The sequence below is a fragment of the Streptomyces sp. NPDC005722 genome, assembly GCF_040630935.1.
Classification (GTDB): Bacteria; Actinomycetota; Actinomycetes; order Streptomycetales; family Streptomycetaceae; genus Actinacidiphila.
Window position 1 is genome coordinate 1 of the sequence record NZ_JBEXYN010000006.1, and the last position, 53950, is coordinate 53950.

62 protein-coding genes, 2 tRNA genes and 1 pseudogene (1 of these 65 cut by a window edge) are annotated in these 53950 nt (G+C 71.6%); 35 read left to right on the top strand and 30 right to left on the bottom strand.

All coding sequences use genetic code 11. The annotated features are described in order from the left end of the window. A partial coding sequence (locus ABZ479_RS09465; protein WP_500460941.1) for a transposase occupies nt 1–579 on the top strand: 579 nt, incomplete at its 5' end. Nucleotides 580–1077: 498 nt separating this feature from the next. Here ABZ479_RS09465 and ABZ479_RS09470 read toward each other — a convergent pair. Next, complete coding sequence (locus ABZ479_RS09470; protein ID WP_500460943.1) at nt 1078–2064, bottom strand: SDR family NAD(P)-dependent oxidoreductase; 987 nt, start codon at nt 2062–2064, stop codon at nt 1078–1080. Between the two features lie 684 nt (nt 2065–2748). Between ABZ479_RS09470 and ABZ479_RS09475 the strand changes: the two genes are divergently transcribed. Then, nucleotides 2749–4041 (top strand): glycosyltransferase, encoded by a 1293-nt coding sequence (locus ABZ479_RS09475; RefSeq protein ID WP_500460945.1) that lies wholly within the window; start codon nt 2749–2751, stop codon nt 4039–4041. Nucleotides 4042–4316: 275 nt separating this feature from the next. On the opposite strand, the gene ABZ479_RS09480 is transcribed toward ABZ479_RS09475, so the two are convergent. From ABZ479_RS09480 to galU, 7 genes are all read right to left on the bottom strand, one after another. Then, nucleotides 4317–4390, bottom strand: a tRNA-Ala gene (locus ABZ479_RS09480). A gap of 61 nt (nt 4391–4451) precedes the next feature. Beyond that, nucleotides 4452–5321, bottom strand: coding sequence for a divisome protein SepX/GlpR (gene sepX / locus ABZ479_RS09485; protein WP_500460946.1), 870 nt, complete (start codon nt 5319–5321; stop codon nt 4452–4454). A 140-nt stretch (nt 5322–5461) separates the two neighbouring features. Beyond that, a complete protein-coding gene (locus ABZ479_RS09490) occupies nt 5462–6082 on the bottom strand; it encodes a GNAT family N-acetyltransferase (protein WP_499600285.1) in 621 nt (206 codons plus the stop codon). Further along, entirely contained in the window at nt 6079–6567 is a 489-nt protein-coding gene (locus ABZ479_RS09495) for a MogA/MoaB family molybdenum cofactor biosynthesis protein (protein ID WP_500460947.1), read from the bottom strand. The genes ABZ479_RS09490 and ABZ479_RS09495 overlap by 4 nt, the downstream gene beginning before the upstream one ends. Further along, the gene (gene moaC / locus ABZ479_RS09500) at nt 6564–7046 is read right to left on the bottom strand and encodes a cyclic pyranopterin monophosphate synthase MoaC (RefSeq protein ID WP_500460948.1); all 483 of its coding nucleotides are present in this window, start codon (nt 7044–7046) and stop codon (nt 6564–6566) included. Before moaC ends, ABZ479_RS09495 begins: the two co-directional genes overlap by 4 nt. Nucleotides 7047–7102: 56 nt before the next feature. Continuing rightward, nucleotides 7103–8452: a molybdopterin molybdotransferase MoeA gene (locus tag ABZ479_RS09505; RefSeq protein WP_500460949.1), complete on the bottom strand. Its 1350-nt coding sequence runs from the start codon at nt 8450–8452 to the stop codon at nt 7103–7105. After that, complete coding sequence (gene galU, locus ABZ479_RS09510) at nt 8449–9357, bottom strand: UTP--glucose-1-phosphate uridylyltransferase GalU (RefSeq protein ID WP_500460950.1); 909 nt, start codon at nt 9355–9357, stop codon at nt 8449–8451. The genes ABZ479_RS09505 and galU overlap by 4 nt, the downstream gene beginning before the upstream one ends. 80 nt (nt 9358–9437) lie before the next feature. On the opposite strand from galU, the gene ABZ479_RS09515 reads away from it, so the two are divergent. Continuing rightward, a complete protein-coding gene (locus ABZ479_RS09515) occupies nt 9438–10034 on the top strand; it encodes a 5-formyltetrahydrofolate cyclo-ligase (RefSeq protein ID WP_500460951.1) in 597 nt (198 codons plus the stop codon). Nucleotides 10035–10131: 97 nt separating this feature from the next. Here the strand turns inward: ABZ479_RS09515 and ABZ479_RS09520 are convergent, their stop codons facing one another. Beyond that, complete coding sequence (locus ABZ479_RS09520) at nt 10132–12963, bottom strand: penicillin acylase family protein (protein WP_500460952.1); 2832 nt, start codon at nt 12961–12963, stop codon at nt 10132–10134. A gap of 166 nt (nt 12964–13129) precedes the next feature. Between ABZ479_RS09520 and ABZ479_RS09525 the strand changes: the two genes are divergently transcribed. From ABZ479_RS09525 to ABZ479_RS09545, 5 genes are all read left to right on the top strand, one after another. Then, nucleotides 13130–14629: a potassium/proton antiporter gene (locus ABZ479_RS09525; RefSeq protein ID WP_499600284.1), complete on the top strand. Its 1500-nt coding sequence runs from the start codon at nt 13130–13132 to the stop codon at nt 14627–14629. 283 nt (nt 14630–14912) lie between these two features. Then, on the top strand, nt 14913–16166 hold the full coding sequence (locus tag ABZ479_RS09530) for an MFS transporter (RefSeq protein ID WP_500461278.1): 1254 nt from the start codon (nt 14913–14915) through the stop codon (nt 16164–16166). Between the two features lie 66 nt (nt 16167–16232). Then, nucleotides 16233–16568 carry an FmdB family zinc ribbon protein gene (locus ABZ479_RS09535; protein WP_500460953.1) on the top strand — a complete coding sequence of 112 codons (336 nt, stop codon included), beginning with the start codon at nt 16233–16235 and terminating at the stop codon, nt 16566–16568. A gap of 175 nt (nt 16569–16743) precedes the next feature. Continuing rightward, a complete protein-coding gene (locus ABZ479_RS09540; RefSeq protein ID WP_500460954.1) occupies nt 16744–17757 on the top strand; it encodes a zinc-dependent alcohol dehydrogenase family protein in 1014 nt (337 codons plus the stop codon). Nucleotides 17758–17869: 112 nt separating this feature from the next. Continuing rightward, entirely contained in the window at nt 17870–18727 is an 858-nt protein-coding gene (locus tag ABZ479_RS09545) for a universal stress protein (protein WP_500460955.1), read from the top strand. A 99-nt stretch (nt 18728–18826) separates the two neighbouring features. On the opposite strand, the gene ABZ479_RS09550 is transcribed toward ABZ479_RS09545, so the two are convergent. Further along, complete coding sequence (locus ABZ479_RS09550; protein WP_500460956.1) at nt 18827–19510, bottom strand: helix-turn-helix domain-containing protein; 684 nt, start codon at nt 19508–19510, stop codon at nt 18827–18829. A gap of 404 nt (nt 19511–19914) precedes the next feature. On the opposite strand from ABZ479_RS09550, the gene ABZ479_RS09555 reads away from it, so the two are divergent. Then, the gene (locus ABZ479_RS09555) at nt 19915–20319 is read left to right on the top strand and encodes an RcpC/CpaB family pilus assembly protein (RefSeq protein ID WP_500460958.1); all 405 of its coding nucleotides are present in this window, start codon (nt 19915–19917) and stop codon (nt 20317–20319) included. A gap of 191 nt (nt 20320–20510) precedes the next feature. Continuing rightward, nucleotides 20511–20990 (top strand): large conductance mechanosensitive channel protein MscL, encoded by a 480-nt coding sequence (mscL, locus tag ABZ479_RS09560; protein ID WP_500460960.1) that lies wholly within the window; start codon nt 20511–20513, stop codon nt 20988–20990. A 12-nt stretch (nt 20991–21002) separates the two neighbouring features. Here mscL and ABZ479_RS09565 read toward each other — a convergent pair whose 3' ends face one another. Further along, complete coding sequence (locus tag ABZ479_RS09565; protein WP_500460962.1) at nt 21003–21212, bottom strand: hypothetical protein; 210 nt, start codon at nt 21210–21212, stop codon at nt 21003–21005. A 181-nt stretch (nt 21213–21393) separates the two neighbouring features. Further along, entirely contained in the window at nt 21394–22380 is a 987-nt protein-coding gene (locus tag ABZ479_RS09570) for a sigma-70 family RNA polymerase sigma factor (RefSeq protein WP_500460964.1), read from the bottom strand. Between the two features lie 189 nt (nt 22381–22569). On the opposite strand from ABZ479_RS09570, the gene ABZ479_RS09575 reads away from it, so the two are divergent. Next, nucleotides 22570–23097: a GNAT family N-acetyltransferase gene (locus tag ABZ479_RS09575; protein WP_500460966.1), complete on the top strand. Its 528-nt coding sequence runs from the start codon at nt 22570–22572 to the stop codon at nt 23095–23097. Between the two features lie 10 nt (nt 23098–23107). Here the strand turns inward: ABZ479_RS09575 and ABZ479_RS09580 are convergent, their stop codons facing one another. Continuing rightward, entirely contained in the window at nt 23108–23611 is a 504-nt protein-coding gene (locus tag ABZ479_RS09580; RefSeq protein WP_500460968.1) for a MarR family winged helix-turn-helix transcriptional regulator, read from the bottom strand. Between the two features lie 99 nt (nt 23612–23710). Between ABZ479_RS09580 and ABZ479_RS09585 the strand changes: the two genes are divergently transcribed. Continuing rightward, nucleotides 23711–24388 carry a GTP cyclohydrolase II gene (locus ABZ479_RS09585; RefSeq protein ID WP_500460970.1) on the top strand — a complete coding sequence of 226 codons (678 nt, stop codon included), beginning with the start codon at nt 23711–23713 and terminating at the stop codon, nt 24386–24388. Between the two features lie 10 nt (nt 24389–24398). Continuing rightward, nucleotides 24399–25166 (top strand): dioxygenase family protein, encoded by a 768-nt coding sequence (locus ABZ479_RS09590; protein WP_500460972.1) that lies wholly within the window; start codon nt 24399–24401, stop codon nt 25164–25166. Nucleotides 25167–25306: 140 nt separating this feature from the next. On the opposite strand, the gene ABZ479_RS09595 is transcribed toward ABZ479_RS09590, so the two are convergent. The 3 genes from ABZ479_RS09595 to ABZ479_RS09605 form a co-directional block, all read right to left on the bottom strand. Next, nucleotides 25307–26818 carry an MFS transporter gene (locus ABZ479_RS09595; RefSeq protein WP_500460974.1) on the bottom strand — a complete coding sequence of 504 codons (1512 nt, stop codon included), beginning with the start codon at nt 26816–26818 and terminating at the stop codon, nt 25307–25309. A 121-nt stretch (nt 26819–26939) separates the two neighbouring features. After that, nucleotides 26940–27572 carry a TetR/AcrR family transcriptional regulator gene (locus ABZ479_RS09600; RefSeq protein WP_499600059.1) on the bottom strand — a complete coding sequence of 211 codons (633 nt, stop codon included), beginning with the start codon at nt 27570–27572 and terminating at the stop codon, nt 26940–26942. A gap of 244 nt (nt 27573–27816) precedes the next feature. Next, nucleotides 27817–28227, bottom strand: a complete 411-nt coding sequence (locus ABZ479_RS09605; protein ID WP_018559912.1) for an organic hydroperoxide resistance protein — start codon at nt 28225–28227, stop codon at nt 27817–27819. Between the two features lie 103 nt (nt 28228–28330). On the opposite strand from ABZ479_RS09605, the gene ABZ479_RS09610 reads away from it, so the two are divergent. Continuing rightward, entirely contained in the window at nt 28331–28813 is a 483-nt protein-coding gene (locus ABZ479_RS09610) for a MarR family winged helix-turn-helix transcriptional regulator (protein ID WP_500460976.1), read from the top strand. An 89-nt stretch (nt 28814–28902) separates the two neighbouring features. Further along, nucleotides 28903–28975: transfer RNA gene (locus tag ABZ479_RS09615), tRNA-Arg, on the top strand. A 71-nt stretch (nt 28976–29046) separates the two neighbouring features. Here ABZ479_RS09615 and ABZ479_RS09620 read toward each other — a convergent pair. After that, nucleotides 29047–29524: pseudogene (locus ABZ479_RS09620) on the bottom strand (tyrosine-type recombinase/integrase); the annotation flags it as partial. A gap of 125 nt (nt 29525–29649) precedes the next feature. Between ABZ479_RS09620 and ABZ479_RS09625 the strand changes: the two are divergent. Next, a complete protein-coding gene (locus tag ABZ479_RS09625) occupies nt 29650–30000 on the top strand; it encodes a hypothetical protein (RefSeq protein ID WP_500460977.1) in 351 nt (116 codons plus the stop codon). 282 nt (nt 30001–30282) lie between these two features. Here the strand turns inward: ABZ479_RS09625 and ABZ479_RS09630 are convergent, their stop codons facing one another. After that, nucleotides 30283–30696, bottom strand: a complete 414-nt coding sequence (locus ABZ479_RS09630; protein ID WP_500460978.1) for a hypothetical protein — start codon at nt 30694–30696, stop codon at nt 30283–30285. Between the two features lie 337 nt (nt 30697–31033). Here ABZ479_RS09630 and ABZ479_RS09635 point away from each other — a divergent pair, with 337 nt between their 5' ends. The 3 genes from ABZ479_RS09635 (at nt 31034) to ABZ479_RS09645 (ending at nt 32832) form a co-directional block, all read left to right on the top strand. Continuing rightward, the gene (locus ABZ479_RS09635; protein ID WP_500460979.1) at nt 31034–31408 is read left to right on the top strand and encodes an SMI1/KNR4 family protein; all 375 of its coding nucleotides are present in this window, start codon (nt 31034–31036) and stop codon (nt 31406–31408) included. Nucleotides 31409–31414: 6 nt separating this feature from the next. Further along, nucleotides 31415–31561 carry a hypothetical protein gene (locus tag ABZ479_RS09640; protein ID WP_500460980.1) on the top strand — a complete coding sequence of 49 codons (147 nt, stop codon included), beginning with the start codon at nt 31415–31417 and terminating at the stop codon, nt 31559–31561. An 827-nt stretch (nt 31562–32388) separates the two neighbouring features. Next, complete coding sequence (locus tag ABZ479_RS09645) at nt 32389–32832, top strand: hypothetical protein (RefSeq protein ID WP_500460982.1); 444 nt, start codon at nt 32389–32391, stop codon at nt 32830–32832. Nucleotides 32833–33007: 175 nt separating this feature from the next. Here the strand turns inward: ABZ479_RS09645 and ABZ479_RS09650 are convergent, their stop codons facing one another. Then, nucleotides 33008–33169, bottom strand: coding sequence for a hypothetical protein (locus ABZ479_RS09650; protein WP_500460983.1), 162 nt, complete (start codon nt 33167–33169; stop codon nt 33008–33010). A 156-nt stretch (nt 33170–33325) separates the two neighbouring features. Here ABZ479_RS09650 and ABZ479_RS09655 point away from each other — a divergent pair, with 156 nt between their 5' ends. From ABZ479_RS09655 to ABZ479_RS09675, 5 genes are all read left to right on the top strand, one after another. Continuing rightward, the gene (locus tag ABZ479_RS09655; protein ID WP_500460984.1) at nt 33326–33700 is read left to right on the top strand and encodes a hypothetical protein; all 375 of its coding nucleotides are present in this window, start codon (nt 33326–33328) and stop codon (nt 33698–33700) included. Between the two features lie 325 nt (nt 33701–34025). Continuing rightward, nucleotides 34026–34772 carry a hypothetical protein gene (locus tag ABZ479_RS09660; RefSeq protein ID WP_500460985.1) on the top strand — a complete coding sequence of 249 codons (747 nt, stop codon included), beginning with the start codon at nt 34026–34028 and terminating at the stop codon, nt 34770–34772. A gap of 142 nt (nt 34773–34914) precedes the next feature. Continuing rightward, complete coding sequence (locus ABZ479_RS09665; RefSeq protein ID WP_500460986.1) at nt 34915–35193, top strand: hypothetical protein; 279 nt, start codon at nt 34915–34917, stop codon at nt 35191–35193. 74 nt (nt 35194–35267) lie between these two features. After that, nucleotides 35268–35495 carry a hypothetical protein gene (locus tag ABZ479_RS09670; RefSeq protein ID WP_500460987.1) on the top strand — a complete coding sequence of 76 codons (228 nt, stop codon included), beginning with the start codon at nt 35268–35270 and terminating at the stop codon, nt 35493–35495. A 573-nt stretch (nt 35496–36068) separates the two neighbouring features. After that, nucleotides 36069–36647, top strand: a complete 579-nt coding sequence (locus ABZ479_RS09675; protein ID WP_500460989.1) for a DUF1990 domain-containing protein — start codon at nt 36069–36071, stop codon at nt 36645–36647. Here the strand turns inward: ABZ479_RS09675 and ABZ479_RS09680 are convergent. Together ABZ479_RS09680 and ABZ479_RS09685 are read right to left on the bottom strand one after the other, a co-directional pair. Next, the gene (locus tag ABZ479_RS09680; RefSeq protein ID WP_500460990.1) at nt 36644–37015 is read right to left on the bottom strand and encodes a GntR family transcriptional regulator; all 372 of its coding nucleotides are present in this window, start codon (nt 37013–37015) and stop codon (nt 36644–36646) included. The genes ABZ479_RS09675 and ABZ479_RS09680 overlap by 4 nt on opposite strands. 4 nt (nt 37016–37019) lie before the next feature. After that, nucleotides 37020–37832, bottom strand: a complete 813-nt coding sequence (locus ABZ479_RS09685) for a hypothetical protein (protein ID WP_500460991.1) — start codon at nt 37830–37832, stop codon at nt 37020–37022. A 66-nt stretch (nt 37833–37898) separates the two neighbouring features. Between ABZ479_RS09685 and ABZ479_RS09690 the strand changes: the two genes are divergently transcribed. Together ABZ479_RS09690 and ABZ479_RS09695 are read left to right on the top strand one after the other, a co-directional pair. Continuing rightward, nucleotides 37899–38120 carry a hypothetical protein gene (locus tag ABZ479_RS09690; protein ID WP_500460992.1) on the top strand — a complete coding sequence of 74 codons (222 nt, stop codon included), beginning with the start codon at nt 37899–37901 and terminating at the stop codon, nt 38118–38120. 112 nt (nt 38121–38232) lie between these two features. Further along, nucleotides 38233–38529: a GYD domain-containing protein gene (locus tag ABZ479_RS09695; protein ID WP_500460994.1), complete on the top strand. Its 297-nt coding sequence runs from the start codon at nt 38233–38235 to the stop codon at nt 38527–38529. 25 nt (nt 38530–38554) lie between these two features. On the opposite strand, the gene ABZ479_RS09700 is transcribed toward ABZ479_RS09695, so the two are convergent. After that, nucleotides 38555–38923 (bottom strand): hypothetical protein, encoded by a 369-nt coding sequence (locus ABZ479_RS09700; protein ID WP_500460995.1) that lies wholly within the window; start codon nt 38921–38923, stop codon nt 38555–38557. Between the two features lie 357 nt (nt 38924–39280). Further along, nucleotides 39281–39403: a hypothetical protein gene (locus tag ABZ479_RS09705; RefSeq protein ID WP_499600024.1), complete on the bottom strand. Its 123-nt coding sequence runs from the start codon at nt 39401–39403 to the stop codon at nt 39281–39283. Between the two features lie 6 nt (nt 39404–39409). Between ABZ479_RS09705 and ABZ479_RS09710 the strand changes: the two genes are divergently transcribed. Beyond that, a complete protein-coding gene (locus ABZ479_RS09710) occupies nt 39410–39709 on the top strand; it encodes a hypothetical protein (protein WP_500460997.1) in 300 nt (99 codons plus the stop codon). Between the two features lie 21 nt (nt 39710–39730). On the opposite strand, the gene ABZ479_RS09715 is transcribed toward ABZ479_RS09710, so the two are convergent. The 3 genes from ABZ479_RS09715 to ABZ479_RS09725 all read right to left on the bottom strand — a co-directional run bounded on the left by ABZ479_RS09715 (nt 39731) and on the right by ABZ479_RS09725 (nt 41516). Continuing rightward, nucleotides 39731–40507, bottom strand: a complete 777-nt coding sequence (locus ABZ479_RS09715) for a hypothetical protein (RefSeq protein WP_500460999.1) — start codon at nt 40505–40507, stop codon at nt 39731–39733. A gap of 11 nt (nt 40508–40518) precedes the next feature. Beyond that, nucleotides 40519–41103: an RNA polymerase sigma factor gene (locus tag ABZ479_RS09720; RefSeq protein ID WP_500461000.1), complete on the bottom strand. Its 585-nt coding sequence runs from the start codon at nt 41101–41103 to the stop codon at nt 40519–40521. Between the two features lie 62 nt (nt 41104–41165). Then, entirely contained in the window at nt 41166–41516 is a 351-nt protein-coding gene (locus ABZ479_RS09725; protein WP_499600021.1) for a hypothetical protein, read from the bottom strand. A gap of 206 nt (nt 41517–41722) precedes the next feature. On the opposite strand from ABZ479_RS09725, the gene ABZ479_RS09730 reads away from it, so the two are divergent. Then, nucleotides 41723–41944, top strand: coding sequence for a cold shock domain-containing protein (locus tag ABZ479_RS09730; RefSeq protein ID WP_500461002.1), 222 nt, complete (start codon nt 41723–41725; stop codon nt 41942–41944). Between the two features lie 13 nt (nt 41945–41957). On the opposite strand, the gene ABZ479_RS09735 is transcribed toward ABZ479_RS09730, so the two are convergent. Together ABZ479_RS09735 and ABZ479_RS09740 are read right to left on the bottom strand one after the other, a co-directional pair. Continuing rightward, the gene (locus ABZ479_RS09735) at nt 41958–42398 is read right to left on the bottom strand and encodes an Lrp/AsnC family transcriptional regulator (RefSeq protein WP_499600018.1); all 441 of its coding nucleotides are present in this window, start codon (nt 42396–42398) and stop codon (nt 41958–41960) included. Nucleotides 42399–42402: 4 nt separating this feature from the next. Next, entirely contained in the window at nt 42403–43761 is a 1359-nt protein-coding gene (locus tag ABZ479_RS09740; RefSeq protein ID WP_500461004.1) for a transaminase, read from the bottom strand. 274 nt (nt 43762–44035) lie between these two features. On the opposite strand from ABZ479_RS09740, the gene ABZ479_RS09745 reads away from it, so the two are divergent. The 3 genes from ABZ479_RS09745 (at nt 44036) to ABZ479_RS09755 (ending at nt 47479) form a co-directional block, all read left to right on the top strand. Beyond that, the gene (locus ABZ479_RS09745) at nt 44036–44431 is read left to right on the top strand and encodes a nuclear transport factor 2 family protein (protein WP_499600279.1); all 396 of its coding nucleotides are present in this window, start codon (nt 44036–44038) and stop codon (nt 44429–44431) included. 544 nt (nt 44432–44975) lie between these two features. Next, nucleotides 44976–45185 carry a heavy-metal-associated domain-containing protein gene (locus tag ABZ479_RS09750; protein ID WP_018559941.1) on the top strand — a complete coding sequence of 70 codons (210 nt, stop codon included), beginning with the start codon at nt 44976–44978 and terminating at the stop codon, nt 45183–45185. Beyond that, nucleotides 45182–47479, top strand: coding sequence for a heavy metal translocating P-type ATPase (locus ABZ479_RS09755; protein ID WP_500461006.1), 2298 nt, complete (start codon nt 45182–45184; stop codon nt 47477–47479). The genes ABZ479_RS09750 and ABZ479_RS09755 overlap by 4 nt, the downstream gene beginning before the upstream one ends. Before the next feature lie 33 nt (nt 47480–47512). Here ABZ479_RS09755 and ABZ479_RS09760 read toward each other — a convergent pair whose 3' ends face one another. After that, entirely contained in the window at nt 47513–47932 is a 420-nt protein-coding gene (locus ABZ479_RS09760) for an SsgA family sporulation/cell division regulator (RefSeq protein ID WP_500461007.1), read from the bottom strand. A 156-nt stretch (nt 47933–48088) separates the two neighbouring features. Here ABZ479_RS09760 and ABZ479_RS09765 point away from each other — a divergent pair, with 156 nt between their 5' ends. Together ABZ479_RS09765 and ABZ479_RS09770 are read left to right on the top strand one after the other, a co-directional pair. Beyond that, nucleotides 48089–49279, top strand: coding sequence for a winged helix DNA-binding domain-containing protein (locus tag ABZ479_RS09765; RefSeq protein ID WP_500461009.1), 1191 nt, complete (start codon nt 48089–48091; stop codon nt 49277–49279). 74 nt (nt 49280–49353) lie between these two features. Continuing rightward, nucleotides 49354–49542 (top strand): hypothetical protein, encoded by a 189-nt coding sequence (locus tag ABZ479_RS09770; protein ID WP_431959569.1) that lies wholly within the window; start codon nt 49354–49356, stop codon nt 49540–49542. Between the two features lie 58 nt (nt 49543–49600). On the opposite strand, the gene ABZ479_RS09775 is transcribed toward ABZ479_RS09770, so the two are convergent. Then, a complete protein-coding gene (locus ABZ479_RS09775) occupies nt 49601–51865 on the bottom strand; it encodes a D-alanyl-D-alanine carboxypeptidase (protein WP_500461010.1) in 2265 nt (754 codons plus the stop codon). 483 nt (nt 51866–52348) lie between these two features. Here ABZ479_RS09775 and ABZ479_RS09780 point away from each other — a divergent pair, with 483 nt between their 5' ends. Continuing rightward, nucleotides 52349–53059: a GOLPH3/VPS74 family protein gene (locus tag ABZ479_RS09780; protein WP_500461011.1), complete on the top strand. Its 711-nt coding sequence runs from the start codon at nt 52349–52351 to the stop codon at nt 53057–53059. 246 nt (nt 53060–53305) lie between these two features. Next, nucleotides 53306–53950: the 5' portion of a helix-turn-helix domain-containing protein gene (locus tag ABZ479_RS09785; RefSeq protein WP_500461013.1), read on the top strand. The gene runs 213 nt beyond the window's last position; the window shows 645 of its 858 coding nt (coding positions 1–645); it begins with the start codon at nt 53306–53308; its stop codon lies off the right edge, out of view.

The window sequence follows — 53950 nt, forward strand, 5'->3', positions numbered from 1 at the left end:
AAGGCCCCGCGCATGGCCACCCGGCTGATCGACGACGTCTTCGACGCCTTGGACGAGCAGACCGTCGTGGTCCCGGGGACCGGCACCCTCGACATTGTCGTGCCCTCGCTGGCCCGCTCCCTCGCGGCCGTTCACGAGCAACGACGTGCCCTGGAAGCGCAGATCGAGGCCCTGCTGGAGGCCCACCCTCTTTCCGAGGTCCTGACGTCGCTGCCCGGCGTCGGCGTCAGGACCGCCGCAGTCCTTCTGGTCACCATCGGCGACGGCAGCTCGTTCCCGAGCGCCGCCCACCTCGCCTCCTACGCTGGCCTGGCCCCCACCACCAAGCAGTCCGGCACCTCGATCCACGGCGAACACGCACCCCGAGGCGGGAACCGGCAACTCAAACGGGCGATGTTCCTGTCCGCGTTCGCCGCCCTCCACGATCCCGCCTCACGCGCCTACTACGACAAATGCCGAGCCCGCGGCAAAACCCACACCCAAGCCCTCCTCCGCCTCGCCCGCCACCGCATCAGCGTCCTGTTCGCCATGCTCCGCGACGGCACCTACTACCAACCCAGAACCCCCCGCCTCGCTTGACGAAAGACATAGAGGCACCCCCCCGCGTCCGCCTCCCCGCCCCGCAATGGGCCGAGATCGCCGCCGTGCCCGCAGAGCGCAGACCGTCCCTGGCCGAACGTGCCGACGCTTTGCGGCGCATGGCCACCACGTGCTTTCCCGACCCCTTCCTCCTCGGCCTGGCCAGACATGCCGACAGCCAAGGCCTCGGCGGTCCGCCCGCTCCTCAAGGCCGCTGACCGGGCAATCGCACGGAGCCGTAGAGGTTGTTGACAGCCGAATGGAGCAGACCTGGTCGCAGCCACGTGGATCCGGCGGCCGGCGGAACAGCGCAATCGAGAGACGACAGCGCGTGGGTCCTCAGACGGGAGCCGGAACCGTACGCGTGCGGAATTCGGCCCCGCACCAGGCCATGAAGCGAGGCTGGATCCCACTCGCCACGACGACTGGATGGGACTCGCCGGCGTGAATGGCACGGAAATCAACACGAATTCAGTGCCACTCTTGCGAAGATTCCGATTACACAGCCATTGCGGCGAGTGACAGTTCCCACAGGCGCTCGGCGGCGTCCGGGTCGACCGCGTACGGGGCAACGCCGCCGGGGGACTTCCCCACGGCCTCGGCCGACAGCTTCTCGCCCTCGTTGTTGTCCTCGAAGTAGCGGCCCCCGATGCCTTCCATCTGGGGTGAGGTCGCGACCAGGACGCTCGTCGCAGCGCCCTGAGCGACCGTCTTGAACCGGAAGGGCGCGCCCTGGAAGGTGCCGAATTCCCCGGCCGCCGCGGCTTCGCGCAGCTGGGCGAGTTGTTCCGGCTCCATGTAGCGAGTCAGGTTCGTCCCCAGGATCACCCCGGGGTGGACGGCGTTGGCGGTGATCCCGTCGGCGGCCCAACGGTTCGTTACCCCCACCGCGAAGAGGACGTTGGCGGTCTTGGACTGCCCGTAACCGAGCCGCGGGTCGTAGGGGCGGGAGGTGAAGTTGATGTCGTCGAACTCGACAGGTGAGGCATGGTGGCCGCGGGAGCTCAGCGACACGATGCGCGCGCCGCCGGCCGCCGCGAGCGCGTCGTGCAGGCCGAACGCGAGCGCGAAGTGGCCGAGATGGTTGGACGCGAACTGCAGCTCCCAGCCATCCGCTGTGCGGCTGAGCGTGGGCAGCTGCATCACCCCGGCGTTGTTGACGAGGATGTGCAGGGGCCCCGTCCACGCACTCGTGAAGGCGGCGATCGACGCCTTGTCGGTGAGGTCGACCCGGCCGACATGGACGGCGTCGTTGCCGGTGGCCTTGCGTATGCCGGCCGCGGCCCGCTCGCCGGCCTCCGTGTCGCGGACCGCAAGGGTGACCGACGCGCCGGCCCTGGCGAGAGCGCGCGCGGTCTCGGTACCTAGGCCCGAAGCGGCGCCGGTGACCACTGCTTGCTTGCCGGAAAGGTCGACACCCTCGACGACCTCGGCGGCCGTCGACTCTTCTCCGAACGGGGTGCGGATGCGCTGGGTGGATGTCACGATCTCAAGTCCTTGTCAGTGGGGTGATCAGGGATGCGGAGCCTCGGTGGATTTGGGTTCGGATTGCATCTCGGCGAATCCGGCGAATCCGGCGAATGGCGGCCCATTTGCCGGAGAGAATGTGACTCAAGCAAGCGGCCGAACAATTCCGATCCCAAGGATCGGATCCGCCACGCCAATCCTTGGTCCGGAATCTTGCGGCAGCGGGGCGTCCACTACGCATGAGCCAGAGTAGACGAACGGTCGCCTATTGCACGCTACCAGAACCCTTGCCGCGTGGATCCACATGTGACGCCCATCCCGCATGTCACGTCCACCGACTGTCGCCGCGTGACTCCAGTCAGTGAAAAGGGTGCCCTCGGCGCGGTCGGCCCCCACCGCCCGCCGACACAACGCCGCCCCCGACGACCTCGCCCGCGTCTGACACCAGCGCACACAGCACCGCCCACCCGCTGAGCAGGAAGGGCGAACAGGTCCGAAGCTGTGTATGATCAAAAATAGGCGACCGGTCGTCTGGCATACCGACGGCGCAGCTCATGGGATCGACGCCGTAACGACCTCCTTTTCGGAGTGGCCGCCATGGCGCGGCATCGGCATGGCCACCTCGACGTGCGCACGAACGGCCCTCGACTTCGGCCATCCACCGGCCGGTACAAGGCATCCCGACTATTTCGAAGCGAGACCATGGCAAAGATCATCGTCACCTCGAACCCGTTGCAGGGGCACTTCGCCCCTCTCGCGGCGATCGCATCGGACCTCGTCGAACGTGGCCACGAGGTGGTCTTCTACACGAGCGCTCGGTTCCAGGAGCAGGTCCGGCGAACCGGGGCGCGTTTCACCCCGTTTGCGGCAGAAGTCGACCTCGACACACGTGACCTGGCCGCGCTGTACCCCGAGTACGACGAGCTCTCGCCGTTCGATCAAGCGAACTTCAACAACAAGCACCTGTTCTTCGAACCGGCTCCGCTCCACGACGCGCGCCTGCAGGAACTGCTGGCCGAGTTCCCGGCCACCGTGGTCATCGGTGAACTGTCGCTCCTGGGGACGCTGCCCATGGCTCTGAGGGCTCCCCGGCACCAGCGCCCCCTCCTGGTGCAGATCGGCATATCGGCGCCCACCTTCGAGAGCGTGGACGCCGCTCCTTACGGCCCTGGCCTACCGCCACCCACCACCGACGAGGAGCACGCCGCATACGCCGACCTACGTGCCCGGACACGGGAGATGTTCGGCGAGGTCCAGAAGTACGGCGAGGAGCTCTTCCGCTCGATGGGCGTGGATTTTCCTGACTTCTTCCTCAACGTCTGGGCCACCGTCCCGGATTACTACCTCCAACTGACCGTGCCCTCCTTCGAGTACCCGCGCGGCGACGCCCCGAAGGGCTTCCGCCTCATCGGCCCGGTCCCGTCAGGGACCAGTGCCGGTTTCGAGCGTCCCGACTGGTGGGCGGATCTGTCCTCCGGCCGACCGGTGGTCGTCGTCACCCAGGGAACCCTGGCGAACAACGACCTCTCCGAATTGCTCGTCCCCACCATCCGGGCCCTGGCGGACACCGACGCCATGGTCGTCGCCGCCACTGCTCGCCCCGACGGGCCCGACATCGTGCGGACCATGTTGGGCGGCGACGTCCCCGGCAACGTACACCTCGCCGGCTTTGTGCCCTTCGATGAACTCCTGCCGCTGTCCGACGTCCTCGTCACCAACGCCGGCTACGGTGGCGTGCACACTGCACTGCGTCATGGCGTACCTCTCGTCGTCGCCGGCGAGACGGAGGACAAACCAGAAGTTGCCGCACGGGTGGAATGGAGCGGTACAGGCGTCAACCTGCGCACCGGTCGCCCGGACATTGCAGCAGTCGGCGCCGCCGTCGAGGCCGTGCTCCATCAGCCGGGCTACCGCGATCGTGCTCGGGCGCTGCAGAGCGAAATCCTGGCATCCCGTCCCTTCGAGCGCATCGCCGAGATCGTCGAGCAGGCCTAGCCAGGTGGTCCATCACGGACACTCCTCGACACTTGGACCCTCCCCCACCTGCACTCGGTGTCGAGGTCGTCAGGGCCGGGCGACGGTACGGCGGTGGTACGGCCGCGGTACGCGTCAAGGCTTGCGAGGGCCATGAACGCCCGGACGGCGGCGATGGCCAGGCCGCGGTGAGCAGCAGCAGCGGCCCAAACGCCGAGATCCCGGCCTGACGGTGACCGTCGGACCGGGATCTCGTGGGCAGTTCGCCGGTGAACCCGTGAACCGCCTTGTTGTTGTGGACCTGAGGGGATTCGAACCCCTGACCCCCTCGATGCGAACGAGGTGCGCTACCGGACTGCGCCACAGGCCCTTGCAACGAGGAAAACTCTAGCATCCCGGTGGGGGTGCTCCGCGCCCCCGGCGCCGGGAGGTCACTCGTTGGCGGCGCGGGGGCGGTCGCGGTCGGCGTGCTGGTCGAACAGCGGGGTGCGGGAGCGGTCGCGGGAGCGGCGTGGGGTGACCGGGGCGGTGGAGAAGGTGGGCCGGGGGGCCGGGACTTCCCAGGTGTCCTCGGTGGGGACGCGCTGCTGGTCGACCCACTCGGCGTGGTCGGTCTGCTCCACGAGGGCGCGCCGGCCGGCCGTGGCGGGCTCCTCGGCGGGCGGCGTGGGCTCGGGCACGTCGGGCACGTCCGGGGCGGGCTCACGGGTCGTACGGGCCTCGCGCAGGCGCTTGGCGGCGTCGGCCGCACGGCGCTGGTCCAGCTTGACCTCGAAGCGGCGCCGTTCCTGGGCGCGCAGGTACGCGATGTAGAACGTGAGCAGCACGGCGGGGGCGGCCGGGGCCCAGAGGAACGCCACGCCGCCGACGGCGGCAACGATCATGCCCGCGGTGAAGGCCAGGAAGAGCATCGTGATGGTGCGCCGGCGGGCGGCGAGGACCTGGGCCCGCGGATTGGGCTTCTTCGCCTTCCCGGGGTTCAACGGGCCGCCGTGCTTCGCCGGCTTCCCCTGCTTCCCCACGTTCGCGCTCTGCCGGGCCTTCGGCTTCACTTCCGTCGCGGGTACGGCGAGGGCCCGGACGTCGACCGCGGGCTCCGCCTCGGCCTCCGATTCCGGGTCCGCCGTCTTGGCGTACCTGCGCTCCAGGGCCGCACGTCCGGACAGGAGCCGGATGGCGGTGCTGAAGCGTTCCGTCGGGCGCGCTTCGTTGAGCTCGTCCTGCCTACGGAGCCACATCGGCACCAAGTAGGCAGCCCAGGCCCCGACGATGACTGCGTAGATGAGGCCGCTGCTGCTCACGCATCACACGGTAGGGGGGTTCACACGGGGGGATACGCAATTTGGCGCGGTGTGTCGCACGATCTGGCTGATACTCCGAAATTTTTTTCTGATTGCGTTCAAGTCGGAGTCGGATCGGCGGTCATTTTCGAACAGACTTTTTATTTGTGAGCCGTGCCAGGTCGGGCCTGGTGCCAGCGGTGGAGCATGCCCTCCGGCACCTCCTCCGCCGTCAACGCGAAGACCAGGTGGTCACGCCAGGCTCCGTCGATATGGAGATAGCGGGGCCGCAGCCCTTCCTCGCGGAAGCCGAGTTTCTCCACCACCCGCCGGCTGGGCATGTTCTCGGGCCGGATGCAGACCTCGACGCGGTGCAGTCCCACCGCGCGGAAGCAGTGGTCCACGGAGAGCGCGACCGCGGTGGGCATGACCCCGCGCCCGGCGACGGCCTCGTCGACCCAGTAGCCGACGTGGGCGCTGCACATGGAGCCCCAGGTGATCCCGGCGACGGTGAGCTGGCCGGCGAGCCGGCCCTGGTACTCGATGACGAACGGCATCATGCGGCCCGCCGCGGCCTCGTGGCGCAGGTGCCGGACCATCTGCCGGTAGGTGGGCCGCTGGGTGAGGTGACCGGGCGGCGCCGGGGGCACGGTGGCCTCCCACGGACGCAGCCACTCGCGGTTGCGCCGGTTCACCTCGCGCCAGGCCCGCTGGTCGCGCATCCTTATCGGGCGGAGGAGGACGTCCCCGTCCGCCAGCTCGGCCGGCCAGGACCCGTTCAGCTCGGTCTCCCAGACGTAGGGTGGTCGCCGCCGTGGATCTGCTCGACGGCATGGACGAGGATCGGGGCCAGCACGGCCAGGCCGTCCTTGACGCCGCCGGTCGACCCGGGGAGGTTCACCACCAGGGTGCGCCCGGCGACACCGCAGACGCCACGTGACAGCGCGGCCGTGGGCACCTTCTCGCGGCCCGCGGCGCGCACCGCCTCGGCGACCCCGGGGACCTCGTAGTCGAGGACGGCCCGGGTGACCTCAGGGGTGCGGTCGGTGGGCGAGATGCCGGTGCCGCCGGTGGTGACCACCACGTCGTAGCCCTCCGCCACGGCCTCCCGCAGCACGCTGCCGACGGGCTCGCCGTCCGGGACGACGCGCGGGCCGTCGACGGTGAACCCCATCTCGCGCAGCCCGGCGACGACCAGCGGGCCGCCCCGGTCCTCGTAGACCCCGGCGGCCGCGCGGTTGGAGGCGGTGATCGCGAGCGCCCTCATCGGGTGCGGCTCCAGTCGCCGGACTTGCCGCCGGTCTTCTCCTCGACCCGTACGTCCGTGATGACCGCGGCCTTGTCGACGGCCTTGACCATGTCGACGACCGTGAGCGCGGCGACGGTCACCGCCGTGAGGGCCTCCATCTCGACGCCCGTGCGGTCGGTGGTCCTCACGGTGGCCGTGATGTCCACGGAGGAGTCGCCGACGGCGAGGTCGACCTTCACCCCGGAGACCGCCAGCGGGTGGCAGAGCGGGATGAGGTCGGGGGTGCGCTTGGCGCCCATGATCCCGGCGATGCGCGCGGTGGCGAGGGCGTCGCCCTTGGGCACGCCCTCGCCCCGCAGCAGCTCGATGACGCGCGGCGACACCAGGACCCGGCCGGTGGCACGGGCGGTGCGGGCGGTGACGTCCTTCTCCGAGACGTCGACCATGCGGGCCGCCCCCGCGTCGTCGATGTGCGTCAGATGCTGCTGTTCTGTCATCGGTCCGGCACTCCCACTGCTCGCCGCGTGCTCGCGTGGGCAGTAACGGTACCCGCTCAGTCGAGCAGCACGACGTCGACCTCCGAGCCCGCCGCGACCTCCGTCGTGTCCTCCGGCACCACGATCAGCGCGTTCGCGTGGGCGAGTGCCTTGACCAGGTGCGATCCGGCGCCGCCCACGGGGGTGACCCGGCCGGAGGAGGGGTCGTGGCGGCCGCGCAGGAACTGCCGCCTGCCCTTGGGCGAGGAGGTCAGCTCGCCCTCGCACACGGCCCGCACGGTCGGCCGGAACACCGGTTCCACCCCCATGAGGGTGCGGATGGCGGGCCACACGAACATCTCGAAGGAGACGTAGGCGCTGACCGGGTTGCCGGGCAGGGCGAGCAGCGGGGTGCGCTCGGGCTCCGGCGGCGCGGCCTCCGCGCCGCCGGCCTCGCCGTCGCCCTCGTCCTCGGCGCGGGCCCCGACGTCGATGAAGCCGAAGCCCTGCGGCTTGCCGGGCTGCATCGCCAGCTTGCGGAACTCGATCTCCTCGCCGAGGGCCTCCTTCACCACGTCGTACGCGCCGACACTGACGCCGCCGGTGGTGACGACGAGGTCCGCCCGGATCAGCTGGTCCTCGACGGTGGCCCGGAAGGTCTCGGCGTCGTCCGCGACGGCGCCCACCCGGTACGCCTGGGCGCCGGCCTCGCGGGCGGCGGCGGTGAGCATGAAGCTGTTGGAGTCGTGGATGCGCCCCGGGCCCAGCACCTCGCCGGGCGGGACCAGCTCGCTGCCGGTGGAGACCACGACCACCCGCGGCCGGGGCCGCACCCGTACCGTCGCCCGGCCCACGGCCGCGAGCAGGGCGATCTGCGGCGGGCCCAGCACCGTGCCGGCGCTCAGCGCCAGCTCACCCGCCGCGACGTCGCTGCCCCGGGCGCGGACGTGGTCGCCACGCCCCACGGGCCGGTAGACGCGCACCTCGCCGCCCACGGCGTCGGGGCTCCGGCTCGCCGCCGGCATGCCCACGACGGGGGCGCCGCCGGTGCCGCCGTCGGTCCACTCGACCGGCACGACGGCCTCGGCGCCGGGCGGCAGCGGGGCACCGGTCATGATCCGGGCGGTCTGCCCGGGGCCCACGGTGGGCAGTTCGCCACTGCCGGCCGCGACGTCACCGATGACGGTGAGCACGGCCGGATGTGACGCATCGGCGCCCTGGGTGTCGGTGGTGCGGACCGCGTAGCCGTCCATCGAGCTGTTCTCGAAGGGCGGCAGCGCGACCGGCACCATGACGTCCTCGACGAGGACGCACCCCTGGGCGTCGAGGAGTTGCAGCTCGATGGGTTCCAGCGGCTTCAGCTGCCGCAGGATGTTGTCGAGGTGCTCCGAGACGGACCAGACGCGGTCGGCCGTGCCACTGCTCAATCTTGCATCTCCTCGTTGACATACGTGCGCAGCCAGGACCGGAAGTCCGGCCCCAGGTCATCACGTTCGCATGCCAGTCGGACAATCGCACGCAGGTAGTCGCCGCGGTCTCCGGTGTCGTAGCGCCGGCCGGTGAAGATGACACCGTGCACGGGCCCGTCCGGGCCGTCCTCCTGGGCCAGTTCGCGCAGCGCGTCGGTCAGCTGGATCTCGCCGCCGCGGCCGGGCCGGGTCTTGCTGAGCACGGCGAAGACCGAGGGGTCCAGCACGTAGCGCCCGATGACCGCGTACGTGGAGGGGGCCTCGCCCGGCGCGGGCTTCTCGACGAGGTCGGTCACGCGCACGACGTCGTCGTCACCGGTGGGCGCTATGGCGGCGCAGCCGTAGAGGTGGATCTGGCTCGGGTCGACCTCCATCAGCGCGACGACGCTGCCGCCGTACTGCTCCTGCACCTCGATCATGCGGCCGAGCAGCGGGTCGCGGGGGTCGATCAGGTCGTCGCCCAGCAGCACCGCGAAGGGCTGGTCGCCGACGTGCGGCTCGGCGCAGAGCACGGCGTGGCCGAGGCCGCGCGGGTCGCCCTGGCGGACGTAGTGCATGGTGGCGAGGTCGCTCGACTCCTGGACCCGCGCCAGGCGGGCCTCGTCGCCCTTGGCCGTCAGCGCCGACTCGAGCTCGTAGTTGCGGTCGAAGTGGTCCTCGAGCGGCCGCTTGTTCCGGCCGGTGATCATGAGGACGTCGGAGAGGTTCGCCGCGACGGCCTCCTCGACGACGTACTGGATGGCGGGCTTGTCGACCACCGGCAGCATTTCCTTGGGCGTCGCCTTCGTGGCGGGCAGGAAACGGGTGCCAAGGCCGGCGGCAGGGATGACAGCCTTGCTGATCCGGGTACGCGCGTGAGTCATGGGGCAACGATAACCGCTGTATATGAGGTGAAGATGAAGTTCCGGTTGCTTGATGACGATAGGCGGCGGTTGCACGTCAAATGAGTGACGACGACGTTAGCAAGAGGGAATTGCGAGAACGCCTCCTCCAGGTGAGGCGCAGGTTGACGCCGGGTGACCGGACGGAGGCCGAACGGGCGATCGCGCAACACGCCGTGGGCCTGTCCGAGTTGTCACGGGCCCGGACGGTGGCCGCCTACGTGTCGATGGGCGCCGAGCCGGGCACCCGCGCGCTGCTCGACGTGCTGCGCGAGCGCGGGGTGCGGGTGCTGCTGCCGGTCCTGCTCCCCGACAACGACCTGGACTGGGCCGCCTACGAGGGTCCCGGCGCCCTGCGGCCCGCCGCCCGCGGCCTGTACGAGCCCACCGGCCCCCGCCTCGGCCCGGACGCGGTCACCGCGGCGGACGCGGTCCTGCTCCCCGGGCTGGCCGTCGACGGCCGGGGCCTGCGGCTGGGCCGCGGCGGGGGCTCGTACGACCGGGTCCTGGCCCGGCTGGACGCGGCGGGGGCGACGCCGGCACTGGTGGTGCTGCTGTACCCGCACGAGGTGCTGGACCGGGTGCCCGACGAGCCGCACGACCGGCCGGTCGACGCGGCGGTCACCCCCGGGGGCGTACGGCGTTTCGGCGACGGCTGAGGGCGGCGGCGTGCGGACCGGCAGCCGGCGGGCCGGAGACGGCAGGGGGGCGGGCCCGGCGGCCCGCCCCCCTGCCGTCATGCTCCGGCCGCGCCGGCTACGGCGTCAGCGTGAGGCTGTCCTCCGTGGCCCCGGCGACGCGCTGCTCGGTGAAGACCCACGGCAGCATCTCGCCCTTGGCCCACTTGGTCGTCTGGTCCGTGTAGTGGGAGCTGTAGGCGTGGCCCGAGGCCCCCGTCAGGTTGATCCACCGGGACTTGTCGAAGTCGTCGAGCGAGACCACCATCCGCATCGACGGCACCCAGACCACCTCGTAGCCGCCGGCCGCGTTCCAGCCGGTCGCGTTCACCGCCGCCTCGCCGCCGCCGAGCTGCCACGGGCCGCGGTTGAGCAGCCAGCGGACGAAGGCCGGACCACCGGTGCCCAGGGTCTGGTTGCGCAGTTCCAGCGTGTGGAGGCGGCCCCAGCTCCAGGTGTCGATGTTCTTGCCGAGCTTCGCGGTCAGCTCGTAGCGGGCGTCCTTCATGGCCCGGGCGAACAGCTCGTCGCGGGTGGTGCGGGTCTTGCCGCTGTCCTTGTCGTAGAAGGCCGAGGGGGAGTCCGTCCACCACGGGTTGTCCTCGTCCTTCAGGATCGTGCGCACGACCTCGAACCAGCGGTCGCCGCCGTCCGGCTGCGCCTGGTCCGCGGCGCGCCGGCCGCACTCGCGCACCAGCTTCGACTTGCCGTCGAGGTCGTCGACCGGGCCGGAGCGGTCCGCGGCCGGGACGGTCAGGCACTGGCCCTCGGGGCGAAGTTCCTTGGGCAGCTTGTTGCCGAAGGCCAGCTTGAGGATGTTGCGCCAGACGGCGTTGAAGTAGGCCGCGGGCGCGGAGTCGGAGTCCTGGTTGTAGTCCCAGCCCTCCAGCAGCTTCTGGGCGTTGCGGACGTAGTCGTCCTTGTCGTCCTTTATGTCGATCTTCAGCAGGTACGGCACCAGGAGCTTGGCGATCTCGCTGCTGTTGTCGCCCTGCATCTTCTGCATGTCGTCCATGGAGATCAGGCCGCCGTCCTTGATCTTGGACTGGATCAGGTCGTTGATCCGCTGGCTGCGGGTGCCGTAGCCCCAGTCCTGCGTGAGCAGGTAGGGGTACTCGCCCTGGTCGACCACGGCCTGGTTGGCGGTGACGATGTAGCCGCGTTCCGGGTCCGCCTCGTACGGCATCGCCGAGAAGGGGATCCATTCCTTCCACCGGTACCGCGGGTCCCAGCCGGGGGCGGGGTAGGTGCCGTCGTAGCCGCTGGCGCGGACCGGGATCCGGCCGGGGGCCTGGTAGCCGATGTGGCCCCGGTCGCCCTTGTCGTCGGCGTAGATCAGGTTCTGGGACGGGACGGCGAAGTCGCGGGCGGCGGCCCGGAACTGCTCCCAGCCGGTCGCCGCGTCCAGCTCGAAGACCGCGTCCATGGTGTTGGACGGGTCGAGCGCGGTCCAGCGCAGCGAGACCGCGTAGCCCTCGCCGCGGTCGGGCGCGGAGTTCGGCACCGGGGCGCGGTCGCCGACGCTGCGCAGCTCGGCGCTGCGGTCGGAGATGACCGGGCGGCCGTCCTCCGTGCTGCGCACGGTGATCGTGCGGTCGCCGCCGCCGGCGACCTTGATGGTCTCCTTGCGGGTCTTGAACGGCTGCTGCTTGCCGTCGTAGAGGTACGTGTCGGCGGTGACCTTCTCCAGGTAGAGGTCGGTCACGTCGGCACCGAGGTTGGTCATGCCCCAGGCGATCGACTGGTTGTGCCCGATTATCACGCCGGGCATGCCGGAGAAGGTGTAGCCGGCCACGTCGAAGGGGCAGGCCTTGCCGACGCTGGTGCAGTGCAGGCCCATCTGGTACCAGAGCGAGGGCATCTGCGGGGCCAGGTGCGGGTCGTTGGCCAGCAGCGGCTTGCCGGTGGTGGTGTGCTCGCCGGAGACCACCCAGGAATTGGATCCGATGCCGTTGCCGTTGGGGCCGAGCAGCGCGGGGATCTGGTCGAGGGTGTCGGAGAGCGAGGCCAGCTGGGACTGGACGTTCTGCGTCGCGTCGGAGGTGTCGGCGGCGTTGGTGCCGGTTCCCGTGCCCGTCCCGGTTCCTGTGCCCGTGCCCGTGCCCGTGCCGGTGCCGGTTCCTGTGCCCGATCCGGGGGTCCCGCCCGCTTCCGTGGCGGATCCCTGCGGAACGTACTCCCCGGAGACGTCGTCGACCTTGCCGCCCTCGACGATCGGCGTGTTCCGGTCGTACGGGTAGGCGGGGTAGAGCTGTTCGATCTGCTTGGGGCTCAGCCGGCTCGACAGCAGCGAGCGGTCGATCTCGTCCTGCATGTTGCCGCGCAGGTCCCAGGCCATCGCCTTGAGCCAGGCGACGGAGTCGACCGGGGTCCACTTCTCCGGCACGTAGTCGTTGCTGAACTTCAGCGCCGCGTACTCGACGGACAGGTCGGCGCCGGAATGGCCGTCCAAGTAGGCGTTGACCCCGTCCGAGTAGGCCTGGAGGTACGTCTTCGTGGCGTCCGACAGCTTGGTGTCGTACTCCTGCTGCGCGACCCGGCGCCAGCCGAGCGTGCGCAGGAACGCGTCCGTCTCGACCTGGCCGCTGCCGAACATCTCCGACAGCCGGCCGGCGGTCAGGTGCCGGCGCACGTCCATCTCGTAGAAGCGGTCCTGGGCCTGGACGTAGCCCTGGGCGCGGAACAGGTCCTCGGCGGTGTCGGCGTAGATCTGCGGGATGCCGTTGCCGTCGCGCTTCACTTGGACGGCTCCGGTCAGGCCCTTGAGCTGCAGGGTTCCGGTGGTCTGCGGGAGGGAGGCGCGGACGGTGGCGACGCTCCAGTACGACCCGTAGACGATGCCCGCCACGAGCACGAGCACGACCCCGATCACGATGAGGCGCGTGCGGCGGGACTTCTTCTTGGCGGGCATCGATGTCCTTCGAACGGCAGGGTGGACCGATTGCTAGGGGCCACCTTAGGCGTACCGGCCCGTAGCTCCCCACGCGGTGTCCTGACCTGTGGATGGAGATCGCCACAACCCCAAGCACAGGTAAAATGTTAGGTAAGGCAATGAACTTCGTTGGAAGGACCGGCTCCTGACTGTCGACCGCCTCAATGAACTCCTGCTGGTGTGCGCCCTCGTGCTGCTCATAGCGGTGGTCGCCGTGCGCCTCTCCTCGCGCAGCGGCCTCCCCAGCCTGCTCCTCTACCTGGGCATTGGGGTCGCCATAGGACAGGACGGGCTCGGAGTCGCCTTCGACAACGCCGAATTGACCCAAGTGCTGGGATATGCCGCACTTGTGGTGATTCTTGCCGAAGGTGGTCTCGGCACCCAGTGGCGGGAGATCAAACCGGCCGTCCCGGCGGCGGCGGTCCTCGCGACCCTCGGCATCGCGGTCAGCGTCGGCATCACGGCCGCGGCGGGGCACTACCTCGTCGGGTTGGACTGGCGGCAGGCGCTCCTCATCGGCGCGGTCGTCTCGTCCACCGACGCGGCGGCCGTGTTCTCGGTGCTGCGCAGGGTGCCGCTGCCGAGCCGGGTGACCGGCGTGCTCGAGGCGGAGTCCGGGTTCAACGACGCCCCGGTCGTCATCCTGGTCGTCGCCTTCTCCGAGCACTGGCCGGTGCACAACTGGGGCGTGCTGCTGGGCGAGATCGCCCTGGAGCTGGCCATCGGCGCCGCGGTCGGCCTGGCCGTCGGCATGCTCGGCGCGTTCGCCATGCGCCGCGTCGCGCTGCCCGCCTCGGGCCTCTACCCGATCGCGGTGCTGGCCATCGCCGTCCTCGCCTACGCGGGCGGCGCGCTCGCGCACGGCTCGGGCTTCCTCGCCGTGTACGTCGCCTCCGTCCTGCTCGGCAACGCCAAACTCCCGCACCGCCCCGCCACCCGGGGCTTCGCGGAGGGGCTGGCCTGGCTGGCGCAGATCGGCCTGTTCGTGCTGCTGGGCCTGCTGGTCACCCCGCACGAACTCGGCGACGACATCGTGCCGGCGCTCGTGGTCGGCCTGGTCCTGACGATGGTGGCGCGGCCGCTGTCGGTGACGGCGAGCCTGCTGCCGTTCCGCACCCCCTTCCGCGACCAGGTGCTGCTGTCCTGGGCCGGGCTGCGCGGGGCGGTGCCCATCGTCCTGGCCACGATCCCGATGGTGGCGGGCGTCCGGCAGAGCGAGCGCATCTTCAACATCGTCTTCGTCCTGGTGATCGTCTACACCCTCGTGCAGGGGCCGACGCTGCCCTGGATCGCCCGCAGGCTGCGCCTCGGGGACCCGGGGGCCGCGGAGGACCTGGGGATCGAGTCGGCGCCCCTGGAGCGGCTGCGCGGGCACCTGCTGTCGGTGCGGATCCCGCCGCGCTCGCGCATGCACGGCGTGGAGGTCAGCGAACTGCGGCTGCCGCCGGGCGCCGCGGTCACCCTCGTCGTCCGCGAGGACAGGAGCTTCGTCCCGTTGCCGACGACCGTGCTGCGGCACGGTGACGAACTCCTCGTCGTCGCCACCGACCCGGTGCGCGACAAGGCGGAGGCACGGCTGCGGGCGGTGGGACGCGGCGGCAAGCTGGCCGGATGGCTGGAATCGGGCGGTGGGGCCGGCCGTTAACATGGCTGTCGACAGTCACCACCAACTCTGTCTGATGCAGAGCTGGCGCGACCGCCCGGCGGCCGGACAGACCCGGTATCTACCTCGGTCATGCGCGAGAGGACAGCTCTCGGCGCACAGGAACGCGACCAGGCGTCCAGGGTGCGCTACCAGGCGGCGGAAAGGCCCGGCCGTGGGATCCACGGTCACTCGTACGTCCCGCTCGTCCCGTTCATCCCACTCGTCCCGTCCTGCGGGCTCCTCCGGTCATTCCCGCACCGCGGCGCGCCCCGGGTACGGGCAGCTGCTGCGCACGCCGGGCGCGTGGGCGTTCCTGCTGCCCGGCTTCGCCGCGCGCCAGCCCTTCGCGATGCTGACCATCGGCATCGTGCTGCTGGTGCAGCACACCACCGGCTCCTACGGCACCGCCGGCGCCGTCTCGGCCGTCACCGGCGTCTCCATGGCGCTGTTCGCCCCGCAGAGCGGCAAGCTGTCCGACCGCTTCGGGCAGGGCGCCGTGCTGCTGCCGGGGGTGCTCGTCCACTCGGCGGCCGGGACACTGCTCGCCGTGCTCGCGCTGGCGCACGCCCCACTGTGGGCGCTCCTGGCGGTGGCGGTGCCGACCGGCGCCTCGGTGCCGCAGGTCGGGCCCATGGTGCGGGCCCGCTGGGCGGCCGCGCTGCCGGCCGGGTCGCCGCTGCTGCAGACGGCGGCGGCCTTCGAGTCGGTCACCGACGAGTTCACCTTCGTCATCGGGCCCGTCCTGGCCACGGCACTGGCCACCGGGGTGCACCCGGCGGCCGGGCTGCTGTCCGAGGCCGTGCTGACGCTGGCCGGCGGCCTGCTCTTCGCCGCGCAGCGGCGGAGCGCGCCCGCTCCGTCCCGGGACGTCGCGGGGGCCCGGAAGCGTGAGGTCTCGGCGATGAGCGTGCCGGGCGTGCGCGTGCTGGCCGTGGCCTTCCTCGGGATCGGCGCCGTCTTCGGCGGCATGCAGGTCTCCATGACGGCCTTCACGGAGGAGATCGGCCGGCCCGGCATCAACGGCCTGCTCTACGGGACCTTCGCGGCCGGCAACATGCTCGCGGGCATCGCCTGCGGCGCGGTCGCCTGGAAGTCCGGGCCCAAGAAGCGCATGGTCGCCGGCTACACGGCACTGACCCTGGCCACCTCGATGCTGTGGGCGGCGCACGCCGTGCCGCTGCTGGGCGGGCTCGGGCTCCTGGTCGGGCTCACCATCGCCCCGGCGCTGATCACCGGCTACACCCTGGTCGAGTCGCTGGTGCCCGCGGGGATCCGCACGGAGGCGTTCACCTGGCTGACCGGCGCGGTCGCGCTGGGCCAGGCGGCGGCCGCCACGGCCGCCGGGCGGCTGGCCGACGGGCTGGGGGCGAGTGCCGGGTTCACCGTGCCGCTCGTGGGCACCGGGCTGGCGCTCGTCACGTTGCTGGCACTGCGCGAACGGCTCGTCCCGAGGCCGTCCGAAGTGGTGGCGGCACGCGGCGACGGGACCGGCCACGGCAGTGGCATCGGTCACCGAGAGCCGGTCACGGTGGACTGACGCCGCGGAATACTGCACTATTGACCGTCGTTAGCACTCACTGAGTCAGAGTGCCAGGAGGAGCAAGTGCCGACGTACCAGTACCAGTGCACCGCCTGCGGCGAGGGCCTCGAGGCGGTGCAGAAGTTCACCGATGACGCGCTGACCGAGTGCCCGGCGTGCAACGGCCGGCTCCGCAAGGTCTTCTCCGCGGTGGGCGTCGTCTTCAAGGGATCCGGCTTCTACCGGACGGACAGCCGCGGCTCGTCGTCCAGCAGCACGCCGGCCGCCAAGAGCGGGGGCTCGGAGTCGAAGTCCTCGGAGTCGAAGTCCTCTTCGGACTCCAAGAGCAGCGGTTCCGCCGGCGCCGGCAGCGGCTCCTCCAGCGGTTCCTCCAGCTCGGCGAGCACCTCGGCCGCCTGAGCGGAGCCACCGGCACCCTCGCCTGGTGAAGGCCCCCGTCGCGGGCGACGGGGGCCTTCGGCGTGCCCGCACGGGCTGCTCCGTGCGCGCCGGGCGCTCCGTGCGCGCTGCCGGCTTCGTGCCCACGGCCGGTTTCGTGCTGCAGCGCCGAGGCCTCCGGTCGCAGACTGGAGACATGCTGAGTGGTTGGGTCGTCGACCGGCCCGGGCCCATGATCACGGAGCCACTGGTACGCGTCGGGCGCCCCAAGCCGGTGCCGGGACCGGGCGAACTGCTGCTGCGCGTGGAGGCGTGCGGCGTGTGCCGTACCGACCTGCACCTGGCGGAGGGGGACCTGCCGCCGCGGCGCCGCGAGACCATTCCCGGGCACGAGGTGGTCGGGCGGGTGATCGGCACCGGTGAACTCGTCAGCCGCTTCGCCGAGGGCGACCGGGTGGGCGTCGCCTGGCTCCGCGGCACGTGCGGCACGTGCGCCTACTGCCTGACCGGCCGCGAGAACCTCTGCCCGTACTCGCTCTACACCGGCTGGGACGCCGACGGCGGCTTCGCGGACTTCACCTCCGTGCCCGAGGACTACGCCTACGCCCTGCCCGAGGACACCGACGGCCACGACGCCGTGCACCTGGCGCCCCTGCTGTGCGCGGGCATCATCGGCTACCGCGCCCTGCGCCGCAGCGACCTGCCGGCCGGCGGTCGGCTGGGCATCTACGGCTTCGGCGCCTCTGCGCACATCGCCGCCCAGGTCGCGCTGGCCGAGGGGGCCACCGTGCACGTGCTGACCCGCTCCGGACAGGCGCGGGAACTCGCGCTGGAACTCGGTGCCGCGTCCGCGGGAGCGGCGGCGGAACGGCCACCGGAGCCCTTGGACTCGGCCATCCTCTTCGCGCCGGTCGGCGACCTGGTGCCACCGGCCCTGGAGGCCCTCGACCGGGGCGGGACCCTCGCGATCGCCGGCATCCACCTCACCGACGTCCCGGCACTGAACTACCAGCGCCATCTGTTCCAGGAGCGCACTTTGCGCAGCGTCACCTCCAACACACGGCAGGACGGACAGGAGTTCCTGGACCTGGTCGCCAGGATCGGGATCCGGGTGACCGCCACCCCGTACCCCCTGGACCACGCGGACCGAGCGCTCTCCGACCTGGCCGCCGACCGCGTCAACGGTGCGGCGGTGCTGGTCCCGGACTGAGAGGTGGGGACGGGGCGGGGGCAGGGGCCGACCGGGTGGAGCCGGCGCCGGGGCGCAGCGCCGGCCGTTCCGACAGCGACACCGTCAGCGACACCGACAAGGAGTCACCGCCATGGACACCAGCCACGGACCGGTCGTGGTCGGCACGGACGGCTCGCCCCGCGCCACCGCCGCGGTGATGTGGGCCGCCGGTGAGGCCGTGCTGCGCGATCGGCCGCTGCACATCCTGCACGCGGCCGGTCTCGAGTCCCGTTCCGGCAGGAACCTGTCTCCCGAGACCGCACAGCTGGTCCTCGACGGCGGCCGCGCGCTGCTGGACGAGGCGGCGGCCTCCGCCACCGCCCGCTACCCGGACCTCGCTGTCTCCACCGCACTCGACAAGGGCAAGCCCACGGACACCTTGCTGGACCAGTCGGGGTCCGGGGGCCTGACCGTCGTCGGCTGCCGTGGAGGCGGTGGCTTCCACGCGCTGCTGCTGGGCTCGGTCGGGCTGCGGGTGGCGGCCCATGCACATGGGCCCGTGGTCGTCGTGCGGGGCAGCGAGCAGCCGTCGACGGGTGTCGTCCTGGTCGGGCTCCGGGGCGAGACCGACCTGGCCACCGTGCGCTTCGCCGCCGACGAGGCACGGCTGCGGAAGGCCACCCTGCGCCTGCTGACCGCATGGAGCCTGCTCGGCGCGGTGGGCGAGATGGTGCCGGGGCTGGACGACGCCACGTCGGTCGGCGACCGGGAGGCAGCGGCCGAACAGCACGTCGCCGCCACGATCCGCGAGGAGTACCCGGACCTCACCGTGACCGTGGACCTGGTCAAGGCCTCCTCCGCGAGCGGCGCCCTGGTGAACGCCTCCGCCCACGCCGACCTGCTCGTCGCGAGTGCCCGGCGCCGGCAACACGCCGGCGGCCGGCTGGCCCATGTCACCCACGCCGTGCTCCACCACGCACACTGCCCCGTGGCGGTCTTCCACGGCTGACGTGCCCGCGACTGCCACGAGGGCCGCGCCGACCGCGCCCGATCAACCGCCCCCGAGCGACCGCAGGCTGAATCCGCGACGGCTCCGGCAGCTCCTGCTCTAGACGGTGCGTATGAGGCTGCCGGTGACGTGGGTCGGCACGATGCGTATCCACAGATCGTCCTCACCCACGGACCACGGGCCGGGGTGGGTCTCCAGCGCGCGGGCGTCCTCGGGATCGACAACACGCTCGGCGACCCCGAGGACCAGCACGCTCCATCCCGCGCTGAGACAGGCGTCGAGCTGGTCGACCTCGAAGGCGACCTCGATTCCTTCGGCCAGGGACGGAGGCGCGTCCGCGGCCGTGCGGTAGACGATGGCACCGCCGACGACCGCGTAGTTCACCGGGACGACCGCGGGGTGGCCGCCCCCGGTGGTGAGCGCGATCCGGCCGACGTCCTGGCCGGACAGCCGGGTCCAGCACTCCTCCGAGGGCATCTCCCCCATCACCGGCGGACCGGCCGGCTCCGCCTCGCCGGGCACGTGCTCGGCGTCACCCCCCAGCAGATGACTCGCGGTGGTCCTCAACGCGCCTGCGAGCCGGAGCAGGGCGTTGGTGCCGATGGTGTGGTGGCACTGCTCCTCCACGTAGCGCACGTAGCTGGGCGTCATTCCGGCCTTGGCGGCCACTTCCTCACGGCTGAGCCCCAGCTGTTCCCGCCGCTGCGCGACGCGGCGGCTGACGTCCCCCGGATGGGCTCTCGACCTCTCGGACGGGCCGTCGCGCAATGACTGACCGGGCACGTCGACCACCTCCCACTCTCGGGCTCGGACGCTTCGTTTCGTTATGAGCAAGCACACCACCGCGGACGCCGCACCGCCAGACCCGTCCGGCCCATCCGCTCGAACGGGCGACCGAGTTATCCACAACCCCTCGGTTATCCACAGGCCGCCGAGGCGCCGCGGCGGGATGCGGCATGGTGGTCCTACCAGGCCGGATGCGCCGGTGGACGAGGAATTGACGACGGGGGTCGGTCGAGATGGTGGAAAACTGTGGAGCCACGCTGTGGACGGACGGCGGCGCTCCGGTGCCGCCGGCAGGTGCGGGAACGGGGGCGCCCGCGCCGTGCGCGGTCCCGGTGTTCGCACCGATCAGGGCGGGCGGCGGGCGGCACCGGTTGCGCCGTGCGCTCCGTCGGCGACGGAGGATGACGGCCGCGGGGCTGGCGATGGCCGCCGCCGCGCTCGCCGCCGCGGCACCCCGGACGGAGCCTCAGCCCCGCCCGCCCGGGCGGGAGGACGCGGCTCCCGCTGCCGCCGCCACGCGGGACATGGTGCGGGCGCCGGTGCGCATCGCGGACGCGGCGGCGGCCGGGCTGGTGCGGCCCGGTGACCGGGTGGACGTCCTCGCCGCGGCGCGCGTGGTGGCGCGCGGTGCGCCCGTGCTGGCGGTCCCCTCCCCCGCCCCCGGTTCCCAGGGCCTGCCGGCGACCGGCTCGGACGGGGGCGGGAGCGGGGACGGGGCGCTGATCGTGCTGTCGGTGCCGCGCGCGACCGCGGCCGCTCTGTCCGGCGCCGCCGCCTCCTCACCCCTGGCGGTGGCACTTCGCTAGCCGCTAGCCGTACGGCACGAGAAAGGCAACCGGCGGCAGGGCCGTAACGCGCACCCCTTACCCTCGGAGGCCGAACCGCTCACCCACCTCCGTCACCGCCGGCCCCGCGTCGGCGGGCGCCCGCGGACACCACCGGCCCCACGGGTCCCCGGGCCGAACTGCACGGTCGTTCTTCGAAAGGAAATCGTCCCTTGAAGGGCTTCAAAGCCTTCCTGCTGCGTGGCAACGTCGTCGAGCTCGCTGTGGCGGTCGTCGTCGGCGCCGCGTTCAGCAAGATCGTCGACGCGTTCGTGAAGGGCCTGATCAATCCGGTGATCGGCGCCATCGGCACCAAGAACCTCGACGGCTACATCTTCTGCATCGAGGACCCCTGCGTCGCCGTGAACGGCGAGCTCAAGCAGGGTGTCGGTCTCCTGTGGGGCGCCGTCGCCGGCGCGGCGCTGACGTTCCTCATCACGGCCGCGGTCGTGTACTTCCTGCTGATCCTTCCGATGAACAAGCTCAACGAGCGGCGCAAGACGGGCAAGGAAGAAGCCGTAGCCGCCCCGACGGAGCTGGAACTGCTGACCGAGATACGCGACCTGCTCGCCCGCCAGCAGCAGGGTTACGGCGGCGCTCCCGGCATTCCCTCGCCCTACGGCCACGGGGGCACCAACCGGACGCACCAGTAACGGCCGTCCGCCTCAGATGTGGTGCGGGGGCTTCTCGTCGAGGAAGCGCGCGAGATCTCCCGCACCGCCCTGGCCGGGGCGTTCGCCCCAGCCGGTGTCGGTGTCGTCGGACGACTGCCGGTCCAGCGGGTCGTCGAAGACCAGCGCCGCCGCGGGGTCACGGGGCACTCGCGGGGCGGGGGCCTCGGTGGGCCCGGTGGCGGGGTCGGGGGTGCTGCTCATGCCGTCCAGGGTACGGGGGCTGTGCTCGGCGCCCGGCGGCGCAAGGGACCCGGCCGCACGCACGCGGGCGACGCGCGACCGGGCCGTCCCGGGAAGGGGTCGAGCCCCGGCACAGGGGGGTGGCGCCGGGGCTCGAGTCTGTGGGTGGTGGCACGGGCGCCGGCAGCGGCGCCCGCCTGGGTCAGGCCGCCTCGATGGACAGCCCCGTCGCGCGCGCCATGCGCTTGAGGTCCGCCAGCGCGTGCTTCTCGATCTGCCGGATCCGCTCACGCGTCAGCCCGTGCTGCTTGCCGACCTCGGTCAGCGTGCGCTCGCGGCCGTCCACGATCCCGTACCGCGCCCGGATGATGGACGCCGTCCGGTCGTCGAGCCGGTCGATCAGGTCCTCCAGTTCCTCACGCCGCAGCATGACGAGTACGGAGTCCTCCGGCGAGGCCGCCGAGGTGTCCTCGACGAGATCGCCGAACTGGGTCTCGCCCTCGTCGTCCACCGACATGTTCAGGCTCACGGGGTCGCGCGCCCAGTCCAGGACGTCGGAGATCCGCTCCGGGGTGGAGCCGAGCTCGGCCGCGATCTCCGCGGGCTCCGGGTCGCGCCCGTGCTCGCGGTTGAACTCGCGCTGCACCCGGCGCACCCGCCCCAGCTCCTCCACCAGGTGGACGGGGAGCCGGATGGTGCGCGACTGGTCCGCGATGGACCGGGTGATCGCCTGACGGATCCACCACGTCGCGTACGTGGAGAACTTGAAGCCCTTGGTGTAGTCGAACTTCTCGACGGCGCGTACCAGGCCTGCGTTGCCCTCCTGGATCAGGTCGAGCAGGGGCAGGCCGCTGCGCGGATAACGTCGCGCGACGGCGACGACCAGGCGCAGGTTGGACCGGATGAAGACGTCCTTGGCCCGCGCACCCGCGGCGGCTATCGCCTCCAGTTCCTCTCGGCCTGCGTCCGCTCCCTGACCCAGCTCCTCGTCCGCGAGGAGCTGCTCGGCGTAGACGCCGGCCTCGATCGCCCTGGAAAGCTCGACTTCCTGCGCGGCGTCGAGCAGCGGCGTGCGCGCGATCTCGTCGAGGTACATGCCGACCAGGTCACGGTCGGCCATCTCGCCGTGGCCTGCGCGAGCGCTGCTCTTCCCGCCTGCGGTGCTGCGGGCGACGGCACGGGTTGCCATGCGTGCTCCCTTGCGAAGGTTCGGTCGGGTGTCGGATCGAGTGAACTGCCCCTCCAGCAGCTTCACGCGTGCCTTTCGGCTGCCCACTCGAAAAGAGATAACGACTGGAATCCGGACACAATTCCCAAGCGCAGCCCCGTTTTTTACGATCTTGCAGTACCCTGTCGGGCCACAGCCGGAGGTGGATCATTGTCCGAGTCCGTCGAAGTGCAGGTCAGGCCGGGTGGGGAGGAGGACCTGCAGGCCCTCACCGACCTCTACAACCACTACGTCCGCGAGACTCCGATCACCTTCGACCTGGTGCCGTTGTCACCGGAACAGCGCCGCCCTTGGCTGCTCTCCCACCCGGAAGACGGACCGCACCGCCTTTTGGTTGCCCACGGGCCCGGACCGGACGGCCCGAACGGCCTGCTCGGATACGCCACGAGCAGCCCGTTCCGCCAGAAGGCCGCGTACTCCACCTCCGTGGAAACCTCCGTGTACTGCGCCCCGGAGGCCGCCGGCCGCGGCGTCGGCACCCTGCTCTACGCGGCGCTCTTCGAGGCGCTGCGGGGCGAGGACCTGCACCGCGCGTACGCCGGCATCGCGCAGCCCAACGAGGCGTCCGTCCGCCTGCACACCCGCTTCGGCTTCCGCCCGCTGGGCGTCTACCGCGAGGTCGGCCGGAAGTTCGGCCGCTACTGGGACGTCGCCTGGTACGAGAAGGACCTGACCTGACCCGACGCGCTCAGCGCAGCCAGGGAAGGTCGCCCACCGCGCCGTTCTGCGGCTGGAGCCCCTCGGCGACGATCCGGCAGATCTCGCCGAGCTGGCGCACCTGCTCCTCCGACAGCCGGTCGAAGATCGCCCCGCGCACCGCCTCCACATGGCCGGGAGCGGCCGCCTCGAGCGCGGCGAAGCCCTCGTCGGTGAGTACCGCGAGCTGGCCGCGCCGGTCGGAGGGGCAGTTCTCGCGGCGGACCCAGCCGTTCTCCTCCAGGCGGGATATGGCGTGGGAGAGCCGACTGCGCGTAATCTTCGAGCGTTCCGCCAGCTCCGTCATGCGCATCCGGCGGTCCGGGGTCTCCGAGAGCCACACCAGCAGCGAGTAGTACGCGTGCGGCATCCGCGCGTCGCGCTGGAGCTGCCGGTCGAGCGCGTCCGAGACCAGCTGCGTGGACGCCATGTACGCGCGCCAGGCGCGCTGCTCCTCCTCGCTCAGCCAGCGGGGTTCGGGGGCACTCGTGGTCATCCCCCCACTCTACGAATTCGACCTTGAACTTTCAAGCAATCAGGGGTACCTTCCCCCCTGCCAGCTTGAAACTTCAAGGAACGCAGGCGAGGGACCCGTATGACGACCACCCCGGACGCCCTGACCGCCCCGACCGCCCCCGATTCACCGGGCACGGTCCCCGCCCCGCCGCGCGCGTCCGTCCGCACACGGGTCCGGATCCCGTTGCGGTTCCCCGACGGCTGGACGACCCCCGCCGACGTCTTCACCTTCACCGGCCTCGTCGACGGCGAGGAGCACCTCGCACTCGGCCTCGGCGCCCACGAGGGCACGGCGTCCCCGCTGGTCCGACCGCACTCCGAGTGCCTGACGGGCGACGTCTTCGGCTCCGCCCGCTGCGACTGCGGCCCCCAGTTGCGCGAGGCCGTGCAGCGCATCGCCGAGACCGGCGGCTACCTGCTCTACCTGCGCCAGGAGGGCCGCGGCATCGGCCTGTACGCCAAGCTCGACGCCTACGCCCTGCAGGACGAGGGCCTGGACACCTACGCCGCGAACCGCGCCCTCGGCCGCCGCGACGACGAACGCGACTACACCGCCGCCGCCCAGATGCTCGGCGCCCTCGGCGTCAAGGCCGTCCGCCTGCTCAGCAACAACCCCGACAAGGCCGCCCAGCTGACCGCGCTCGGCGTCACCATCACCGAGCGCGTGCCCACCGGGGTCCACCTGTCCGAGGACAACGTGCGCTACCTGCGCGCCAAGGCCGAGCACACCCACCACACCCTCGACCTCCCGGCCTGAGGAGGCCCCCATGCGCATGCCCGCCCTCTACCTCTCGCACGGCGCCCCGCCGCTCGCCGACGACCCGGTGTGGCCCGGCGAACTGGCCGCCTGGTCCGCCGGGCTCCCGCGCCCCACGGCGATCCTGATGGTCTCCGCGCACTGGGAGGAGGCCCCGCTCGCGCTCGGCGCCACCACCACGGTCCCGCTCGTGTACGACTTCTGGGGCTTCCCCCGCCACTACTACGAGGTGCAGTACGCCGCCCCGGGCGCGCCCGCGCTGGCCGAGTCCGTCCGCAAGCTGCTCCGCACCGCGGGGACGCCGGTACAGGACATCCCCGACCGGGGTCTGGACCACGGGGCCTACGTCCCGCTCGTGGAGATGTACCCGGACGCCGGCATCCCCGTGCTGCAGGTCTCGATGCCCACCCTCGACCCGCAGCGGCTCATGGACATCGGGCGCAGGCTCGCCCCGCTGCGCGACGAGGGCGTGCTGATCGTCGGCAGCGGCTTCTTCACCCACAACCTCGCCGCGCTGCGCCACTCCGGCGGGGTGCCGGGCTGGTCGGCGGAGTTCGACGACTGGGGGCACCGCGCCCTGGACGCGCACGACGTGGACGCCCTGCTGGACTTCGAGCACAAGTCCCCCGCCGGGCGGCTCGCCCACCCGCGGACGGAGCACTTCGCGCCGCTCTTCGTCACGATGGGCGCGGCCGAGGACGACCTCGGGGACCAGCGCAGCGTCATCGACGGCTTCTGGATGGGCCTGGCCAAGCGGTCCGTGCAGTTCGGCCGGTAACCACCCCGTAGCCGGCAGCGGTAACCGGCCGGTTGCCGGTAGTCTCCGCAACGCGACGGCGAAGGGCCCCGCCTCCTCGCATGAGGCGGGGCCCTTCGCCGTGCTCGCCGTCCGGCGTGCCGTCGTCGTCGACGTGTCCGTCAGTGGGCGATCACCGGGACGGCGACGTCCTCAGCGCCCTCGGCGTCCTTGGTGCCGGAGGTCGCCACCACACCGCCGCCACCACGGGTGGTGACGAAGGTGAAGGCGATGATCGCGGAGAGGGCCAGGATGCCGACCGCCCACCAGATCGCGGTGGAGTAGCCGTGCACGGCCGCGGCGTTGACGAAGCCCTGCTTGCCGAGCGTACGGGCCTCGGCACCGTGCGCGGCGACCCACGCGGTGGTCGCGCTGGCCGCGATGGTGTTCAGCAGCGCCGTGCCGATGGCACCGCCGACCTGCTGCGAGGTGTTGACCATGGCGGAGGCGACACCCGCGTCACGCGGCTCGACCCCGTGCGTGGCCAGGCTCATGGCCGGCATGAAGGCCGTACCCATGCCGAGGCCGAGCAGGATCTCCGCCGGCAGGACCAGGCCCGCGTAGGAGGTGTCGACCGACAGCTGGGTCAGCAGCAGCATGCCGAGGCCCGCCACCAGGAAGCCCGGGGTCATCAGCAGGCGCGGGGCGACGCGGGTCATCAGGCGCGCGCCGATCTGCGTCGAGCCGGTGATCATGCCCGCGATCATCGGGAGGAAGGCGAAGCCGGTCTTCAGGGCGGAGTAGCCCTGGACGACCTGCAGGTAGTAGGTGAGGAAGAGGAACAGGCCGAACATCGCGATGATGGCCAGGCCCAACGAGAGGTAGACGCCACCGCGGTTGCGGTCGGTCACCACGCGCAGCGGCAGCAGCGGGGCCTTCACGCGGGCCTCCACGGCCACGAACGCGACGAGCAGCACGACCGAGGCGACGAACAGGCCGATCGTGGTGCCCTCGCTCCAGCCGTGGGTCTCGGCCCGGGTGAAGCCGTAGACCAGGGAGACCAGGCCGGCGGTGGCCAGCACGACGCCGGGGATGTCCAGGCCGCTGCTGTTGCGGCTGCCGGCGGGCTCCTGGACGAAGCGCATGGCGCCGAAGGCCGCGACGGCGGCGAAGGGGATGTTGACGAAGAAGGTCCAGCGCCAGTCCAGGTACTCGGTGAGCACACCGCCGAGGATCAGACCGACGGCACCGCCACCACCGGCGATGGCGCCGTAGATGCCGAACGCCTTGGCGCGCTCCTTGGCCTCGGTGAACATCACCGCGAGGAGCGACAGCGCGGCCGGCGCGAGCAGCGCGCCGAAGGCACCCTGCAGCGCGCGGGCACCGAAGAGGACCCCCTCGTTGGCCGCGGCGCCGCCGATCGCGGACGCGGCGGCGAAGCCGATCAGGCCGGTGACGAAGGTGCGGCGGCGGCCCCACAGGTCGGCGATGCGTCCGCCGAAGAGCAGCAGGCCACCGAAGACCAGCGCGTAGGCCGTGATGACCCACTGCTTGTTGGCGTCGGAGATGCCCAGGTCGGTCTGGGCGGAGGGCAGGGCGATGTTCACGATGGTGCCGTCGAGGACGACCATCAGCTGGGCTATCGCGATGAAGGCCAGCGCCTTCCAGCGCTGGGCGTGTGCCGTGTCAGGCATGGGTGGACTCACTAACGGTACGAAGAGATGACGACATTGAAGACGAAGAGGACATACGGTACGTAAAGGAAATGTTGTGGGCGAGTGAATTACGCGGGGGCGCCCGTTCGGCAGGCGGAGCTCAGCGACATTGCCGAAGGTCCTCGAATGTGGCGGAGCTACCCGGGAGTTCGGAGCGCGCCGGCGCCTCCAGGCCGTCCACGAACAGCTGCAGATGACGGCGGATGAAGCGCTCCATGCTGCCGCAGTGCTTGCCGGGCAGCGGCCGCGTCAGCTGGCTGACGGCCACCATCACGTCGCCGACGTCGATGTCGGTACGGAGCCGGCCGGACCGCCGCCCGGCGGCCATCAGCTCCTCGATCGCGTGCTGCAAGCGTACGCGGCCCTCCGTGAGCCGCGGGTCCCCCTCGCCGAATCCTGTGGAGAGCATCGGGCACAGCGCGCCCACGCGCTCGTCGGCCGCCTCGTGCACGAAGCGGCGCAGCGCGTCGAAGGCGTCGGCCTCTTCGGCCAGCGCCTCCTCGGCCCGCTGGGTGAGCCGGTCCATCACCGACAGGGTCACCTGGAACGCGAGTTCCCGGCGGTCGGCGAAGTGCCGGTAGACGGTGGCGTTGCCCACACCGGCCCGCTTGGCGATCTCGTCGAGCGGCGCGTCGACACCGTGCTCGAGGAGTGCCTCACGGGCGGCGACGATGATCCGCTCGCGGTTGCGCGTGGCGTCCGCGCGGAGCTTCACGGAGGCGGCTACTGCCATGACGGGCACTCCTCTCTGTCCTTCGGTGGTTCCGGTTCCGGGGAGCGAGTCCCCGCTTGTGCGACGTAGGTGTAAACGGGGAGCCGTTCCCCGGATATTTCGGCGCCGCTTGTGAGCTGAGTCACAATCAACGGGAGCCGGTAAGACGCCGTTTGGGAGGCGCCTCCGTACCGGCCCCCGCGCACACGCGAAGGACCCCGGACGCCAATGCGCGCCCGGGGCCCTTCCGCACTTCCGTGACCGGTTACTCCACGACGAGCTCGACCGGGATGTTGCCCCGGGTCGCCTTGGAGTACGGGCACACCTGGTGCGCCTGCTCGATCAGCGCGCGGCCGGCCTCGTTCTCCAGCTCCGAGGGCAGCTCGGCGCGGAGCACGACCGCCAGGCCGAAGCTCGTGTCGTCCTTGCCGATGGTCACCTCGGCGGTCACGGAGATCTCGCTGGTGTCCACCTTCGCCTGCCGCCCGACCAGGGCGAGGGCGCTGGCGAAGCACGCGGCGTAACCGGCCGCGAAGAGCTGCTCGGGGTTGGTGCCCTGACCGTTGCCGCCGAGCGCCGGCGGCATGGCGAGCGCGAGGTCGAGCTGACCGTCGGAGCTGACGGCACGCCCGTCGCGGCCGTTGGCGGTGGCGACGGCGGTGTAGAGCGGGTCCATGGAACGTCCTCTTTCGATCGGTTGCGATCTCGTTGACGACAAGTAGAGCACACAACTGAGTTGCGCACAACTAAAACGTGGACGGTAGAGCTACCCTGTATCCATGACCGCCACCGCGCCCGCCCGTGCCGGGGACCACCTCCGGCTCGAGAACCAGATCTGCTTCTCCCTGCACGCCGCCTCGCGCGCCTTCGGCGGCGTCTACCGCGTCGTGCTCAAGGACCTCGGCCTCACCTACCCGCAGTACCTGGTGATGCTCGTGCTCTGGGAGCACGGCGCCCTGCCGGTCAAGAAGATCGGCGAGCACCTGCGCCTGGACTCGGGCACCCTCTCCCCGCTCCTCAAGCGCCTCGAGGGCACGGGCCTCGTACGCCGTGAGCGCTCCGCCGACGACGAGCGCTCCGTGACGGTCCACCTCACCGACGCGGGCACGGCCCTGCACGAGAAGGCCCTCCAGGTCCCGCGCCGCATCTCCGCGGCCACCGGCCTGGGCCTGGACGAGATCAACGACCTGCGCACCCGGGTCGACCGCCTCACCGCGGCCCTCACAGCGGCCGACCTCGCCGACGGCCCGCCCTGTGCCTGACACCCCTCACCCCGGCGCCACACCCCCGGGGCCCGGAGCGATCGCCGGCACACCCCAGACCCGCATCCGCTAGGCTGTCCCACGCTTCCGCCTCAGTAGCTCAGGGGATAGAGCACCGCTCTCCTAAAGCGGGTGTCGCAGGTTCGAATCCTGCCTGGGGCACAAGGGAAAAGGCCCTGGACCGATCATGGTCCGGGGCCTTCGACATCCACTTTCGACATCAACGGCGGCAGTCAGCCGCGGTCGACACGCCTCTCCAACAGCCGGGTCCATGTGGCTGATGGCCCCGCGCTGAGTGTCCTCAACGACGTGTGTGTAGACGTCCATGGTGATGCTGATCTGACTGTGGCCGAGGATCTCCATCACCACGCGGGGAGCAACGCCGGCCGCGGTCGGCAGCGTGGCGCAGCCTTGCCGAGCGTCATGTAGCCGGATGGCGCGGAGCTGGGCGCTGTCAGCGACTCGGGTGAACGAGCGATAGAGGTTGCGGGGCTCGATCGATCAACCGGTCCGGGTGGTGAAGACGTAGCCGCCGTTCCCTGGCCACCGCGCCGCCACGTTGCGGGCCACCAGCTCCTCACAGCAGGCCGCTGAGAGCGCCGTGCGCAGAACACGGTGGGACCCCTTGGCGGTTGGGCCCGTGGTCTCACGCTCCAAGCCGTTCAGGAAGCGGCGGATGTCAGCGACGCTCAGGGACTCCAGGCGCCGCGAAGCAGTCCGCGACCTTCTCCAGTTCTCCGGAGACCGAGTCCCCGATCCCCTGGCAGGACTCGCCGACCGAATGGCGATCGCCTAGCGCTATCCCCGGTCGTCAGAGCTCCTGCGATGATCCGGCCGTGAGCTATGACCTTGCTGTGTGGGATGGCGAACTCCCACCCGATGACCACGAAGCGGGCTCCGTCTATGACGAGCTCTACGAGCGATATCTGGAGTCGGAGGATGTCGTCATCCCTCCGGCGCCGCGCATCGCGGATTACGTTGAAGCGCTCCTCGTCCGGTACCCCGACGGCATCGACGGCAAGATGGTGTGGGCGTCGGCACCGGTGATCAACGAGGCTTCGGGGCCGATCGTGTACCTGGTCATGTCCTACAGCAAGGCTGAGGAAGTGTCTGAGTACGCCGCATCTTTGGCTCGCGAACATGGGCTCGTCTGCTACGACCCGCAAGGAGAAACCCTGCGGCCGTGAGTCGCTTCCTCTGTCGCTACGCGAACCACTTGGGTGGTAACCGTAGAGCTGATCAGAGATCGCCACGCGTGGAGACCACGGAAGCTGTTACGGGTTTCTCTACCTCATCGAGACTCCCGGCGTCGCTCACGCTCCGCTGGGCGCGCGGCCCGCGTCCGGCCGCGCCCACGCTCCAGTCTTCGTCCCGCTCGGCGCGCCGTCCGCCGCCGCGCGCCAGCAAAGGTAGGCCGAGGGGCATGAGGTCAGAACCGCGGTGGCTGGGGCAGCCGGCGCTTCGATGGGTCATGCAGGGATCCAGCTGGGCCACCACGGCGGGATGTTGCTCGGAGGACACAGCCCGGAATCGCCGGGATAGCCGTCGATGGTTCCCTCCGCCATGAAGTACCAACCAGCCAGGAACGCCAGCGTCGTCACGATCAACAGCACCGACACACAGGCCCGCAGAACGGTCGGCGCTCGGGAGGCCAGCCACCAGCCGATTCTGTGCATGACGAGCGCACAGAGGCCGTAGCCGATGACACTCGCCGGGAGCTCGACGAAGATGAGCCCGAACTTGTGGCCGGGTTCGTACGCGGCATCGCAGTACGCGCGCGCGTTGACGACCAACAGCCAGGCGCAATAGCCCGCGAACATTCCGAAGACAGGTGCGCCGACCCACGGGATCCACGCGTATGACCTCGACTTGGTTTCGCTCATGATCAGATATGACGTCCGAGCGTGGCCCCCAGTTGCACGGATCGGGCCTCGGTGACCTCCCACCGTGTCGAGAGCGACTGGAGCATGAGACAGCACGCCAGCTCGGGCCGTCTGTGGGCCGTCCCGGGACGCGCAACGGCGACCAGCGTTGACAACCGTTGACCGCTCGATCGCAGGCCACAGCATTGATCGCGAAAGTAGACCCAGGTCAGCGTGCCCTCGAATCACTTCCAGAAGAACTTAAGAGGAGTTCCGGCTCCCCGACCACTGCCGTGTCGTTCGGGCGTGGCGGATAGGCTCCGAACCCGAGTGAGTCAGATCGATGTGGTAGAGGGGCATGGCGGTGGCAACGCTTGCAGAGATCAAAGTCCTGTTGGGTGAACCTCGGTTCAACTGGTCGGATCCGGCTCCGTGGAGCGAATTGGAGCAGGAACTCGGTATCGAGTTTCCTACAGACTTCCGCGAGATCGTGGACGCATATGGTTCGATCGAGGTCAACAAGCAGTTGTACCTGAAGCATCCCGCTGGCCATCTTCTGCATAGTCTGGGAAGAAAGATCAGGGAAGATCTTGAGTTCTGGCGCGAAGAGGACATGACAGAGTTCCTGCCCAGTCGGGCAGGAGCGGAGCCCGGGGAGTTGATTCCGGTGGCGTCGGCTACAACGGGGGAGCATGTTTTCCTTCGCGTTCCCGACGAGCCCTCGTCGCCCTGACATGTCGTGGTTCAGGAGTTCGACAGTCCGGCCTGGCACCTCCACGAGATGGCCTTCAGCGAGTGGTTGCTGGCTTATCTCAGGGGCAAGGACGTCACGGTGTGTTCTGGTGACCGCGCGCCTGACGGCCCGTTCTACGAATTCCTGCCCTGAGAACGACCACGTTGGTGTGCCTCCTGCCCTGACCTTGATTCGTCAGCGGGATCCGTTCGCTGGCTGAGTGTCTAACTGCGCTACAACAACCCCGCACGGACGCGGACAACCACGGATGCTTGCGAACACTTCTCGCAGGTCACGGATAGTTTCGCCCCAGGTCACAGAGCCGGTCCCATTGCTTCGGGACGAAGATGCGCATTCGAGTGGCTATGGCTGTCTGCGCCGCCACCAGCGTCGACGGGAGCGAGCTATGGAAGCTCGAAGTAGCCGGATCGCCACATCGTGCCCATAGTGCTCAGCCAGTGCGAGGGGCGTGGCCCCGCCGGGATCTTCCAACTCAGGGTCTGCCCCGAAGGCAAGGAGAATGGCCGTCGTGTGCACCCTCGGGGGCTGCCCGCTCTGCAGCGCAGAATCCCCCTCCACGTCGATTGCATGGGTGAGGAGCGTCGAGTTGCCGACTACCTCGTTGGGGTCGACCCCCGCACCGAGGAGACGGGCCAGTGTCTCCGCATCCTCCATCTCGACCGCCTGATGAGCCGGCGCGCTGGTGTTCTCCTCAATCACGCTCAGAGTGAATCGATGCCGGTCCGCCGCTGCAAGCCGGTACACCAATCACCGTGCCCGTTCCGTGCCCGAGTGGGCGGTAAACCGCGGTCAACGACTGGTCCCGGGGCGAGCTCATTGGTTCGCCCACACCGCCGTTGGCGCTGGTCAGGGCATGACCTGGACCGCAGGGACCGGTGATTCCCAAGCTCAGGGTTTGACTGTCCGAGACAGGTGCTAACTTCCGCAGTCCGAGGGAAGCGAGAAGGGAATGAAGACTGGTGGGGGCTTCGGAATGGGACTACTACGTGCCGTACCAGGAAGATATGAACGCGGCACTCCAGCAACTGCGACATGAGGTGTTCGAGGCCGGGGACTACTACTGGGTCAACGGCGGCGACTGGCGACCGGAAGCGGAGCGGGAGCCTCGGCCGCAGTCGCTAGAGGAGCTCTGGGCCGACGAGCTCGTCCAGGAGGCCGGCACGCACTCGATCCTGGACATCTTCCGAGTCGTAGGACCCGACGACACCCCGGACTACAACACCGTGGAACCCGTGACGACCGAGGAGGCGCGCAACTTGCTCGGCTCCGGCAAGCTGACGCGTGCACACGTCAAAGATTTCGATGTCTTCCCCCGATCGCGGTGGGTCGGACGCTGCGCAGTGCTGCACGACGACGTTGGCAACCCCCAAGAGATCTACTTCTGGGGCCACTCGGGCGACTGAACTGCAGCCACTGACGGCAGAAGATGACGGCAACGGGGCCAAACGCAGGAGGACCCTGGCGGTAGCCAGTTGCTGGGATGGTCGTGGCTCTCGCCATTCCGGTCGGTAGGCATCCGTGGCTATCGGACTCCGGTCGGCGTGGCCCGGGACGGTCACGGGTGGAACGGGGCAGGCGTCAAACTTCCTCGCCCACGAGTGCCCATTCCACGAGTGCCGGCAAGTAGGGCAGCAGAAGGACGAGAACCATCCCGACAACGAGCGCAAGTATCAGCAGGATCACACCTGCAGCTCCTCGAACGCCGATGGATTCGTGCACAGTTGGGTTTTCGTCAGTCACAGGTCCTCCTCGCAAGATCCTAGCTGGAGATCCCTCCCTCCAGCCCTGGCGTGCGGGCCCGTGCTGCTCTCATGGATCAGCGAACTGGTCGCCCGGATTCAGGGCCCGTAGTGTTCGCTCGTGCGTTACTTGGCGTAGCCCTTCATTGTCGGCGCCTTGAGAAGGGGCCGTTCAGTTGAACAGTTCCTTGGGCCAATCGGTTCGCCCGAGCGTCTCGGCGTCACCTACGTCGAGGTCCGGCCGACGAAGGTGGCCCACGAGGTCTACGTCCATGCCGTTGAGGACGTCGGACACGAGAACTTCTGTGATGTGGACGAGTTTCCGCCGTTCGACTTGGAAGCCGAGGAAGAGTCTTTCGGCTACCTCCTCGTCATCGCCGAGGACCCAGAGGCCGCGCTGGTGATGGCCGAACAGGGCACGGGAGCACTCCGGACGCGATGGGTGAACCAAGGCCTGGTGCAGGACGAGTACCGCGACTTCGTAAGGGCAGGTCGGCCCACGCGGCCTGGCAGCCCAGTGACGTCCCGATGATCAGGCAGTCCATGTGGCTGATGGCAACCTGCAGCGGCGCGATGCACAGCGCCGGCATCGGGACGACGCGGCTGCGTCGGCTTTTGGAGTTGTCGTCGTACATCGTCCCGACAGGGCGCTGCGTCCGCTGCCGGACGGCCGTACAGCCATTCCACCGCCCGTGACCGACCACCACCGGTCCCAGTCGGATGACGTGCCGACAGGGCCTCTGCGACCGTCGTGCCCCTGGGGTGCTGTCCGGAGCCTCAGCCATACGGCGGGACCGCTGACCGGGGTGACCGGCTCGGTAGGGGATCGTGTCCGAGGTCTGGTCTAGGTTCGGCCTGTGAACCACGACCCTTCCAACGCCGGGGCGCCCCGCGGGCCTGACCTGCCGCCGTACCAGGTAGTCCTGGCGGAGACTGATTGGGGTTCGCTCGAGACGGCCTTCGGGAACGGTGAGGACCTTCCCAAAATCCTCGCGCGGCTGTTGGAACCCGATGCCAAGATTCAGGTCACCGCTTTGTCGGAGCTGGGTGAGCTCGTCGGCCACCAGAACAGCATCTACGAAGCCACCGCCCCCGCCGCCATGTACATCGCCGGCATCCTCACCCACCCGGCGGCCATGACCCTCCGGCCCTATCGCAACGTCCCCATCCGCGCGGCGCTGTTGGACTGGCTGGTTTCCACGACCTACGACGCCTCCGACGAGATCGTCGAGCGCAACAAGCAGTACTACCCTGGCTTCCTCACCCCCGGCACCATCGTGGCGGCCTTCCGGGACCTGCGCCCGATGCTCTATCGGGCCGTCTCGCCCTTCGTCCAGGACAGCCACGAAGACGTGCGCGAAGCCGCCGTCATCGCCGGGCTCATCCTCGCCGAACACCCAGCGCTCACCGAACACCGCGATCACCTCGCCGTACACGCGCGCCGCATCCTTGACACCAGCAGCGACAACGCCAACCGGCGCGTTGCCTGGAAGGCACTCGAAGCATGGGGGCACGACGTCTCCGATCTTGAACCTGTCCGGGAGGAGACCTGGGACTGGGGGCCGCACAGCGATGGCCGCGGCGATCTCGAACCTCCCTTCTGACCGTGGTTCCGGAGCAGGCGTTGTCCAGGCCACCGGCGCACTGTCCGGTCCGGGCGGGCACATGGCGACCCAGCTGCGAACGCGGACCGGCACGGGCAGCAGGATTCCTCACGCCACAACCGATGAAGACGAGGGAGAACCCATGAGCAGGCCGGCCCCCCGCAGCGCCACGGCCTTGTACGCGACAGCTGCGACCTGCGCCGTCATAGGGGCACTGCTGTGGGCGCGCAGCCAGGGCGACACGCCCCTCAGTCTTACCTCCACGTCGTTCGGGGCCCTCCTGGCTACCGACAGTTACACCCCGTCGGCCTGGCGGGTGTGGTCTCCGGACGTACCCGAAGCCCGCCTTGGCCTGTACCTCCTCGGGGCCGGCCTGGTGCTGGCCGTGGTGGCGCGCCTCGTCTCCGTCTGGCGTGAGTGAGCGGCGGCCGACGCCCCACCGGAAGGAACCGATCGAGCAGCCGTGCAGGACGGGCCCGGCAAGAAGGGGAACTCATGATTGCCTGGAGCAAGGCGCTGGTCGACCTGGGTTACGGAATGGTCCTGATGTCGGTGGCGCTCAACGTGGGCAGCACCGCTGAGCGACTTCACCGCCGTGTGGCGATCCGTCCGAAGCTCAACGCCTGGGTCACGCCCCTGGTGTTGAGGGTCACGAGTGCGGTTGTCGGAGCGCTCGGGCTGACGGTCGGCGCCGTTCGCCTGGTCCACGCCTACGCCGGTTGAGGTTGCACTGGCCTCGGGGTCCGGCCCCACCCCGGAGTTCGGTGGCTCCGACGGGACGAACTCGGGTGATCCTGACTACCCCATGTGTCCGGAACCAGGGGGTGTGCTCACCTGGGGTGACAACGCTGGCTTCATCAGGACCTGGATTCCCCTGCCGGTCCCGCCTAGAGCCGTTCCCGTGGGTCGAGCCGGCTCCCACAGTCGAGCCGGAGTCCAAGCGGTCTCAAGAATCGGCTGAAGCCACACCGTCAGCCATCGACGGGACACAGGACCAAGGCACCGAGCGTCGCTCACCCTCCGCGGCGCGCGCCTGGAGCGGCGATGTCAACGACCTCGTACTCGCGAACGGCCGGTGCCATCCCGGGCGACCGTCCGGTGTGCGGCGCCAAGCCGTGTCCGTGGCCGAAGTGGTCGGTAGGCGGGGACGCAGAACCTACAGGCCGAGGCTCGTGACGAAGGCCGGGAAGGCGAGCGACCCCCGGTGGAGCGCCGTCGCAGTGCACGGGCGGTTCGGCATAGCCTGTGGGAGCGATCGATCCCGATGTGTCCCGCCGAGTGTCCGGTCGGAGTTCCATGCCCAGTCCCGGCGCGAGCCGTTCGTCGGCCGCCGCGTTCACATACGGCGCTGTCGGCGCGACGCGTCCCGCGGAGGAGCGGTGGTCGGTGGGGCGCACGGGCCTGCGTGCCCATTGCGGCACCGTTGTCGTCGGACACGGGGAGGCGGACTGGCGTGCCGCCGCCGACGCCGTGCTGCGGTGGGGAGTCAAGCGGCAAAGTGGGTTCTCCGTCGCGGGCTGCGGCGGGGCCGGGGAGCGGGTCAGCGTGGGCGCCGAGTACCGGATCACCGCCGGCTTCGGCCCCTTCGTCGTCCGGGAGCCGGTGCGGGTCGTGGCCGTGGTGGACCTGCCGGATCGTTGCGGGTTCGCGTACGGGACCCTGCCGGGGCATCCCGTCTGCGGCGAGGAGGCCTTCGTCGTCCACCGCTCCCCCGACGGCACGGTCGCACTGACGATCCGCTCCCTCACGCGTGCTGCGCCGAACGGTCCCTGGCGGCTCCTGTTCCCCGTACTGCTCGTGGCGCAGCGCTTCTTCCGGCGCCGTTATCGACGTGCCCTGACGGCGGCGGGCGCGAAGGCCTCGCACGGGAACTAAGGGGACGCCGCGCTCCCGTTGGCCAGCGCCGCTTCGACGATGCGGACTGCCTCGTCGGTGTCGAGGCCCACGCGGGCGATGACCGCCGCGTACTCGGCCGCGGCGCGGCGTGCCCGTTCGCGTCCCTGCTCACCGGCCGCCGACACGAACGAGCCCGCCCGTCCACGGGTCTCGATCAGGCCCGCTTCCTCCAGCGCCCGGTAGGCCCGGCCCACGGTGTTGACGGCCAGGCCGAGGTCCGCGGCCAGGCGGCGGATGGTGGGCAACTGGGTACCGACGGCCAGGGTGCGGTCCTGGATCTGCCGGGCGAGCTGGGCGCGGAGCTGCTCGAACGGCGGGACGGGCGAGGCCGAGTCGATGACGATCAACGGTTCACCGGGCCGTCGTGGCGTGCCGCGCCACCGTGCTGCTCTGCGCGGTCCGCGCGGTGATCAGGGCGAGCGTGACGGCGCTCAGGGCGATGAAGACGAGCCAGGCGGCGTTCCACCAGCCGAGCCCGGTGTCGAAGACCGACACGACCGGCAGCGACCACACCACGCTGGGCGTGGCGACCTCGCGGGCGTCCTCGACCCGCATCAGGACGTCGGCGGTCAGCGAGGCCTCGTCGTCGGCCACGACCGGGTGTGTCAGGACGTGGCGCAGTTGGACGACCGTGCCGGCCGCCGCGCCGAACACCCCGATGAGCAGGAGGAGTGCCGCGTAGCGTGCGGCGGCGTCGTCCACGGTCAGGGCACCGATCGCCATCGCCGTCGCGCCCGCGAACGTGGCCGCGGCGAAGGCGGCGCGCGGCGTGCCGAGCACGGTCCGCCAGCCGAGCCGGACCGGGTGGGCGGCCCGTCGCGGCAACGTCGCGCCGGCCCGCCGGTCGACCCGTCGCACCCACCGGTCCAGCAGCGACTGGGCCAGCACCAACGCCACCACCACCGCCGTCAGCGCCAGCAGCGACCCGTACCGGGGAGACCCGGCCTCGTCGGCCGCGGCGTCGGCGGACAGGTCACCGACACGGACGAGGGCGACCGCGATGATGAAGGCCGCCAGCAGCACGGCGGCTGCCAGGCGGGCACGTCGCCGGACCGCCAGACGCGTGGCCAGCAACGGCGTCGGCGGGACGTCGGTCAGGCCGTGCTGGGCCAACCACGCACCGGCCCGCTCGACTTCCTCCGGACGCACCGACTCCTCGTTCATCCGGGAACCTCCCTCCGGCACGGCACTTTATGTCGCAAGGCTTGTCGCAACATGGTGCGACAAGCCTTGCGACAAGTCAACGGTCGCGGCGCGGCGGCGTACGCTCCCGGCATCGCACGTCCCTACTTCCGCCCGCATGTCGTGCCGGCGGTCCTGGCGCTCGCGACCCCGTCGTGGCGGAGCGAAGTGTGGCTCGCGCCCGAGGAGTTCGGGAACCTCGATTTCGTGGTCCACGTGCTCTTCGGCGACTTCTGCGACGCGACCGCCCCTGAACAGTCCGGGCTGTGAGCCGGGCCGGCCCAGGTGATGGTGACCACGGCCCGCATGCGCCGGATGCGACCCGTCAGGGGCGCACATACGCTGTGAGGGGGCGTTCCTTCTCTTGTCGAGGTGAGAGATCGTGCCGCTCTACATCACGCTGCTGAGCTGGACCGACCAGGGGATCCGCGCCTACGCCGACACGGCGCGGCGGGCCGACGCGTTCGGTGCCGCGCTGGGGGAGGCCGGGGGCAGGCTGGTCGACATCTTCTGGACGGTCGGGCCCTACGACCTCGTCGCCCTCGTCGAAGCGCCGGACGACGAGACCGCCGCCGCGGCGCTGCTGCGGCTGGGCGCGGTCGGCAACGTACGGAGCACGACCATGCGGGCGTTCGGGCGGGACGAGGTGGAGGGCGTCATCGCCAAGGCCTCCGCCTGAGGCGGCGCACCGCCCGTTCAGGCGGTCAACCGGCCTCCGGGGCCGGGTCGAAGAAGGAACCGCGGCGCAACCGGTCGTACGCGGGCTGCGCCCGTGCCATCCACGCGTCCACGTCGGCGGCCATGGACGGGAACCGCTCCTTGAGGGGTGCGGCCAGTGCGGAGATCTCCTCCCAGGAGTCGGCGAGATACGTCTCGTTCTCCAGGCCGATGGCCACCGCCGCACGGAACGCGTCGTCGGAGCGCAGCCACCGCTTGGCCACCTGGACGACGCGGGCGACGTCCTCGGCGTCGATGATCCAGGACATGGACAGGAGTTGCTCGGAGACGTAGCCGGGCACGACGTTCGGGGCCCGGTGCTCGACGAGGAAGTCCATGACCTGTTCGACGTCCACGGCGCCCCCCTCGGTGTCGGCGGTCCCGGGACCAGCGGGATCCGCATCCTAAGGGGGCGTCCTGGACGGGCGGGAGACTTTTCCGTGGGTGCCCGAATCCCTGTCCGCGGGGCTGCCCGAGGAGATCCCGGTGTCCTGACGGGACACGCTCGCGGCGGTGGCCGACGGGTGTTTGTCGGCCGGGCGCGCGGCGGGCACCGCGCCGTGCTGCGTCGGCTGCCTCTGAGGAGCGCCCGGAGAACCCCCCGAGGTTCCCTCAGGGGGTCATGGGAATGGGGCAATTCGACATGTACTCCTACGCCGTTCGGCACTCCGGCTTCCCGCCGGGCTCCGGGTGTTGACCTGCGTTGCGGATCATCACAAGATGACCGCGTACGGCACTCTGCCGAGACCGCCGGCCGGGCCGTCGTCGACCGCCCAGCCCGCCGGCACGGGCAGGCCGGTGTGCGGTCCGGCGCGTCCGGAATCCTGGAAGGTCATGCGTTCATGCAGAGCTACGCCTCGGCGCAATTGGCATCCCCTCTCACCTACTTCCAGACGGCGGCGTTCTGCTGCCTGGTGGCGGTCGTGCTCATACGGGCGGGCCGCGTGTGGCGCCGCGCGGCCCGGGGCCTGCTCGCCCACGACGAGCCGGTGCCGAGGGAGTCGGCGCCGACGCCCGTCCCGGCGGCGTCGCAGGCACAGGGCAACCGCACGGTGGGGCGGGTCTACCTCTGCTTCGGCTGGTTCCTTGTGCTGGGGACGGTCGTCAACCTGGTCAACGGCTTCCGTTCGGTGTGGGGCTGAGGTCCCCCCGGCCGCAGGCGGTCACGGGTGCCGCCCGTCCCCCTGGGTCTCCGGGCGGACCGGCGGCGGCGTGACCTCGGGGGCACCGGTGAGCCGGGCACAGTGGGCGGGTACGGCGGCGGCACTCCCGGCGGCGCGCTCCAGCCGGGCCAGGGTGGACGCGTTGACGCTCTTGTGGTGCTCGGCGGCCTTGACGTAGGCCTGGCACAGCCCCTTCAGCCCGGCGTCCGTCGGCGCGGCGAGCGGGGGTACGGAGGCGTGCGGGCCGTGTGACGCGGCGTCCGGGGTCGTGGGCGTGGCGCCGGCGCCGCCGCCCTGCGGACCGCGCGGGGACGCGGTGCGCGTACCGCCGCCCGACCCCGTGGGGTTGGAGGGCGACGGGGCGGGCGACACCGGCCGGGGTCCGGCCGTGCCCGAGTGGAAGGGGCCGGGGAGCGAGCCGGACTGCGCCGCGACGGCCACGCCGCCGAGGGCGAAGACCGCGACGAGGCCGCCGACCGCCGCCCGGGTGCGCCGGCCGGAACGGACGCCGCGGGCCCGTCCGCGGCCGTGACCGCCGCTCGTGACGGCCCGGGCCTCCCGGAAGGCGGTCAGTGCGGCGCGCTCGCGCTCGGGGTCGCCCGGCAGGGGTGCCGCGGCGGCGGTGAGGAGTCGTGCGAGGGCGTCCGCGCGGCCGTCGCCCGCCGCGGCGGGGTCCCCGTCGAGGAGCCGCTCGGCCAGGGCCGCGTCCAACCGGTCGTCCATGCGGTCGTCCCTGCGGTCGTCGGTCCGGTCGTCGTGAGCTCGGCTGTCCTTCATCCGTCAGTCCGTCACTTCTCCATGGCGCCGTCGAGGCGCTCCGCGAGGCGTTTCAGCCCCCGGTGGGCGGCGGTCCGCACCGCGCCCGGGCGCTTGCCGAGGACCTTGGCCGCGGCGGGGGCGTTGAGCCCGACCACCACCCGCAGCAGCACGGCCTCGGCCTGGTCCTGCGGCAGGGCCGCTATCAGGTCGAGCGCGCGCCGCGTGGACAGGTTCTCCAGGGCGGCGCCCCCGGCGTCCTCGGGTGCCGTGGGTTCGGCGGTGCGCTCCTCAAGGGGCGCGGTGCGCGGCCGGGCCTTGATGCGGCGCAGGTGGTCCAAGGCGCGGTGCCGGGCGATGGTGGCGGCCCAGCCCCGGAAGGCCTGACCGCCGCCGCGGAAGCCGGGCAGGTCCCGTACGACGTCGTGCCAGGTCTCGGAGGCCACGTCCTCGGCGTCGTCGCCGACCAGGCCGTGCAGGTAGCCCAGGAGCATCGGGTGGACCTCCCGGTACAGGACCCCGAACGCGATCTCGTCACCGGCGCGGGCCCGCTGGACCGCGTCGCCCAGTTCCTCCTCGCCCAGCCGGTCGCGCCGGCGGACCTGCGCCTTCCCCACTGCGTCCTCTTCGTGCTCGATGGCCCCGTGCCGCCGGTCGCCGCGCCGCGGCGCGGCTGGCGTCACACCTCGGCTCGGCCCACCACCGACAGGCAGAAGAGGCGCAGGCTGTCCACCGGCCCGTTCTCGTACCGCTTGACCGCCCTGCCCAGCGGGTTCCACACCCGCCCGTCGGGCGTCCGGATGCCGAACGGCTGCCCGAATGTACCGCTCTGCTCGTCGTCGAAGTCCACCCAGGCCGCTCCGGCGGTGCGGACCAGCACCTCTCCCGTGTAGGCGCCGAAGCCGCGGAGCGTGGGCGCGACGGCTTCCAGGGGCGGCTGCTCGCCGCGGATGGCCTCGATGACACGGTCGACCAGGCCGAGGCTGGCCAGGGAGTAGTCGAGCCTGACCCGGGAACCCTCCCTGGCCATGGACACGACATCCGCGGCGAGACGAGGACCCAGAACCGTCGCCGGTGGACTGCTCACGCCCTGCTTCATCGTGCCCCTTCGCTCGTCGTCCCCGTCCGCGTGTGACGCGTGTGGCTACTGAGTGGGGCGCAGCGGGCCGCGAAAGCGTTACACCGGGCGGCGGAGGCGGCGGGGCCGCGCGGCGCGGACCCGCTTAGGCTGCGGTCATGGCGCATGCGACCGTACGCGAGTGGTACGAGGAAGAGGGCTGGGGCGTGCTGGACTGCCCGGAGACGCCCGGAGGCTGCTTCGCCCACTACAGCGACATCGAGATGAACGGCTTCCGCACCCTGTCCACCGGCCAGTCGGTGGCCCTGGAGTGGGAGGCGCCGGGCTTCGCGCAGGACGGGTACGAGTACCGCGCCCTGCGCGTCGTGCCGAAGGGCTGACCGGGCCCGCCGCTCAGCCCACGTCCCACAGGAAGCGGTGGGTGTGGATGCCGAAGTACGGGAAGGTGTCCACGCCCGCGACGCCCTCCGCGGTCCTGACGACGTCGTTGACGAAGTCCAGCAGGTCGGCCGGACCCGGGCAGACGACCTCGGCGAAGAGGGCGTAGGGCCCGGCCGTGAGGACCGCGTAGACGACCTCGTCCCGGGCCGCCAGCGCGTCCGCGACCGCCCGCGGGTCGCCGTCCACGCGGACCCCGAGCAGCGCCATCGACTGACCGCCCATGGCCATGGGGTCGGTGACGCCCACCACCTGCACGACCTTGCCGTCGATCAGCCGCTGCAGGCGCTGCCGGGCGGCGGACGGGGAGAGCCCGACCTTGGGGCCGAGGTCCGCGTACGGGATGCGGCCGTCGCTCTGGAGCTCGCGGAGGATGGCGCGGTCGATGTCGTCCACGGGCTCAGCCTGCCAGTTCGGCCAGGGCCGCGGCGAAGAGGGCGGTGTGGGTGTCGACGTCGGCCTCCGTGGTGGCCGGGCACATCAGGGCCATGTTGTGGAACGGCGTCATGAGGACGCCGCGGTTGGCCAGCCACAGGTGCAGGAAGTCCTCCAACTCGGGGTCGGAGACGGCCGCCGACTCGCTCCCGTCGCGCGGCGCGGGCGCGGCAAAGCGGTACTCGGTGCGGGCGCCGAGGCGGCTGACGGACCAGGGCACCCCGTGGGCGGCGACGGCGTCGGCGACGCCCCGCTCGAAGCGGGCGGCGAGGGCGGACATGGCGGTGAACGCGTCGTCGGTGAGGACGTGTTCGAGGGTGGCGCGCATGGCGGCGACGGACAGCGCGTTGCCGGCCAGGGTGCCGCCGACGCCGCCCATGTCGACCAGGTCCAGGTCGCCGCGGGACAGCAGGCGGTCGGCGAGGTCGGCGGACAGGCCGTAGGCGCCGGCCGGCACGCCGCCCGCGATGGCCTTGCCGATGGTGAGGACGTCGGGCTCCAGGGACCATGCGGCGGTGGCGCCGCCGGGCCCCGCGGAGAAGGTGTGGGTCTCGTCGTTGATCAACAGCACGCCGCGCCGCCGGGTGAGCTCGCGGACGCCCTCCAGGTAACCGGGCTCCGGGAGGACGATCCCGATGTTGGTGAGGGCGGGCTCCATCAGGACGGCTGCCACGTCCCCGTGGGCGAGTTCCCGCTCCAGGCCCTCCAGGTCGTTGAACTCCGCGACGCGGCTGGTCAGCGTCACGTCGCAGGGCGCCCCCACGTTGCCGGGGCGGCTCACCCCGCCGCGTCCGCCGGGGCCGGTGACGATCAGCGACTCGTCGACGCTGCCGTGGTAGCAGTGGCTGTTGAAGAGGATCTTCTGCCGTCCGGTGACGGCACGGGCGAGGCGGATCGCCCACCGGTTGGCGTCGGTCGCGGTCAGCGAGTACGACCAACGGGGGAGCCCGAAGCGGCGGGCCAGTTCGGCGCCGACCCACTCGGCGTCCTCGGTGGGGAGCATCGCGGTGGCGCCGCCGAGTTCGCGGTAGCGCCGCTCGATCGCCGCTGCCACGGGCTCGGGGGAGTGGCCGGCCATGGCTCCGGTGTCGCCGAGGCAGAAGTCCACGTACTCGTGGCCGTCGATGTCGGTCACGCGCGCGCCGCGCGCGCCGGCGAGGTAGCGGGGGAAGGTGCCGGCGTTCTTGTTCATCCAGGTCATGGGCACCCGGCCGAAGAGGTGGTCGGCCGCCTCGTAGGCGGCGCGCGACCTCGGGTTGCTCGCGGCGGCCTCGGCGGTCTCCCGCGCGAGCAGTTCCTTCAGGTGGGTGCGGTCGACGGACATCGGGCCTCCTCGGCCATGGGGGGCTCCGACCATACGCGTGATTCCGCTGCCTAACCATCCCTCGACACGCGATTCGATCGCGCGCACGATCGAATCCCCTTCCGATGGACGGCCTGCGGCTCCGGGGCCGCAGCGGGTGCGCCTGCCGGGGACCGGTGCCAGGGTGGCTTGTGTCGGTCCCGGGCGGGCCGAGTGGCGCGCCGCCGCGGTGGGTCGAAGCGCCCGGAGGCGGGCGGACACCGGGGACGGACGGCAGGGAAAGGCGGCGATGGCCATGGCGGGACACCCGCACGCCATGCTGGTCGAGAAGGTCTACGCGGCGTTGACCAGGGGCGACATGGACGCGCTGGCCGGCCTGCTGGCCGGGGACGCGGCCCACCACTCCCCCGGCGACCATCCGCTCGCCGGGCACTACAAGGGCCGGGACGAGGTCATCGGCTACTACCGCAGGCTCGCCGAGGAGACCGACGGCAGCATGCGCGTCCAGTTGCGGCAGGTGCTCGTCGACGGCCGCGGGCACGCGATGTCCCTCCACCACGTCACGGCCGAGCGCGGGAGCGGATACCTCGACCAGCCGGGCGGCATCGTGTTCCGCATCGTCGGCGACCGGGTCACGGACCTGGACGAGTGCGTCTGCGACCTCGAGGCCACCAACCGCTTCTGGGCCTGAGGGGCGGGGCGCCTCCGCGGCACGCCCCTGCCTTCTGACGCGCCGGGCCGCGGCCCGCGCCGTCCTCGCGCCTCACGCCGGTTCCGGCCGTGATCGCGTACGGCGCGCCGGCCGGCGGGGCGTCCTCAGGCGCAAGCGGCACACGCGACGGGCAGTGGACGCGGCCCGCCGCCGACGACGGCGGTGGTGACGATGCCCGGAGGCGGTGATCAGCCGTAGCCCCCCGAGGGGACCCCGCTCCCGGCGGAGGCCGCAAGGCCCCGCGTCGACGCGACGCGCACGACACCGGCCCGGGTACGCGGACCAAAGCCCTCCCCGCGCCGGGCACAGCCGGCCGGCCAAGGCGCGGCGCGGGGTGCCGAGTTGCCGGGGCCGGGGGCGCGGCGTGCGGCCGGGGGCGTGCGGAACCCCGCGCCACATCGCCCCCCGCTCCCTCACCCTCCCCTTTCGCAATACCCCTAGGGGGTATAGTTTGGTGGTGGGTGGACGGCACGGTTCCCGACGCCGTACACCGGAACACGCACAGAACGCACGAGGAGAACCCATGTCTGTCAGCTACAGCGTCTCCGGGATGAGCTGCGGTCACTGCGAGTCCGCGGTCAGCAAGGAGGTCGCGGCCCTCCCCGGTGTGACCGGCATCACGGTGGACGCCAAGACCGGCCTGCTCACCATCGACTCCGACGCGCCCCTGGAGGAGGCGGCGGTCCGCGCCGCCGTCGACGAGGCGGGCTACGAACTGGTCGGCCCGGCATGACCCTCCCGGATCAGCAGCAGGTCACCCCGCGGATCGCAGCGCAGGCCGCCCCGGCGGGCGTCACCGAGCTCGAACTCGCGATCGGCGGGATGACCTGCGCCTCGTGCGCGGCCAGGATCGAGAAGAAGCTCAACCGGATGGACGGCGTCACGGCCACCGTCAACTACGCCACCGAGAAGGCGAAGGTGGCGTTCGGCGGCGGGATCGGCGTCGGCGACCTGATCGCCACCGTCGAGGCCACCGGTTACAGCGCCGCGCTCCCCGTCCCGCCGCTCACCGCCGCACCCGGCGACGGGGAGGAGGCCGCGGAGTCCGAGCCGCGCGAGCTCACGGCGCTGCGGCAACGGCTGCTGACCGCCGTCGTGCTCGCCGTGCCCGTCATCGCGATGGCCATGGTCCCGGCCCTGCAGTTCCGCAACTGGCAGTGGCTGTCGCTGACCTTGGCCGCGCCGGTCGTGGCGTACGCGGCGTGGCCCTTCCACCGCGCGGCGTGGACCAACCTGCGGCACGGCGCCACCACCATGGACACGCTCATCTCCATGGGCACGCTGGCCGCCTTCGGCTGGTCCGTGTGGGCCCTGTTCCTCGGCGACGCGGGCGTGCCCGGGCTGAAGCACCCGTTCGAGCTGACCGTCGCCCCAGGCCACGGCTCCGCCGACCTGTACCTGGAGGTCGCCTCCGGCGTCACCGCCTTCATCCTGGCCGGGCGCTGGTTCGAGACCCGCTCCAAGCGCCGGGCGGGCGCCGCGCTGCGCGCCTTGATGGAGCTGGGCGCCAGGGACGTCGGCGTGCTGCGCGGCGGGCGTGAGGTACGCGTCCCCACGGGCGAACTGGCCGTCGGCGACCTGTTCGTGGTGCGGCCGGGCGAGAAGGTCGCCACCGACGGCGTCGTACGGGAGGGCACCTCGGCGGTCGACGCCTCGATGCTCACCGGCGAGTCCGTCCCCGTCGAGGTGGGGCCGGGCGAGGCCGTCACCGGGGCCACGGTGAACGCCGGCGGACGGCTGGTCGTGGAGGCCACCCGGGTCGGCGCCGACACCCAACTGGCCCGCATGGCCCGTCTGGTGGAGGACGCCCAGAACGGCAAGGCGGCGGCGCAGCGCCTCGCCGACCGGATCTCGGCGGTGTTCGTCCCCGTCGTGATCGGACTCGCGCTGGCGACCCTCGGCTTCTGGCTCGGCAACGGCTCGGGCCCGGCCGCCGCCTTCACCGCGGCCGTCGCCGTGCTGATCATCGCCTGCCCGTGCGCGCTCGGCCTGGCCACCCCCACGGCGCTGATGGTCGGCACCGGAAGGGGCGCGCAGCTCGGCATCCTCATCAAGGGGCCCGAGGTGCTGGAGACCACCCGGCGGGTCGACACGATCGTGCTGGACAAGACCGGGACGGTCACCACCGGCGCCATGACGCTGACCGCCGTCCACGCGGCCGAGGGCGAGAAGGAGGACGAGGTGCTGCGCCTGGCCGGCGCCCTGGAGCACGCCTCCGAGCACCCCATCGCCCGCGCCGTCGCCCGGGCGGCGGAGGAGCGCACCGGCGACCTGCCCGGCGTCACGGGCTTCCGCGCGCTGCCCGGACTCGGCGTCCGGGGCACCGTCGACGGCCACGAGGTCACCGTCGGGCGCCAGGAACTGCCCGAACCCCTGCCGGCGGAACTCGCCCGCGCCAAGGCGGAGGCCGAGGCGCGCGGCAGCACAGTGGTCACGGCGGCCTGGGACGGCCGGGCCCGGGCCGTGCTCGTCGTCGCCGACGCCGTGAAGCCGACCAGCGCCGACGCCGTCCGGATGCTGCGCGGGCTGGGCCTCACCCCGGTGCTGCTCACCGGGGACCACCAGGCGGTGGCCCGGGCCGTCGCCGCCGAGGTCGGCATCGACCCCGCCGACGTGATCGCGGACGTCATGCCGGAGGACAAGGTCGCCGTGGTGGCGCGGCTCCAGCGGGAGGGCAGGTCCGTCGCCATGGTCGGCGACGGCATCAACGACGCCGCCGCGCTGGCCCGCGCCGACCTCGGGCTCGCCATGGGCACCGGCACGGACGCCGCCATCGAGGCGAGCGACCTGACGCTGGTCCGGGGGGACCTGAGGGTCGCCGCCGACGCCATCCGGCTGTCCCGGCGCACCCTCGGCACCATCAAGGGCAACCTGTTCTGGGCCTTCGGCTACAACGTGGCGGCCCTGCCGCTGGCCGCCGCCGGGCTGCTCAACCCGATGATCGCGGGTGCCGCGATGGCCTTCTCCTCGGTCTTCGTGGTCGGCAACTCCCTCCGGCTGCGCGGTTTCCGGCCGCTCGCGCGCTGACCCCCACGGCCGCCCCCATGGCCGTGGGGGCGGTCACTCCCCTTCCAGGAGGGCGGCGACGACGGCGTCCATGTCGACGTGGCGCAGCTCCTGCCCGGGCGGCACGGCCTCGTAGACCCGGGCGAGGAAACTGCGCAGGGCGGAGGTGCGCACCTCGACGAGTGCGGTGCCCTCCTCGGTGCGGAACTCGATCGCGGTGTGCTCCGGCCCGCTCGGCCGGATGTGGACGTCGCCCTCCCCGGCGGGCTCGTACAGGCCGGTGGTGATCAGCCCCCGGGCGAACACCCAGGTCACCTCGGCGCCGTCGAGGGAGACCTCCGCGGGGAAGGTGATCCGGGCGGCGAGCGGGTCGTCGCGGCGGTAGCGCAGGGTCGCGGTGGTCTCGCGGCCCGCGGGCCCCGAGCGCGGTCCGCGCAGACGGGCCCTGACGATGTGGTCGATGTCGGTCAGCATGGCCTTCCTCGGCAGGCGGGCGGTGCGCTCCGGATGCGTTCCGGCGCATCTGGAGAGCGCGGACGGCCGCCGTCCTTACGCGACTTGGCGCCCCGATAGTGTGATGTACGTCACAGCCCGCCGGGGGCGTTGCGGTGGTGCGTGCCACGATGAGCCATGGACGCGGGACGGGCGGTGGGGGCGGAGGAGCGGCGCCGGCGCATGGCGGTGCGGCACCGGCTGACGGCGCAGCGGCGGGCGGCGGGCCCCGAGGAGGTGGCCGAGTCGCTGGTGGCGCTGCACGGCACGGACCCGGCGACGGTCTACCTGTCGGCCGCGGCCAGGATGCGCGAGCCCGGCGCCGCGGCCCTGGACCGGGCGCTGTACAAGGACGGGAGCCTGACGCGGCTGCTCGCGATGCGCCGGACGATGTTCGTGGTCGCCACCGCCTCGGCACCGGTGGTGCTCTCGGCCGCGGCCCGGCCGATCGCCGCGCGGGAACGGCGCAAGCTGCTCGGGTTCCTGGCCGACGGCGGCGGCTGGGACGAGGCGTGGCTGGCGGAACTGGAGCGCTCCGTGCTCGCCGCGCTGGCCGGACGCGGCGAGGCGACGGCCGCGCAACTCGCCTCCGACGTGCCCGGGCTGCGCGAGCAGGTCGTGGTGGCCCGCGGCAAGCCGTACGAGGCGACCCAGGCGGTGTCGACACGCGTCCTGCGGGTGCTGGCGGCGGAGGGCCGCATCGTCCGCAGAAGGCCGCTGGGCGGCTGGACGAGCAGTCAGTACCGCTGGGCCCCGGGCACGGAGGCCGAGTCGCCCCCGGCCGCGGAGGCGCGCACCGCACTGGTACGCCGCTGGCTGGCCGCGTACGGGCCGGGCACGGAGGCCGACCTGAAGTGGTGGACGGGCTGGACGCTGACCGAGGTCCGCAAGGCCCTGGCGGCCCTCGGCACCGAACAGGTGCTGCTCGACGGGGAGACCGGCCATGTGCTGCCCGAGGACGCCGGCCCGGTCCCGGAGACGCCGCCATGGGCGGCGCTGCTGCCCGCACTGGACCCGACGCCGATGGGCTGGCAGCGCCGCGACTGGTACCTGCCGCCGGACGCGCAGGAGCGGGCGGCCCTCTTCGACCGGTCGGGCAACATCGGCCCCACCGTGTGGTGGAACGGCCGGGTGGTCGGCGGCTGGGCGCAGCGCGCCGACGGCGAGGTCGTCCACCGCCTCTTCGGCGACCCCGGCGGCGAGGCGGTCGCCGCGATCGCGGCCGAGGCCGCCCGGCTGCGGGGGTGGCTGGACGGCGTCCGCGTCACGCCCCGCTTCCGGACGCCGCTGGAGCGGGAGTTGTCCGCGCCGGCGGCCGCACCGGCCTGAAACGCCGTCACCACGGGTATGCCGCCCATGACGCCTGGTGACCGGCCGGGTGCGGACCGTGCGGAGGTGGACCGATGGAACAGGTGGCGGTGTTCTGCGGCAACTGCGACTGCGGCTGTCCCACGCTGTACGTGGACGAGGCGGCGCCGGCCGACCAGCGGGTCGTGCTGACCGACGACTTCGGGCAGCGGGTGCGGATGAGCGCCGAGCAGTTCCGCTCGCTGGTCGAGGAGGCGAAGGCGGGCCGGCTGGACCACGTGTAGCGGTCCGGCCGGCCCGTACGCCCGATCGCCCGCGCGCCGCGGGCGGGGCCGACCCGGGTCAGGAGACCCGGGTCAGCTTCGAGCCGAAGGAGGGCTGGACGAGGGCCGACTCCAGCAGCACCGGGACCCGGATCGTGCTGTCGCCGTTGCCGACGACGAGTTCACCGACCTGGTCGCCGGCGTTCGCCTGGTGCGGGAGGCCCGCCTTGCCGGCCTCCACCGCGATGTCGACCTCCAGGCCCGCCCAGCCGATCGCGGTGACGTCCTCCCCGGCCACCACCGGCGTGTGGCCGCCGAGGCCGTCGTCCACGTAGCCGACGACGTCGCCCTTCTTGATGATCGTGGCCGAGGCGAGCGCGTCGCGCGTGCCGTCGATCAGGGTGTGGCTGCGGCCGAGGACCGTGTCGATGATCGGGGCCTTCTGCTGGTCGAGCATCGCGCCGACGATCAGCTGCCGGGTGCCGCCGATCTTGCGGTAGGCGGCGAAGAGCAGGTTGCCGCCGGCCTTGGTGCTGGTGCCGGTCTTGATGCCGACGATGTCGTTGTAGCCGGACAACTGGTTGTAGTTCTTCTGGATGTTGCCGTTGATGTCCGTGTACTGGATCTTGCCGGCGATCTCCGCGAAGACCGGGTCCTTCATCGCCGCGTGCCCCAGTTTGACCTGGTCGCTCGCGGTGCTGACGGTGGTCGCCTGCAGGCCGCTCGGGTCGGTGTACGTCGTGTCGTCCATGCCGAGTTCCTTGGCGGTGGCGTTCATCTTCTTCACGAACGCCGCCTCCGAACCCGCGTCCCAACGGGCGAGCAGACGGGCGATGTTGTTGGCCGAGGGCAGCATGACCGCTTCCAGCGCCTCGTACTCGGTGAGTTTCTGCCCGGCGGTCACGGGGACGACGGACTCCGACTCCTGCACGCCGCTGTGGTACTGGTCCTGGGCCTTCTGGTCGACCTCGACGGTCTTGCCCTTGCCGCCCTTCCTGATCGGGTGGTCGCGCAGGATGACGTAGGTCGTCATCACCTTGGCGACGCTCGCGATCGGCGTCGGCTCCTGCTCGCCGAACTCGCCCATGCGGCCGAGGCCCTCGGCCTCGACGACGGCCTGGCCCTCGCTGGGCCACGGGAGCGACAGCTCGTCGCCCTCGAAGGTGTACGAGGTCTCGGCGGTCGCCACCAGCTCCGGCTCGGGCAGCGGACGCAGCGCCTGCGCCACGCAGACGACCACGATCAGCAGCAGGACCAGCGGGGTCCAGATCTTGACCCGCCGCACGGTCGTGCGCAGCGGCGTCTGCGGCGGCGGCGGGGTGTTGGTGAGCTCCGCCAGCAGCCGCAGCGGCTCGTCGGGGTCGGGCGGCAGCGGCATCTGCTTCGTCCGCGAAGCGCCGCCGGGCTCCGGGGTCTCCGGGGTCCGCGTGGTCTCCGCGGGCAGCGGGGCCCGCGGGATCGCGGCCGGCCGGTCGTCCGTCCTCAGCGGGACAAACGTTCCGCTACCGCGTGGAGGCGTCGCCACGGGCGCGGAGGCGGAGGGTGCGGGCGCCGGTGCGGGTGCGGGCGCGGGCGCGGGTACGGAGGGCGCGGGCGCGGAAGCGGAGGACGTGGGTGCGGGTGCGGAGGGCGCGCGCAGGGTCATGGTGCGCTCGCGGACGGGCGTGCCGCCGCCTTCGGTGCGGGGCGCGCGCAGCGTGAGCGTGCCCTCCACGGCCCTGGGGGCGTCGTGTCCGCCCCCGGACGCCTCGCGCGCCCCGGGTCCGCCCTTGACGCCTCCGGGGCCCTGTGAGGGGCGTTGGGGGCCCTCGCCCTCGGACCCGTCCGACGGGGTCCCGTCCCGGGACTCCCCGGCGGTGTCCTCCGGATCTTCGTCCGGGGCCTCCGCGTGCGTCTCCGCCGGGACTTCGCCCGGCGTTCCGTCCCGGGTCCCGTCCGGCTCTCCGCCGGGGCCGCGCCCGCCCGCGTCGCCGGCGGGGGTGTCCGCGGGCTCCGCTTCGGCGTCCGCCGCGGCGGCCGGCTCATCGCCGCTGCCGGGTTCCGCGGCGGAGGAGGACTCCTCGGGCTCGCCGCCGGACTCCGCGGACTCCGCGGGTCCCACCGGCTCGTCGGACGCGGACTCCCGTGCGGGCGTCGCGTCGTCGGCGTGCTCCTCGCCCGCGTCCGCGTCACCGTCCTCGCCCGCCTCCGCGTCCGCGTCCGCGTCTCCGTCCGTGGCGGAATCCTCCGCGCCCGCCTCCTCGGTGACTGCGTCGCCGGTACGGGATTCCGCACCGTCCCCCGCGTCACCGGCCGGAGGGGCGGCTTCCGCGTCCGGCGTAGCGTCCTGCGCCGCGCCGTCCACGTCCGCTCCGGCGTCCGGCGTACCCGGGGCACTCGCCCCCGGCTCCGAAACGCCCTCCGCTTCGGGCGGCTCCGGCGCGAACTCCGGGTCACCGGTGGCCGGTTCCGATGCGCCCCGAGGCGCTCCCACAGACCCGCGGAAGACCGTCAGCCGCGGATCCACCGCCCCGCCTCCGGTCGCCTCCCCCGACAACTCCTGCTGCTCCGCCCTGCCGGGGGACTCGCCCGCCACCGGACCTCCTCCACACTTCGCGCGGTGCGCCGCCGCGGCGCCCCGCTCACCCTTACACCAGTTTCCAGGCCCCTGCTGTGAAGCCCCCGTGGGACCCGCCGGACGACGCTCCGGCCCTTCGCGAGCCACCGCCGCCCTCGGTGCTAGACGAGAACGACATATGAGTCGGTTCCCGCACGAACGGGCAAGGCGCTCTCGACAGGCCGGTGTGAGAGGCGTCACCCTGTCATTCATCCACGCGGGGAGGCATGGATGGGCAGGAGCCGCAGAACACTTCCGGAGGAGCTGTTGCTGCTCGCCCTGGACCCGGCCACGGGTACCACGGCGCAGCCGCAGTCTCTCGACCTCGGTCTTGCCGGGGCACAGCTAGTGGAGCTGTGCCTGGCCGGACGAATAGCCCCTGACGGGGATCGTATCGCCGTGGTGCACCCACGGCCGACAGGAGATCCGACCCTGGACTCCGCGCTCGAACTGCTGCGCCGTCGTGGCAGCCCCGTGCGCGCCGTCCACTGGATCGGCGGGCCCCGCCTGGGGCTGCGCCAGACGTATCTCGCGCATCTGGAACGGTGCGGCATGGTGCACGCCGTGCCGGGGCAGATGTGCGGGGTGCTGCCGACCACGCGCTATCAGGCGACCGACAGCGAGGTCAGCCGGGAGATCAGGGCCCGGCTGGACAGCGCGATCCGCACCGGGGTGCCACCGGACCCGCGGACCGCGGCCCTCGCCGCGATCGCCCATGCCGTGGGGCTCGGCAAGCACCTGTACCCGGGCAACGAGGGCCGGTCGTCCCGATCGCGGCTCCGTGACCTGATCAGGTACGACCCCATGGGCGGCCTCGTCGCGCACGCCGTGATGGACGTGCAGAACGGCGCCGCCGCGCAGCCGAAGCGCGCCCCCGCCCAGGGGCGTCCGGCGGCTGCCAGGGCGACGGGCCACGGCATGGTCCGCGCCGGCGTGCGCTGAACCGGGGTGTCCGGGGGCAGGGCCCGGACACCGTGAGACCACGACCCCACCGCAACCGCCGCGCGCGGGGCGGCGACCGGCACCGGCCGGCCGCCGCCCCGCGCGCTGCCGTTTGTCCGCTCTTTTGAAGAGCGCAGCATATGACCAATTCCCAGCGGCGGGATGACCGATAGTGGCACTCTGCTGACCAGCAGTACATATCTGCAGAGAACACGGACCAGTCCGGAACCCGGAGGTGCACATCCCGTGGCCGCCAACGTCAATCCCACCGTCAGGCGACGCCGACTCGGCTCGGAACTGCGCAAGCTGCGCGAGCAGAAGGGAATGACCGCGGAGGAGGTCGCCGCCCGGCTGCTGGTCTCCCAGTCGAAGATCAGCAGGCTGGAGAACGGGCGCCGCAGCATCAGCCAGCGCGACGTGCGCGACCTGTGCAGCGTGTACGGGGTCGACGACAGCCGCCTCGTCGACTCCCTGATGAACATGGCGCGCGAGTCCCGGCAGCAGGGCTGGTGGCACGCCTTCGGCGACGTCCCGTACAGCGTCTACATCGGCCTGGAGACGGAGGCCGAGTCCCTGCGCGTCTACGACTCCCTGGTGGTGCCGGGCCTGCTGCAGACCCGCAACTACGCCTCGGCCGTCATCGAGGGGACGCTCCCCGAGGCCACGCCCGAGCAGATCGAGAAGCGCATCGAGATCCGGCTGCGCCGCCAGGAGCGGGTCACCGACCCGGACGCGCCGCTGCGCTTCTGGGTGGTGATGGACGAGTCCGCGCTGCGCCGTATCGTCGGCAGCAAGGACGTGATGCGCGAACAGCTGGAGTACCTGACCCAGATGAGCACCCAGGCGCACGTCACCGTCCAGGTCCTGCCCTACGACGCCGGGGCGCACCCG

Coding starts and splice junctions, on each gene's coding strand:
- ABZ479_RS09475 (WP_500460945.1), top strand. CDS start 2,749: ATGGCAAAGATCATCGTCACCTCGAACCCGTTGCAGGGGCACTTCGCC.
- ABZ479_RS09495 (WP_500460947.1), bottom strand. CDS start 6,567: ATGAGGGCGCTCGCGATCACCGCCTCCAACCGCGCGGCCGCCGGGGTC.
- moaC (WP_500460948.1), bottom strand. CDS start 7,046: ATGACAGAACAGCAGCATCTGACGCACATCGACGACGCGGGGGCGGCC.
- galU (WP_500460950.1), bottom strand. CDS start 9,357: ATGACTCACGCGCGTACCCGGATCAGCAAGGCTGTCATCCCTGCCGCC.
- ABZ479_RS09515 (WP_500460951.1), top strand. CDS start 9,438: ATGAGTGACGACGACGTTAGCAAGAGGGAATTGCGAGAACGCCTCCTC.
- ABZ479_RS09520 (WP_500460952.1), bottom strand. CDS start 12,963: ATGCCCGCCAAGAAGAAGTCCCGCCGCACGCGCCTCATCGTGATCGGG.
- ABZ479_RS09540 (WP_500460954.1), top strand. CDS start 16,744: ATGCTGAGTGGTTGGGTCGTCGACCGGCCCGGGCCCATGATCACGGAG.
- ABZ479_RS09545 (WP_500460955.1), top strand. CDS start 17,870: ATGGACACCAGCCACGGACCGGTCGTGGTCGGCACGGACGGCTCGCCC.
- ABZ479_RS09555 (WP_500460958.1), top strand. CDS start 19,915: ATGACGGCCGCGGGGCTGGCGATGGCCGCCGCCGCGCTCGCCGCCGCG.
- ABZ479_RS09565 (WP_500460962.1), bottom strand. CDS start 21,212: ATGAGCAGCACCCCCGACCCCGCCACCGGGCCCACCGAGGCCCCCGCC.
- ABZ479_RS09570 (WP_500460964.1), bottom strand. CDS start 22,380: ATGGCAACCCGTGCCGTCGCCCGCAGCACCGCAGGCGGGAAGAGCAGC.
- ABZ479_RS09580 (WP_500460968.1), bottom strand. CDS start 23,611: ATGACCACGAGTGCCCCCGAACCCCGCTGGCTGAGCGAGGAGGAGCAG.
- ABZ479_RS09585 (WP_500460970.1), top strand. CDS start 23,711: ATGACGACCACCCCGGACGCCCTGACCGCCCCGACCGCCCCCGATTCA.
- ABZ479_RS09590 (WP_500460972.1), top strand. CDS start 24,399: ATGCGCATGCCCGCCCTCTACCTCTCGCACGGCGCCCCGCCGCTCGCC.
- ABZ479_RS09595 (WP_500460974.1), bottom strand. CDS start 26,818: ATGCCTGACACGGCACACGCCCAGCGCTGGAAGGCGCTGGCCTTCATC.
- ABZ479_RS09600 (WP_499600059.1), bottom strand. CDS start 27,572: ATGGCAGTAGCCGCCTCCGTGAAGCTCCGCGCGGACGCCACGCGCAAC.
- ABZ479_RS09605 (WP_018559912.1), bottom strand. CDS start 28,227: ATGGACCCGCTCTACACCGCCGTCGCCACCGCCAACGGCCGCGACGGG.
- ABZ479_RS09610 (WP_500460976.1), top strand. CDS start 28,331: ATGACCGCCACCGCGCCCGCCCGTGCCGGGGACCACCTCCGGCTCGAG.
- ABZ479_RS09630 (WP_500460978.1), bottom strand. CDS start 30,696: ATGAGCGAAACCAAGTCGAGGTCATACGCGTGGATCCCGTGGGTCGGC.
- ABZ479_RS09635 (WP_500460979.1), top strand. CDS start 31,034: ATGGCGGTGGCAACGCTTGCAGAGATCAAAGTCCTGTTGGGTGAACCT.
- ABZ479_RS09665 (WP_500460986.1), top strand. CDS start 34,915: ATGAGCAGGCCGGCCCCCCGCAGCGCCACGGCCTTGTACGCGACAGCT.
- ABZ479_RS09670 (WP_500460987.1), top strand. CDS start 35,268: ATGATTGCCTGGAGCAAGGCGCTGGTCGACCTGGGTTACGGAATGGTC.
- ABZ479_RS09675 (WP_500460989.1), top strand. CDS start 36,069: ATGCCCAGTCCCGGCGCGAGCCGTTCGTCGGCCGCCGCGTTCACATAC.
- ABZ479_RS09685 (WP_500460991.1), bottom strand. CDS start 37,832: ATGAACGAGGAGTCGGTGCGTCCGGAGGAAGTCGAGCGGGCCGGTGCG.
- ABZ479_RS09705 (WP_499600024.1), bottom strand. CDS start 39,403: ATGACCTTCCAGGATTCCGGACGCGCCGGACCGCACACCGGCCTGCCC.
- ABZ479_RS09710 (WP_500460997.1), top strand. CDS start 39,410: ATGCAGAGCTACGCCTCGGCGCAATTGGCATCCCCTCTCACCTACTTC.
- ABZ479_RS09715 (WP_500460999.1), bottom strand. CDS start 40,507: ATGAAGGACAGCCGAGCTCACGACGACCGGACCGACGACCGCAGGGAC.
- ABZ479_RS09725 (WP_499600021.1), bottom strand. CDS start 41,516: ATGGCCAGGGAGGGTTCCCGGGTCAGGCTCGACTACTCCCTGGCCAGC.
- ABZ479_RS09730 (WP_500461002.1), top strand. CDS start 41,723: ATGGCGCATGCGACCGTACGCGAGTGGTACGAGGAAGAGGGCTGGGGC.
- ABZ479_RS09740 (WP_500461004.1), bottom strand. CDS start 43,761: ATGTCCGTCGACCGCACCCACCTGAAGGAACTGCTCGCGCGGGAGACC.
- ABZ479_RS09745 (WP_499600279.1), top strand. CDS start 44,036: ATGGCGGGACACCCGCACGCCATGCTGGTCGAGAAGGTCTACGCGGCG.
- ABZ479_RS09750 (WP_018559941.1), top strand. CDS start 44,976: ATGTCTGTCAGCTACAGCGTCTCCGGGATGAGCTGCGGTCACTGCGAG.
- ABZ479_RS09755 (WP_500461006.1), top strand. CDS start 45,182: ATGACCCTCCCGGATCAGCAGCAGGTCACCCCGCGGATCGCAGCGCAG.
- ABZ479_RS09760 (WP_500461007.1), bottom strand. CDS start 47,932: ATGCTGACCGACATCGACCACATCGTCAGGGCCCGTCTGCGCGGACCG.
- ABZ479_RS09765 (WP_500461009.1), top strand. CDS start 48,089: ATGGACGCGGGACGGGCGGTGGGGGCGGAGGAGCGGCGCCGGCGCATG.
- ABZ479_RS09770 (WP_431959569.1), top strand. CDS start 49,354: ATGGAACAGGTGGCGGTGTTCTGCGGCAACTGCGACTGCGGCTGTCCC.
- ABZ479_RS09780 (WP_500461011.1), top strand. CDS start 52,349: ATGGGCAGGAGCCGCAGAACACTTCCGGAGGAGCTGTTGCTGCTCGCC.